The organism is Gardnerella sp. c10Ua_244 (genome assembly GCF_055818055.1).
Genome location: NZ_JARFVS010000004.1, coordinates 1 through 43,181, shown reverse-complemented (window position 1 = coordinate 43,181; position 43,181 = coordinate 1). Strand labels below are relative to the sequence as shown.

The 43,181-nt window shown below is 37.1% G+C and carries 46 protein-coding genes and 3 pseudogenes; 7 read left to right on the top strand and 42 right to left on the bottom strand.

Annotated elements, in window-relative coordinates:
- Positions 1 to 1,254 precede the first annotated feature (1,254 nt).
- Positions 1,255 to 1,689 (top strand): CGNR zinc finger domain-containing protein, encoded by a 435-nt coding sequence (locus P0108_RS06590; protein ID WP_033888673.1) that lies wholly within the window; start codon positions 1,255 to 1,257, stop codon positions 1,687 to 1,689.
- Positions 1,690 to 1,742: 53 nt separating this feature from the next.
- Here the strand turns inward: P0108_RS06590 and P0108_RS06585 are convergent, their stop codons facing one another.
- The 6 genes from P0108_RS06585 to P0108_RS06560 form a co-directional block, all read right to left on the bottom strand.
- Complete coding sequence (locus tag P0108_RS06585) at positions 1,743 to 3,119, bottom strand: LlaJI family restriction endonuclease (RefSeq protein WP_064621851.1); 1,377 nt, start codon at positions 3,117 to 3,119, stop codon at positions 1,743 to 1,745.
- 13 nt (positions 3,120 to 3,132) lie between these two features.
- Entirely contained in the window at positions 3,133 to 5,094 is a 1,962-nt protein-coding gene (locus tag P0108_RS06580) for an AAA family ATPase (protein WP_102704504.1), read from the bottom strand.
- Positions 5,087 to 6,160 (bottom strand): DNA cytosine methyltransferase, encoded by a 1,074-nt coding sequence (locus P0108_RS06575; protein WP_012914001.1) that lies wholly within the window; start codon positions 6,158 to 6,160, stop codon positions 5,087 to 5,089. Before P0108_RS06575 ends, P0108_RS06580 begins: the two co-directional genes overlap by 8 nt.
- Entirely contained in the window at positions 6,161 to 6,880 is a 720-nt protein-coding gene (locus P0108_RS06570; RefSeq protein ID WP_004110918.1) for a DNA-methyltransferase, read from the bottom strand.
- Between the two features lie 26 nt (positions 6,881 to 6,906).
- Positions 6,907 to 7,092, bottom strand: a complete 186-nt coding sequence (locus P0108_RS06565; RefSeq protein WP_012914000.1) for a helix-turn-helix domain-containing protein — start codon at positions 7,090 to 7,092, stop codon at positions 6,907 to 6,909.
- Positions 7,093 to 7,693: 601 nt separating this feature from the next.
- Positions 7,694 to 8,011, bottom strand: a complete 318-nt coding sequence (locus P0108_RS06560; protein ID WP_473730885.1) for an integrase — start codon at positions 8,009 to 8,011, stop codon at positions 7,694 to 7,696.
- A 120-nt stretch (positions 8,012 to 8,131) separates the two neighbouring features.
- On the opposite strand from P0108_RS06560, the gene P0108_RS06555 reads away from it, so the two are divergent.
- Positions 8,132 to 8,473: an IS3 family transposase gene (locus P0108_RS06555; protein WP_473730884.1), complete on the top strand. Its 342-nt coding sequence runs from the start codon at positions 8,132 to 8,134 to the stop codon at positions 8,471 to 8,473.
- A 128-nt stretch (positions 8,474 to 8,601) separates the two neighbouring features.
- Here P0108_RS06555 and P0108_RS06550 read toward each other — a convergent pair whose 3' ends face one another.
- The 8 genes from P0108_RS06550 to P0108_RS06515 form a co-directional block, all read right to left on the bottom strand.
- Complete coding sequence (locus tag P0108_RS06550) at positions 8,602 to 8,826, bottom strand: hypothetical protein (RefSeq protein ID WP_410310504.1); 225 nt, start codon at positions 8,824 to 8,826, stop codon at positions 8,602 to 8,604.
- Positions 8,827 to 8,839: 13 nt separating this feature from the next.
- Complete coding sequence (locus P0108_RS06545; protein WP_410311171.1) at positions 8,840 to 9,403, bottom strand: hypothetical protein; 564 nt, start codon at positions 9,401 to 9,403, stop codon at positions 8,840 to 8,842.
- A gap of 556 nt (positions 9,404 to 9,959) precedes the next feature.
- Complete coding sequence (locus P0108_RS06540; protein WP_473730883.1) at positions 9,960 to 10,898, bottom strand: ABC transporter permease; 939 nt, start codon at positions 10,896 to 10,898, stop codon at positions 9,960 to 9,962.
- On the bottom strand, positions 10,895 to 11,674 hold the full coding sequence (locus P0108_RS06535) for an ABC transporter (RefSeq protein WP_473730882.1): 780 nt from the start codon (positions 11,672 to 11,674) through the stop codon (positions 10,895 to 10,897). Before P0108_RS06535 ends, P0108_RS06540 begins: the two co-directional genes overlap by 4 nt.
- Positions 11,675 to 11,684: 10 nt before the next feature.
- Positions 11,685 to 12,797 carry an ABC transporter ATP-binding protein gene (locus P0108_RS06530; protein WP_473730881.1) on the bottom strand — a complete coding sequence of 371 codons (1,113 nt, stop codon included), beginning with the start codon at positions 12,795 to 12,797 and terminating at the stop codon, positions 11,685 to 11,687.
- Between the two features lie 443 nt (positions 12,798 to 13,240).
- The gene (locus P0108_RS06525) at positions 13,241 to 13,438 is read right to left on the bottom strand and encodes a hypothetical protein (protein ID WP_473730880.1); all 198 of its coding nucleotides are present in this window, start codon (positions 13,436 to 13,438) and stop codon (positions 13,241 to 13,243) included.
- Between the two features lie 175 nt (positions 13,439 to 13,613).
- Positions 13,614 to 14,186 carry a hypothetical protein gene (locus P0108_RS06520; RefSeq protein WP_004110943.1) on the bottom strand — a complete coding sequence of 191 codons (573 nt, stop codon included), beginning with the start codon at positions 14,184 to 14,186 and terminating at the stop codon, positions 13,614 to 13,616.
- Positions 14,187 to 14,609: 423 nt separating this feature from the next.
- Positions 14,610 to 14,906 (bottom strand): type II toxin-antitoxin system RelB/DinJ family antitoxin, encoded by a 297-nt coding sequence (locus tag P0108_RS06515; protein WP_004110949.1) that lies wholly within the window; start codon positions 14,904 to 14,906, stop codon positions 14,610 to 14,612.
- 199 nt (positions 14,907 to 15,105) lie between these two features.
- Between P0108_RS06515 and P0108_RS06510 the strand changes: the two genes are divergently transcribed.
- Both P0108_RS06510 and P0108_RS06505 read left to right on the top strand, forming a co-directional pair.
- Positions 15,106 to 15,309, top strand: a complete 204-nt coding sequence (locus tag P0108_RS06510) for a helix-turn-helix transcriptional regulator (RefSeq protein ID WP_004110950.1) — start codon at positions 15,106 to 15,108, stop codon at positions 15,307 to 15,309.
- Positions 15,306 to 15,708 (top strand): annotated as a pseudogene (locus P0108_RS06505) (DUF2178 domain-containing protein). Before P0108_RS06510 ends, P0108_RS06505 begins: the two are co-directional and overlap by 4 nt.
- A 249-nt stretch (positions 15,709 to 15,957) precedes the next feature.
- Here P0108_RS06505 and P0108_RS06500 read toward each other — a convergent pair.
- A pseudogene (locus P0108_RS06500) lies at positions 15,958 to 16,194 on the bottom strand (DUF4097 family beta strand repeat-containing protein); the annotation flags it as partial.
- A 21-nt stretch (positions 16,195 to 16,215) separates the two neighbouring features.
- On the bottom strand, positions 16,216 to 17,202 hold the full coding sequence (locus tag P0108_RS06495) for a helix-turn-helix domain-containing protein (protein ID WP_473730879.1): 987 nt from the start codon (positions 17,200 to 17,202) through the stop codon (positions 16,216 to 16,218).
- 310 nt (positions 17,203 to 17,512) lie between these two features.
- On the opposite strand from P0108_RS06495, the gene P0108_RS06490 reads away from it, so the two are divergent.
- Entirely contained in the window at positions 17,513 to 17,767 is a 255-nt protein-coding gene (locus tag P0108_RS06490; RefSeq protein ID WP_004110957.1) for a type II toxin-antitoxin system Phd/YefM family antitoxin, read from the top strand.
- 736 nt (positions 17,768 to 18,503) lie between these two features.
- Here the strand turns inward: P0108_RS06490 and P0108_RS06485 are convergent.
- The 3 genes from P0108_RS06485 to P0108_RS06475 form a co-directional block, all read right to left on the bottom strand.
- Positions 18,504 to 19,136 (bottom strand): helix-turn-helix domain-containing protein, encoded by a 633-nt coding sequence (locus P0108_RS06485; protein WP_116994836.1) that lies wholly within the window; start codon positions 19,134 to 19,136, stop codon positions 18,504 to 18,506.
- 510 nt (positions 19,137 to 19,646) lie between these two features.
- Positions 19,647 to 20,132 carry an NUDIX hydrolase gene (locus tag P0108_RS06480; RefSeq protein WP_473730878.1) on the bottom strand — a complete coding sequence of 162 codons (486 nt, stop codon included), beginning with the start codon at positions 20,130 to 20,132 and terminating at the stop codon, positions 19,647 to 19,649.
- Positions 20,133 to 20,424: 292 nt separating this feature from the next.
- Positions 20,425 to 20,664, bottom strand: a complete 240-nt coding sequence (locus P0108_RS06475; RefSeq protein WP_233186359.1) for a hypothetical protein — start codon at positions 20,662 to 20,664, stop codon at positions 20,425 to 20,427.
- A 749-nt stretch (positions 20,665 to 21,413) separates the two neighbouring features.
- Between P0108_RS06475 and P0108_RS06470 the strand changes: the two genes are divergently transcribed.
- Both P0108_RS06470 and P0108_RS06465 read left to right on the top strand, forming a co-directional pair.
- A complete protein-coding gene (locus P0108_RS06470; RefSeq protein ID WP_410309528.1) occupies positions 21,414 to 22,055 on the top strand; it encodes an IS3 family transposase in 642 nt (213 codons plus the stop codon).
- A complete protein-coding gene (locus tag P0108_RS06465; RefSeq protein ID WP_410311176.1) occupies positions 22,055 to 22,225 on the top strand; it encodes an IS3 family transposase in 171 nt (56 codons plus the stop codon). Before P0108_RS06470 ends, P0108_RS06465 begins: the two co-directional genes overlap by 1 nt.
- 213 nt (positions 22,226 to 22,438) lie before the next feature.
- Here P0108_RS06465 and P0108_RS06460 read toward each other — a convergent pair whose 3' ends face one another.
- The 23 genes and pseudogenes from P0108_RS06460 to P0108_RS06350 form a co-directional block, all read right to left on the bottom strand.
- Positions 22,439 to 22,714, bottom strand: coding sequence for a type II toxin-antitoxin system RelE/ParE family toxin (locus tag P0108_RS06460; RefSeq protein ID WP_012913985.1), 276 nt, complete (start codon positions 22,712 to 22,714; stop codon positions 22,439 to 22,441).
- Positions 22,707 to 22,976 (bottom strand): type II toxin-antitoxin system RelB/DinJ family antitoxin, encoded by a 270-nt coding sequence (locus P0108_RS06455; protein ID WP_004110348.1) that lies wholly within the window; start codon positions 22,974 to 22,976, stop codon positions 22,707 to 22,709. The genes P0108_RS06460 and P0108_RS06455 overlap by 8 nt, the downstream gene beginning before the upstream one ends.
- Positions 22,977 to 23,278: 302 nt before the next feature.
- Positions 23,279 to 24,451, bottom strand: coding sequence for a sensor histidine kinase (locus P0108_RS06450; RefSeq protein ID WP_473730877.1), 1,173 nt, complete (start codon positions 24,449 to 24,451; stop codon positions 23,279 to 23,281).
- A 34-nt stretch (positions 24,452 to 24,485) separates the two neighbouring features.
- Positions 24,486 to 25,139 (bottom strand): LuxR C-terminal-related transcriptional regulator, encoded by a 654-nt coding sequence (locus tag P0108_RS06445; RefSeq protein ID WP_464400398.1) that lies wholly within the window; start codon positions 25,137 to 25,139, stop codon positions 24,486 to 24,488.
- A gap of 187 nt (positions 25,140 to 25,326) precedes the next feature.
- Complete coding sequence (locus P0108_RS06440) at positions 25,327 to 25,878, bottom strand: hypothetical protein (protein ID WP_076002703.1); 552 nt, start codon at positions 25,876 to 25,878, stop codon at positions 25,327 to 25,329.
- 12 nt (positions 25,879 to 25,890) lie between these two features.
- On the bottom strand, positions 25,891 to 26,352 hold the full coding sequence (locus P0108_RS06435) for a hypothetical protein (RefSeq protein ID WP_004110362.1): 462 nt from the start codon (positions 26,350 to 26,352) through the stop codon (positions 25,891 to 25,893).
- A 266-nt stretch (positions 26,353 to 26,618) separates the two neighbouring features.
- Positions 26,619 to 26,792: a hypothetical protein gene (locus P0108_RS06430; RefSeq protein ID WP_410311177.1), complete on the bottom strand. Its 174-nt coding sequence runs from the start codon at positions 26,790 to 26,792 to the stop codon at positions 26,619 to 26,621.
- Positions 26,789 to 27,082: a DUF2089 family protein gene (locus tag P0108_RS06425; RefSeq protein ID WP_004110367.1), complete on the bottom strand. Its 294-nt coding sequence runs from the start codon at positions 27,080 to 27,082 to the stop codon at positions 26,789 to 26,791. Before P0108_RS06425 ends, P0108_RS06430 begins: the two co-directional genes overlap by 4 nt.
- 811 nt (positions 27,083 to 27,893) lie before the next feature.
- On the bottom strand, positions 27,894 to 28,940 hold the full coding sequence (locus P0108_RS06420) for a virulence RhuM family protein (RefSeq protein ID WP_473730876.1): 1,047 nt from the start codon (positions 28,938 to 28,940) through the stop codon (positions 27,894 to 27,896).
- A 64-nt stretch (positions 28,941 to 29,004) separates the two neighbouring features.
- Entirely contained in the window at positions 29,005 to 30,354 is a 1,350-nt protein-coding gene (locus P0108_RS06415) for an SEC-C metal-binding domain-containing protein (protein ID WP_473730875.1), read from the bottom strand.
- Positions 30,355 to 30,377: 23 nt separating this feature from the next.
- Positions 30,378 to 32,198, bottom strand: a complete 1,821-nt coding sequence (locus P0108_RS06410; protein WP_116440554.1) for a DUF262 domain-containing protein — start codon at positions 32,196 to 32,198, stop codon at positions 30,378 to 30,380.
- Positions 32,199 to 32,301: 103 nt separating this feature from the next.
- Positions 32,302 to 32,712: a hypothetical protein gene (locus P0108_RS06405; RefSeq protein WP_431834813.1), complete on the bottom strand. Its 411-nt coding sequence runs from the start codon at positions 32,710 to 32,712 to the stop codon at positions 32,302 to 32,304.
- Positions 32,713 to 32,724: 12 nt separating this feature from the next.
- Positions 32,725 to 33,339, bottom strand: a pseudogene (locus P0108_RS06400) (ABC transporter transmembrane domain-containing protein); the annotation flags it as partial.
- A 169-nt stretch (positions 33,340 to 33,508) separates the two neighbouring features.
- Positions 33,509 to 34,081, bottom strand: coding sequence for a TetR/AcrR family transcriptional regulator (locus P0108_RS06395; protein ID WP_116440553.1), 573 nt, complete (start codon positions 34,079 to 34,081; stop codon positions 33,509 to 33,511).
- 712 nt (positions 34,082 to 34,793) lie between these two features.
- Entirely contained in the window at positions 34,794 to 35,177 is a 384-nt protein-coding gene (locus tag P0108_RS06390) for an integrase (RefSeq protein ID WP_473730874.1), read from the bottom strand.
- A gap of 155 nt (positions 35,178 to 35,332) precedes the next feature.
- Complete coding sequence (locus P0108_RS06385) at positions 35,333 to 35,512, bottom strand: hypothetical protein (RefSeq protein WP_010241855.1); 180 nt, start codon at positions 35,510 to 35,512, stop codon at positions 35,333 to 35,335.
- Between the two features lie 414 nt (positions 35,513 to 35,926).
- On the bottom strand, positions 35,927 to 37,366 hold the full coding sequence (gene abc-f, locus P0108_RS06380) for a ribosomal protection-like ABC-F family protein (RefSeq protein WP_064622080.1): 1,440 nt from the start codon (positions 37,364 to 37,366) through the stop codon (positions 35,927 to 35,929).
- 367 nt (positions 37,367 to 37,733) lie between these two features.
- Positions 37,734 to 38,027 (bottom strand): hypothetical protein, encoded by a 294-nt coding sequence (locus P0108_RS06375; RefSeq protein WP_197479840.1) that lies wholly within the window; start codon positions 38,025 to 38,027, stop codon positions 37,734 to 37,736.
- A 99-nt stretch (positions 38,028 to 38,126) separates the two neighbouring features.
- Positions 38,127 to 39,185 carry a hypothetical protein gene (locus P0108_RS06370; protein ID WP_064622082.1) on the bottom strand — a complete coding sequence of 353 codons (1,059 nt, stop codon included), beginning with the start codon at positions 39,183 to 39,185 and terminating at the stop codon, positions 38,127 to 38,129.
- Between the two features lie 41 nt (positions 39,186 to 39,226).
- Positions 39,227 to 39,493: a hypothetical protein gene (locus P0108_RS06365; protein WP_064622084.1), complete on the bottom strand. Its 267-nt coding sequence runs from the start codon at positions 39,491 to 39,493 to the stop codon at positions 39,227 to 39,229.
- A gap of 146 nt (positions 39,494 to 39,639) precedes the next feature.
- The gene (locus tag P0108_RS06360; RefSeq protein WP_422118919.1) at positions 39,640 to 40,821 is read right to left on the bottom strand and encodes a restriction endonuclease subunit S; all 1,182 of its coding nucleotides are present in this window, start codon (positions 40,819 to 40,821) and stop codon (positions 39,640 to 39,642) included.
- On the bottom strand, positions 40,814 to 42,703 hold the full coding sequence (locus tag P0108_RS06355; RefSeq protein ID WP_473730873.1) for an HsdM family class I SAM-dependent methyltransferase: 1,890 nt from the start codon (positions 42,701 to 42,703) through the stop codon (positions 40,814 to 40,816). The genes P0108_RS06360 and P0108_RS06355 overlap by 8 nt, the downstream gene beginning before the upstream one ends.
- Positions 42,681 to 42,839, bottom strand: a complete 159-nt coding sequence (locus P0108_RS06350; protein WP_473730872.1) for a hypothetical protein — start codon at positions 42,837 to 42,839, stop codon at positions 42,681 to 42,683. The genes P0108_RS06355 and P0108_RS06350 overlap by 23 nt, the downstream gene beginning before the upstream one ends.
- Between the last annotated feature and the right edge of the window lie 342 nt (positions 42,840 to 43,181).

Genomic DNA, 43,181 nt, shown 5'->3' with positions numbered 1-43,181 from the left:
AACATGTGACGGGTTTACTTTTTCTATCATAATTTTTCTCCTTATATGTTTTTACGTGTAATAAGCAGGCGTTCTGTAGCGGTCGGAGCGATGGAGAGAACATACAAAAAGAGCCGGTACTCTAGGTGAAGTACCGGCTTTCTTAACTGAAAATAACCATAGGAAAATAGAGGTACTTCACATAGCACCCCACGGAATAAACCCGTAGAGACTCTACGATGTATCTCATCGCCCTATAGCTAATCAGGCTTTGTGATTTAAATTTGATGTTCTCAACCTATGCAACGATATTCATTTCATTAGTTGAAATCACATCAGAGTTATTGATTAACTCTGAATTAAATATAATCAAGTAAAGAAAGTAATAGAAGATAGTAAAAAATAGCATAACTTTAATGGAAAAGTAATGCTAAATTATTTACATTACTCGTCATTAAAGTATATAAGCGATATATTCCAAATAAATTGACATTACTTTTTGCAACCAAAAAATAAAGCCATGCTATAATCCATGACTTTATTACAATAGAAAGGATTCAAAATGCCCTTGATCAAAGAAAAAATTCCGTAAATAATTTTGAAAATTTTTTATTTATGTTTGAAAGCTGTAGTTGTGACTGCGTTGAAGATATAGAACACACATCTCCAGGGAAAGAGCCTACAATCAGATTAAAATTACAAGCAATACCTGAAATTTGGTTACACTGCCAAAGGTGGTTTATTTCGGATTGCATCTAATGTAAGCACAGAGGATCGAAATATACTTGGTAAATTAATTTCATTATCTAACAAACTAACTAAAGAACTTTTTTCTTTCTTTAAAAGCAATGGTTTCTTATTTCCTGTATCAGAAACTTCCTATACTGGATTCGATGAAAAAATTTTGTATGAAATAATCAACCGATTGAAAGCGACAGTTGAGTTAATGACTGCTGTAGTGAAATTAGAAAGAATTATAAAAAGATTTGCGAATTGGTTATCTCTTTACTCCTCCGTAAGGATATTTCTATAAATACAGATTTTATGAATAAACCTTATTCAAGCTGCCACAATTCTTATCTTGAAACGATTAACAACTCTCCATCTGAATTATCTCCTAAAAGAAAATAGGAAAAATTTGATGGAGATACCTACACTATTGCAGACTCTTTATATGGCACATATAATCTGAGCATCAATGATTATAACGATAGTATTGGAGGTTATAAATCTGTTCAAGGATTTCAAAACGAGCTATATATTAAAGTAACTTTGATGTTTGTTAATTATGAGAAACAAGATACAGCTAAGAAAATTTCCGATTTCCTATTTCACTTCTTTTATGACATGAATGGAGATAGCTCCAATAATTTCTCTGAAATAATGAAAGTAGCAGTAATTGAAATCGCTAAGTTTCTAATTAAGGAAGAAATTAATTACAATATTAAAGATATACATCCTGTTTATGATCCAGAAACCATGACTCCTTCCTGGAAAGTAGATTCACTTCTTAGTGCTGTATATTTCTCCATATTTTACTTGAAACCAGATCTTGAGTTATATCGCCCCTGTGATAATCCTAGATGTGGTCGGTATTTCCTTGTAAATACCACATCAACAAGGAAACGTTTCTGTAGCAAAGAATGCTGCAACAGAGTTACACAAGACCGATATAGGAAAAGAAAAGGAAAAAGAAGAACTATAAAATAAAGTCTCTGTCTGTAGTACTACAAACAGAGATTCTGCAATAGTATTTTTTATATTTAATCTATATCGTACGTGCCACGGTCTTCGGCAACCATAGAATCAGTAGGCTTACGCGCATAAGATACTATTTTAGAAAGAGATGATTCCTTTGTAAATTTTATTTCCTTCCTGCTCAGAACAGACTCTATAGATTCTGCAAGTGCAGCCTTTTCCTTTATCGGTTTACCTGAATAATGGTACATTAGATATCTTGTATCAATCACAATTCCTTGGATTCGTTCATAGTATTTTTTGTTGCGTCTCCAGTCGCCAATTGCCTCACCAATGTTTCCAACAAAAGACGTCAGACTAAAATAGTTCTTTGCCATATTGTACGGCATGATGAAAGCATTAAATAGAGATTTCGCATCTACATTCTTATTCTTTTCCAAATATTCGCCATATGTAATTTGCTTATTGATTGACGAACCGTTAGGCAGATGGTCAGGAATCCCAGTCAAACCGTATTTATAGTACTTAGCGTCAAGAACGTAATATTTATCGTTATATATCATGATTGTATCCGGTATCAAAGGCCTCTTTTCTTTGTATTTGCCGTAGTCAAGCAACCATCTTGAACGAGGAAAATATTTATTTTTGTCCTTCTCTCCAAATGCTCGATCAATTAATTTTTCCCACACGTGATCAAAGTCATCTGTACCAAAGTAGAATTGCTTATCGGAAGTCTTCTCATACATATACTCAAGCATGTCATTCATGCTACGAAATAAGGATTTCTTTCTATCGTCATTTGTAGTAGCAAGCTTGTTTTGGACAATTCTTATTGACGTCTTAATATCCGGATGTGACCCTGATTCCTCTGGCATATAGGGAACATACAGCCATCCAAGTCTCTTAAACGCTTCATACACACAGAATCTATTAATCTGCGTTATTTCTTTCGTGTCATTTGGAGTTGAAGATCGAACTTCAAACTGTGTAAATACAAAAGAACTCACACCATTTCTGCTTTGAACAAGAGGCATTTGCTTTCGTGCAGTTCTTGCCCAATCCTGCTTACCAGTTGAAGCAGTAGTATATACTTGCTCTTTCTCAACATAATAGGCGCCACCAATTGAAAAATAATATTCTATAACATTTTTATACGCATTGATAGGGAAGCCTACTAATTGTGGTGCTGTAAACTTATTAATTGCCAATAATCTGTCATCTTTTGTTGTAAATTCAGATAACACTTGTATTAAATGCTTTATGTCTGTTCTGATTTCAGCATCGGTTTTTGGCAACTCATATCCGATTGGAAAATAGACCATAGCATTATCAGAATCAGCTTTGATACCAACAAAACGATCACCATCTTCATTTGTGTTAACATGGCAGTGTTTTTTAATATCAAATTCCTTGATTGAATTTGATGCTGAGTCTAAATCCATATAAATCACCGACTTAATCTTCTTCTACATTAGCAAATGCATCCCTGACATTATCTTTAAACACCTTAAAGCGCTCAGTACCATTGGCATACATAAAAGCATGTATTATTTGTTCAAGACTTTGATATTTATCAACATCAAAAATAATTTCACGGTTGAATTTAAATGCATCATCCCAAAGATATTTTATTACCTTTTCAGGGAACTTCCTATTTTGTCGCATTGCATCACGAATCACTGCAATTCTGGACTTCTCATCATCTGTAAGGGAACCACTGGTTTCTTTCATACGAAGAGCATCGTATTCTTTCAGATCTCCCATAGTGTCATCGTATTTAAGGTCATGAACATGAACAAAGTATGCTCCAAGTCTCTTATCCTCCGCAGAAGTCATCCTTGCACTATTCCCAACAACAATCTTATTGATTTCAACACAGAAATTTTTCCATGTTATTCCAGTGTCAAGGATTTCTGCATCAGCAAGCGAACTGTCAACACTGGCAAAATCGTTCTCGATAAGACGCATATCCCATCTGCGCTGAAAAGCTGTATCTAACGTGAAAACATTTTGATCTGATGTGTTCATCGTACCTATGATGGAAAGGTTTGAAGGAATACGAACCTTTTCTGTTTTTCTATCCTTGCCGTACATCTCCTCAGCAATATTCATATTTGTAATACCGTACTCACTTGTACCGATGGGATATCCGTTGTCATCAATATCACGAATTTCTACTTTACGGTCAAGCAACTGGAACACTTCTCCGAAGATAGCAGGAGCGTTACCACGATTAATTTCCTCAATAATAAGGATGTACTCCTTGCTCGGATTGTTATATGACTCGCGAAGGATATTCGTAAAAGGTCCAGGAGTAAACTTATAACTTACCTGTCCATCATCTGAAACTGCTGGAAGAATCTGTCCAATGAAATCTGAATAAGTGTAGTCAGGATGAAATACAAGTCTTTCTACAACACTTCCAGGTTTGCAATATTCATGCTCAATAGTCCAACTCTTACCAGAACCCGGAACACCATATAGAAGAATATTACGCCCACTTACAACGCGATTATTTTCAAGCGAATCTTGTCTATCGGTCTCTTTATCTATATTTACATCCTTGGAGCCTATTATTTTTGTGGCTGATAGCTGCAGAAAGGTTTCTACCCTTTTTTGATATTCCTCTAGATTATTAAACTGACCTTTTAATATCTGAACATCTCCATTATGGCACTCAAGGTATGGGTTTAGTCCATCCGAAAGCAGAGATTTAAGTATTCTTAAAGAACCTTTAGCTTCTTCATCTCCATTTAAATCTACATTATTTTTAGTTTGCATTAGTTTCTTATACACGTCGTTTTGATTAAAAATAACATCATTAGTACCATCAACTAATTTAAAGATTGCGCCTTCAGATATTGCAGTTAACAAGCGACTCAATCGAGTCTCTATCTGCTTATCATAATTAATATCAACACCAATCCACAAAATCAAAATACGTACATAAGCATCCCAATCATTGTCAATTAGAGTATCGATAATGTCAGCATTAACCGTATAGATTAATTTTTTGGGATACCTTATTCCACCTGTCCTTTCTGCACTAGCAGTTTTATCTTCATCAATAAAGCTGATTTTTGCTAACTTCCAAATTAGCTCAAAGGCTACTATTAGCGATTCCATTTGAGACTTAAATAGTGAATTATTATTTATAGCACCTATTACTGTATCAATGTTAATACCATCTTGTTTACAAATTTGTGCTAGTTTATTTTTAATAGCAGTTTTCAAATTTGGATTAATTACTATTTTGTCTCCACTTTGCACGGAATACTGAAGCTCAGCAGACTTAATAGAGCACTCCCAAAACAAAAGTATTAGCGCGACAGCACTCTTAACATGTGGGAGCGAAGATTTAATACCAAGCTTTAAATACAATTCATCATAAACGGACATATTATCTGGTCTATTCATCAATGTTTCCCTCCATAATATCATTTTTAATTACTCTAGCGATTGCTGATGCCAATAGTGGCGGAACAGCATTACCAACTTGTCTCATTTGAGAACTCTTACTACCAATGAATATGAATTCATCTGGGAATGACTGTATCCTGGCCGCTTCTCTTACTGTTATTGCCCGATTTAAAAAAGGATGAGTAAATTTGCCTGAAGAAGGTGTATCAAATCTTGTTGTTATCGTGACGGATATATCATCTTTTTTCATTCTGGTCCACGTACCACTATATATGGATTTAGTTAGATGCTCTTTTGGTAAAACTTCTTTACCGGCATTAGGAGGAATCATTCTCAATCTTTTTAATGAAAGTGGAGAGTGTTTTGTTGCCTTATGATTATACAAAAGGTTAGCATGTCCACGTAATTTTTTTTCATACTCGCTTTGAGGCGCATATCTGTATTCTTGCACCTCATCGCCTTCTCCTGATTCTAAAAATGCCAAGTCGCTAATTGCGTCCCATATAGTTACTTTCTCATTCAGCGAAGATGGTAAAGACGGAGCAACCCCATTCATTTTGCCAATAATAACTGCTCTTTTTCTATTTTGTGGTACTCCAAAATCCGCGGCATTAAGTACTCCATGCTGCAAAAAGTACCCCATAGCATTAAATAGCGTCTCAATTTCATTAAAAAAATAACCTTTTTCAGCAGTAAGCAGGTTTGGGACATTCTCCATTACAAAATACTTAGGTTTTACAAGCTCAACTACCTTTACATAATATTCAAATAAAAAATTTCTTTTATCGTAGATTGTTTTCCGCTGACCTTTTTGCGAAAAGCCTTGGCAAGGTGGCCCTCCTATAATGACGTCAATCTTATTTTTATATGTTCCAAAAACAGCATCCAAATCAAGAGAGGTAATATCACCAACGACCATTTTTGTTGTTTTATGATTTTTCATATAAGCGTTTGCAATGGATTCATCATACTCATTAGCTAAAAGAACACTGAATCCTTCTTCTTCAAAGCCTAACGATAATCCTCCTACGCCTGAAAATAAATCTATTACCGTTGGTTGCATTTATTTGCCCTCTATCCTAGATTTAGCAATGTTGTAGTATTCTGAGTTTAATTCTATACCTATAAAATTGCGACCAGCTCGTTTTGAAACAACTCCCGTTGTTCCAGAGCCCATAAATGGATCTAGAATATTATCACCAGGGTTGGAAAGTATTTCTACAAAGTGCTGCATCAAACTTTCTGGCTTTTGCGTTGGATGTTTTCCATATTTTCTTTCGCTATTCGGAGTAACGGATGTTTCTATAAAATCATGAAACATAGCTCCACCATTGTTAAATGTTCCAGTCTTTGTTTTATAAGTGAAATACACCCATGCTTCTGTAGAATTTACAAAATGTAAATTCATATTTCTGGGCATAGGGTTAGTTTTATGCCAAATCCCTGTTGTCTTATAGTAAAATCCATATTCCTCAGCTAACTTTATAATCGTTTCAACTTTTATAATAGCCATAAACACAATCATAGAGCCACCCTTTTTCATGACTCTAGAAGATAGTTCAAAAAAAGACTCCATGGATTTCTTCCATTCCTCAAAACCCATGTCATCCCAACCTGCGGCAGCAAAAAAATTGTCTCTCATCTTTTTTAGATTAGTATCTCTAGTTTTCATAAAACTACCAAGATTATATGGCGGATCTGTAACAATTAAATCTATTGATTTTGCCCTAAGATTATCCATAGCAACAATACAGTCATCGTTGTAAAGTTCTATTTTAGACAATATGAATCACTCTCCTAACTTAACAGCTACTCTGCACTTTCTCCACTGGCAATCCATTTATCTAATTCCGAGCGTTTAAATTTCCAAAGTTTTCCTATTTTATATACTGGCATATCTGGTTTTTTTCTTATCCAGGTTCTCAGAGTGACAGTTTTTATCCCCAAGTATTCTGCCGCTTCATCAATGCTGATATAGCCTTCTTCATTTTTCATCTGTGTTATACCACCTCTAAATTTTCATCACTACAGACCCAACTACCATTATATCTGCTTTTTATAAAAGGTCAATGTATTTGGTTGTATTTGGATATATTTCATTATATTTGTATATATTACTAGATATTTTACATTATAAGAAATTGCCTATCTTTGACGTTGTAGCCTGTGAGCAAGTCGTGTGTATCTTTTACCGTTAGTATCCTGTGCACTCGACCCTAGAGCGTCGACATGTTCCCTCATACAGCCAAAACACACCCAAAAACCGCGAGAACCCAGCTTAAATCCACCGCACGCTAAACCTTTTAACAATAGACCCTGTAAACCCCTGCTACACAAAGACAAAATTTGCTCAGTTAATCAGCTCTTGACATCAAAACAACAGTCTCCACGTGGATTGAGAGAACGGGTAGTATAGCTACACTTTTTGAGTGCACACTATGGATACTGGGTGCACTTTTTAACGATAGAAAAAGCTATCGTTAAAAGGTTTAAGACTGGCTTAATAACTTGGTTTTTGAACATAAAAAACAGCCTAGAGAGGATTACCCCTAGGCTGACTTTTGTAACATTTCAAACGCTCACATTCTTTTGACTTTTACGATGCCCTTTCAATATCCACACTAATCTCTGATTTAAAAGTTACGCTGAACCTGTCCTCGTAAACTTTTATTTTCTTGATGTACTTTCTTACCAGCTTCTCGTCATACTCACTAATATCGTGACGCTCACTTTTCAGAAAATCTTCCATTTCTCTGATTCGTCTTTTAGCATCTTCTTGACCTGCTTTTTCTATAAGAAGCTGCTGTTTCTTACCTTTCAGTTCATCAATCTCGTTGACAGTTTTCGTGTAGTCTTTTTTAGCTTTAAGCAAGGTTAATGAAACCTGTCGTGATGGTTTTTTGTAAAAGCGCATCACCTGCTAGCCTTGGAAACTACAAGCTTCAAGGTCTGCTTAACATTCTTTTGCATTTCCATCACCTCGCTTTCTGTTTCATCTTTTACAAAAAACGAAAGATTCTCTTTTAAGAGCAATTTGTGTAAAATAAAGACGTTATGTACGAAGGCAACTCTCCTTGAAGGCAGCTCTCCTTTTAAGCAACGTATTGGACTTTTAGAGCGCAAGATTAGAGTAGTTAAAGAGAATAGTTATAATGAAACAGATTGTCTCAAATGGTCTAAACGTGCATTTTTGAATCTATTTATGGTTTTTAATATCAAAGAGATAGTCTTCTTCTGGCAAGAGAAAACCTTCTTGCAACATAACTGGGATAGTACAGAAGAATTACGTCAAACTATTCATACTTATATTGATTTTTACAACAATCACAAAATTAAAATGGGGCTTAAAAGACAATTAGGGAACATCGTGCTATGATTGCACAAAATGTCTAAAAAATTGTCCTAAGCCCCTTTTGTTTTCAATGTCAAGTAATACTAAATGTTAAGCTTTTTTAGCTTAACTACAGCAAGTTTTCCTTGGTATTTCAACGAAAACTCGGGTTTTTAGACACACTTTTGCCGCTTACCCTCAAAAATAGTTCCTTCATTAGGCAACGACATCGTTGTCATCAAAGCAAGCACAAACATAAGCGGACCGAGCGCATTCCCATACGTTTTGAACATCGCACCAAAATCATGGCCGAATACCACCATCGACAAGTAAAGGAACATAAAATTCACAGCTGTAAACATAACCAACTTCAGCACGAACATAAGAACTTTGTACATGAGAATATCCTCCTCACTCACTCCACGGAGTCGCACACCAAATAGCAGAAGCTGCTAAACATGCAGCTAGGCCCACAGCTCCACCTCTAAATGCGGCTGAACCAGCTACCTTTAAAATATACATAGCAGCTTGCTTCCAAAGCTGCTTTTCAAGTAACTTTGTGAAAGCACCATGAAATACTCCAGCAAGGGTGCCTAGCCCAGTAGCATTAATTATACATTTAGCATAATCCTTCGAACGCACTGCATGATTATCATTAGACGAAATCTCACCAACAGATGCATTTGCATTGAGCTTATGAATTAAATTCTCAAGCACTTCTTTAGGAACATGAGAAAACTCCCCTGCTTGTGTTATATTCCATTTTTTATTAATTTCATTAAACTTGAGATACCTTGAAAAAATAATTTCAAGACGCTTAGCATAATTATCTATATTCGCATCACTGACATTGCTTTCTACAACACTTGGTCCGTTATCCACTATCTCACTAGCTTGAGCAGTTGATACCAGAGAAATACAGGTTGATAATGCTGCAACAACTACAGCAATAGACTTAAAAATATGACATTTCATAGAAATTCTCCTTTGTAATTACAATATATAAAAGACCTATCATTAGGTTTAGTACTCATCTTATTACATGATTTTTTGCCATACAATTGTTGTTGTTATTTTTGATAACACATAAAATGTATAAGGTGTTCTCAGTTTTACTTATAACAAATAGAAATAGGGTTATTACCCCAAATACTAAATTATGCAAATAGACTACAATTAGAATACTCTAATGAAACTAACCTAATCTACTGTTGTAATTAAATGATGAACTCTTGCAATAATCCCATTGGTAGTGTATGTAGCAACAAGATGGTTAAGAATGGTAAAACCGGCGCAAAGAAAACACGATGGATTGAAAGAACTACTATATGGCTACACTTTTTTTGAGTGCACACTATGGATAGTTGGTGCACTTTTTAACGATAGGAAAAGCTATCGTTAAAAAGTTTAAGATTGGCTTAATAGCTTGCTGAACAATCTTACGCAATAATCAACATGCCACTAGCATTACACCCACTCCCCATACGCGAATCTAATCCTTATATAATTAACTAAATCCCATATTTATTACCTAAAACCCTATATTTGTTAAAGTACCTTTACGCTGTTGAACCGCCACACCAACATTCCATATAATCACACCAACAATTGCCCATAACACGCCAACAATAAGAATCACAAGTAGCGATACGCCAACATCTACAGAACCATCAACTATACTACGAGATGCTTGAGTAACATGAGTTACTGGAATCACATATAACACGTATTGCATCATCTTAGGAAATACGCTAACTGGAGCAATCACACCACAAACAATAGGAAGTATTGCACTAAGCGCGTTAGAAATAGTATAAACATCATTCATCATCATGCTTATAGCAGCTATAGCAATACCAAATCCCGTAGAAGCAACAGGAACAATAAGAAACAACAGCATCAACGCACTCATATTAATCACAAAGAAAGCACTCGGGCTTACTACAAGCATTGTTATGAACAAAGTCACAGCATCACTCACCAAAGAAATAGTCACAAGCGCAATAATACGACCGAACCATAATGGTAATGCAACTTTTGCGCTTGTAAGCACGAATGGTGTTGTGCCTTCAAAACGGTCCCATGCTAGTGCTTCTGACACAGTCATACTTGTGGAAATAGAACACGCACCCATAACAGCAGCAAGAGTTGATGCAATCAAACTATGATTAAAACCAGCGCTAGTCGCATAACTAGCTGCTCCATTGAATCCTCCGCTTACAGCTCCAGCTAGAAAAACGTATAAGAACGTGGATAAAAGAGGCTCAACAATCATACGAATAACAGCAGTATTCCAACTATTTAAGCTAGGTATACTCTGTATACTCACTCTTGCACCAGTTCGTATACTAGATAACACGCTCACGTGACCATACTGAGAATATTGATTATATTGATGCAATTCAGCGCACTTACTATTTTGAATAATTTTATTTCGCATAGTTTCAACCTGATTATTATTTCGTATCATATTATGTTCAAACTTCCATTAAGCGTTGCAAGTCGAATAGCATGACGTAACATAAAACCTGCAATAACAAGCAAAACGCTGGATAATACAACACATAACACAATTGCTAACACAGTAGTAGCATTAAACGATTGCGCATGAGCCACCCACACTGCCGACGTAAGCGGATGAATAAACGCAATAACGCGAGCAGGCAATGGCATTGATTCTACAGGAATCACTATTCCGCAAAGCATCCATACAGGAATTAAAATCAAACCTTCATAAACTGTAGCTTTACGGCATAATACAAAAATTCCAGATAATAATGCAGCAGAAGCTACGCAAGCAAGCATAGAAAGTAAGTATCCAACTAACTGCGTGAATGTTATCATAAAGAACCCATGGCAGAAAACAACAACGGTAATAATCGCAAGCGGCATACCAATGCACCCAAGTAAAGCTGCGGATCCTACAATAGGAAGAAACACTGCAGCAGGTGAGATGACACTTAAAGTTAAATATTGTAATGTTCCTAAATAACGCTGGTATCCAATAATTCCAACAGCAGTAGTTGTAGCAGACCATAATCCAGCTATAGAAGAATCAACCCAAATATTATTAAGGCAGTTGGTACAATCATGAGAAAAACCATAGTAGGCAACAATTTTCATCAACGCAAAACATACTGGAGCAAGTATCGCATTTTGCAAGAAAAACGTTGTTTTCGCTAAACTTTTAAGCTGAAACCACATGCCACGAATCACAGAAGCGTATGAATGAGTAGAAGTATTCATATTAAGCCTCCTACTTACTTAAAGGGAGTGAGGACGGCGAAGAAGACGGCGTAGCAGCAGAAGAAGAAGAAGAAGAAATATTTGATGCAGAAATATTATCATTTTGCACAATAGCAAGATACGTTTCTTCCAAACTTGCAGCGCGATCACCTAAACGTGTAATCCCATCAACAGGAATCTTAATATTTCGCTCTTGAGATAATGTTTTACTCCACGCGATAGTAATATTTAACACTCCATGCGATTCAAAAACATCACACCACAACACTCCATCAAGTTTTTGCAATTCTTCCTTAACACTAGGAGTTCCGCTTGATAGTTCACCGTCATACGCGTACATTGTTACATGATCAATATGCTGCAAAGAAGCCAACTGCTGAACACTTCCCTGAGCGATAATATTACCGTGATTTATTACAGCAACAGTATCAGCTAATTTTTCAGCCTCACTCATCTCATGCGTAGTTAGCAAAATCGCTATTCCTTGATCTCGTAAAGCATGAATAATTTCACGTACTTTCCTAGCATTTTCAGGATCCAAACCAGTAGTAGGCTCATCTAAAAGCATAAGATCCGTTCTAGCAACCAGCGATCGAGCAATATGCAACCTCTGCCACATTCCCCTTGAAAAAGTTTGAACAGCATCATGAGCTTTATCAAGTAAATCAACTTGCTCAAGAGCATCATGAATACGCTTACCTTGCTCCCTATATGGAACAGCGGAAAGATCCGCAAAATAACGAAGATTATCTAATGCACTTAGCCTTTGATAAAATCCTCGCTCACCTCCAAGAAGTAACGACACGTGCTTACGTGCTTCTCGAGGATTACTCACAGCATCAATACAGGCAATACGAACACTACCACTATCAGGAGCTAACAACGTACCAACAATTTTCACAGTAGTTGTTTTACCTGCACCATTCGGACCAAGCAAGCAAAATATTTCACCAGAATGAATATCAAAAGATACGTTATGTAAAACTTGACGAGTTGTTTTCTTACGACCGAATCCACGAGAATAAGATCTTGTTACATTATCAATACACAATATTAAGTTGCTAGTTGACTGCTTATTATTGTTATCGCGACTATTAGTCGCGTCTTCTATATTATTATTCATTATTATTGCTTCGTTCTTACTTGTTATTAAAGCTTAATTTTTACTGTTATTGAATAAATTTCAACAATGAAAATTAATTAGATAAAGAGATAACGCTTGCTTACAAGAACGATAAGAACGCGCAAAAACATGCAAAAAAAAACGTACAAAAACCAACGCGCATGCGCAAACATAATGAAACAAAACACCATGTGCAATGCGTGTTTAATACTGCTAAAGAATATGTATCTTAAGCTGTTTTATGTGCTTTTATATGCCTTTCAAACCGTTCTTAAGACTAGCGATCATTTGGGCAGTCATAGCGCAACACCTCATAAACTTAAATGTGCTTTACGTGGAAAATTATATATGTTTTGGTGAATTTAATCAAATAATTATACGTATTGAGTAATGCTGAGCATAAAACATGAAAAAGACACGCAGCAAAAGAATTGCTGCACACACTAAATATTTTGTTGGCTTTTGTGACTAGATGACATGTATTTCACACACCGCGCTTTCCAATCGTCCTCACTAACACAAGCAAGCGCATCCGTTACAGATTGCAAATCTTCACCTTCATAATACCCAACAAGCAACTTCTTAAACTCAGGAACCCTATTTTCTGGAATAACCAACAAGCCATTACCATGAGAAATCAAACAGTGTAGGGAACTTTTTTACAATTATTTAACCGATTTGATCCCCAAAACATAAACAACTAAATTAATAATCACTCGACAGCAAAATAGTCTTAATGCTCATTGCAGAATGGAAGTTAATATTGGGAATATTGTAGGAGTGTAAACATCCAAGACAATTGTAAACAGAGAGTTGTTAATTTTTTTGTTCAATAATTTTATCGGTAAATGCCTTTAAAAATTCTCTAGAATTACTCCAGCCTGCGCCATTGTTTAATCCCGAGAAATCAAAACCAGATATTTCATCTAACGCTTTACTACAAACCCATTCATACATTCCAGCCTCTTTGCTTTTATATATTATTAGGAACAATGGTTTCATTGCTTTTTTACCCAACGACACAACACTCTTGTATTGCTTAGAATATACTACATCGTTATACCACCCTGTCAGCCGATAGTATTTATCTTTGACCCCCTTTTCACCAATCTCGTCGCATAGATTTTGTAACTGTTTAGCAACATACGTGAGAACCTTTTCATCTATGTTTTTTATGAGCAAAGTTTCATCAACACCATTTTTACTTACCTCTTTCCAGTCAACATCTTCATTATTTTCTGAGTGTCTTTCATTCCTTGCAGACTTTTGATTTTCTGTTTTTACTTCTCTATTATTATCACTAAAATTATTCTGACTCTTACAACCTGAAATAAGTGACATAAGGCAAACTACCATAGTCAAAAAAGCATAATGCTTGATATTCTTCATTTATGCCTCCTCTACAACTTAATCTTTACCTAATTGCAGCTACGATTCTCATGTTCAATCTTCACTTTGTTCTTCACCATCATCTGCCAAATATTTATTCATCTCGGAGTACAAATCATCTTTGAGTTTAATAAAACTGACGGGATGTAAATTATGGACAAAGAATGCAGATATACAGCCTACAAAATAACTATAGCTAAAAATCATCCGATAATCTACAGGATTTTATTTCCATACATAAACAAATGTGTGGCAAAATGAGTACACGCTTTAACGATAGAAGCGAGATATTGCAAAAGGTTTAATTGCCATTTATAACTTTCTCAATATCTCTTTTCCCATAAAGCACACGAGAAACCACAACTTCATACTTTTCTTCAAAAACAAAATAAAAAATAAGAAAATTATCACACGACACGAACCCTATGCCTTATGCAAGGACTCAAAAACCTTATCCGCAGGCTTCACATCACCAGATAAAACTGACTTATAACCCTTTTCCAACTCATCATTCAACTCACCTTGAGTCATAGAACTCACATCACGCGGCTCTCTATAACCCAATTTCACATCAAAAGGAAGCCCCTGCTGCAAAACAACCTGCTTATAAAACATGGTAATAGCACTCGAAGGAGGAAGACCCAAAGAATTCAATATATACTCTGCCTGCTCTTTTAACTCTGGATCAATACGAGTATACAAGTTAGCTGTTTTCGCCATACAATCACCCCTTGTTTCTTACAATGATTATATGACATTGCATTGGCATTGCATTAACATCAGCATTAGCAAAGCAAAACTCACGGCAGGTGCTCCACCACATCTTTATTAAATACACTGGAAAGCTAACTTGAAATTTGCTTTCGAAATAATTATCTTATATGTAAAGCTAGCTTTCCATTAGGAAGGAGAATGTAATGTGAAAAATAGACTTGAACAAATTAGAAGAGAAAAAGGCATAACACAAGAAGAACTTGCAGATGCACTTGAAGTATCAAGACAGACAGTCGGTTCTTTGGAAAATGGAAGATACAATCCATCAATCATATTGGCATACAAAATTGCTAAGTACTTTAATTTAACAATCGAAGAAATATTTATCTACGAGGAAGATAAAAAATGAAAAAACAAAAAACACAGAATTTTTGGTACATAGGTTATGTAATAGGAATTTGCGGACTAATTCTTGCGCTGACTCTTAAACTGAACGAATCCGTAGGAATTGTACTGTCAGTTGTTTTTGTTGCAATTATCTCACTTTCACACGTAAAAATCATGCACTATAAGATGATAGAAAAAAGACCACAACTACAAAATAAATGTGAACGATGAAAGAAATGAGAAAATCAAAGATAAAGTAAATGCAACAATGGCATTCATACTGATGCACCTAATGGGAATAATTGCCATAATTGCATTTATCACGAAAGCATATTTGCCAGCTGCTCTTTTAGCTATTTCGATCGCCTTTTCTCCATTAATCATGTTTTTTATCAACAAATATTATGAGAAAAAATATTAAAACCAGACATAACCCGCTCATTTACTACTTATTACAAGGCTGACCAACCTTCATAAATTCCTTATCCCCAATACGAAACTTTTTTATTCTCAAAGTTGCATCAGGCGAAGCAAATGAAAATGACCTTTACACTTGGATTAAAAAAACCACCAAGCCTAATACTCCAACATTCCTAAGCATTTTTAGAATATGCCAAACTATATTTCGTGCGACTAGTCACAGTGACAGACATAAAACACCACAACAGTATTACTTCACTACAGCTTTCCCATTCAAGCAATGCACAACGTAGTGAGCACATCCATCTGTTTTGCGCCCAAAATTATTACAACTAAGATTGACCTTATTCTTATCAGAAACCTCGCTAATACCATTCTCACAAACTACTTCAAGACATACATCCTTAGGTATTTCTCCTTCTAAAACACTCGTACCATTTAACGTATCCACCATGCAAGAAGCAACAGCCTTAACATTATTCGCCACAAAATCGGCTCCGAAAGTCACTTATTTCTTTCCAAGCCTCCACGCTTTGAGCACTATTTCTATTACTCCGTAAGTCAATGCGGCCAACGGCCAAACAATCCAACTTTTTCCCCAATCGGACGTGATGAAACTGTAGGCTAAATAAATGCAGATAATTATAAGCCAGTAAGCTTGGAGGAATAAGCTAATCTTTGCAGGATAGACAGTTTTTTTCTTCGGTTGCAGCAAACGGCAATAGGACGAGCGGATAATATTCGCCTGTACGAATAAATAGACAGCTGCTGCCACCAGGGCAATAGCGATAACTACAAAAAAGCCGGATGAAAGTTGATAAAATTTCGGTGCTATATCCGAAATTATAAGAAAAATAAAGGCAACCATACATAAAACGACACCGCTGACCGTACGCAGCACATACGACGGCATGAACCGTTCCAAGCGTTCTTTGAGCACACTGTCAACGCCGTAAGCCGTTTCAAAGTCCTCTTTTTCCAAATATTGATAACGCTTTCCGTGGAAACTCTGAATAATAAAAATAGCTACAGCAACGGTAATAATCGCAACACTGAATGCTAAGCCCATAGTTTTACCGACTTGCGCATTTACTGTGTGAGAAAGCAAAAGATCACTGCCAACCAACGGGATTGCCGCCAGAATACAAAGAAGAACGCCTAAAGCAACATAGGCGGCAAATGATATTCTGTGAGCAATATAAGCGGAGGCTTCTTCCAGCTCAATTACCCGCATGCGAACGCCGGCTTCTTCCTGCCAGGCATTTCCATCTGCGTTGACGTTCTTCCCCATAACATCAATTTCATCTTTTACCAGAAGATCTGTACTAACACCAAACAAACGGCTCAATGCAATTATCCGTTCCATATCCGGGATACTTTGTGCGCCTTCCCATTTGGAAACAGCTTGGCGACTGACGCCCAATTTGTCCGCCAATTCTTCCTGCGACCAACCGTTTTGTTTACGCAGTTCCAATATTTTATCTGCTAAAATCATAAAAACATCTCCATTTCAAACTAGAATTCATCATGATTATGGTGAAATTATAGCTGAAACAGCAGTTGCGTAGTAGCAAGTGCGATTGACAATTACCGTTAAAAGCGCAATTTCTGCCGACAAATGAGCGCAACCGACCACCAATTCGTTTTCTCTCATGTTTGCACCGCACTTTCCAATCATCTTCACTGATGCCGCCAAACATTGGAATAATATCTCGCCAAACGTCGGAATAAAAGTTCGATAGCGCGCTAACTATTGTAATCTTGATAATATTATGATACTTTTTTGATAAAAGGAGGTTGATACTATGATCAATATTCGCCCAGTTTCCGATTTAAGAAATAAATTCCCAGAAGTAGAAGAAACAGTTATAAATTCAAATACACCAGTATTCCTTACAAAAAACGGTTATGGAACTATGGTTCTCATGAGCATCAAACAATACTCTGCTCTCACTGACGACATCGAAAGAAAACTCGACGAAGCAGATACTTTTGCCGCAAATACTTCTACGCGTCTTTCTAAAGACGACGTCTTTGATAGTGTAAGGAGAAGGGATTAATCAACACGAGAACACCCTTACTACAGGATTAATGTACGCAACTTTTCTATTTTTTACGTTGTCATCGACGACACTATGGAAGTGCGAAGACTTCTATACTCAAAACGAAATATTGACGCACTACTGGAATAACTATTCCTAATAACAATCATTATTATGCTAACGGTTATTAAAAAAGCTATCGTTAAAGGTTTAAAATTGACTTTATAGCCTGATTTCAGGCATGATATCCATTCTATTAACACCATGCCCATGCAATACTAGATTGTTGGCCGGGAGCCTTGGTGTTCTATGGAAATACACAGGGTTCCCATAGATAGCTACACAACTTTTTACCTCTTAGATGAAGATAAATGTAGCGTGACGATTGTTCGTATCTTTTATACAGGCAGAAACATTGAAAATATTATCAACAACAAATAATGGAAATTCGACAATATGTGACATATCTTTCTAAAAGCCCAATGTAACGTTTTATATAGTCAAAATCATGACTTGGCGCCAATGAACTTTTTTGACGCACAGGTCAAATAATTTCAGTAGACTAGCCAGATGCAAAGAATATGCATTTTTATATGTGTGCAAAAATCGAATTTCATTTCTTATGATCAACTGTCATGTAAAACACTAAAAGCATGTACAAAACCCGGAAACTAAAAATCAGAAGAATGCGGAAATCAAAACTGAAAAACACATTCTTCTGACCAATTCCCAACCAACTACCGGTTCCCGGTTCTTACTTATCACGCAACTTACCAACTTGCGTAAATTCCTTATCCCCAACACACATCTTCTTATCAGTGAACTTTACTCGCATCATTCTGCTAATAATATACTCATCCGTTATCAGCACAAAAAATTGCTTTTCTTTTTTATTCACCAAGTAATACTGTTCACTGCCAATACTCTCTACCGCTTTACCGAATGCAAACGTATCAAACAAAGGAATATCACCGAACAAAGTAGTAATACACCCGATAAAATTATCCATAAACTTTTCAGACGAATTTGGAATAAACTTCGTCACCGTGAGCATAATAATTTCAGCGTCTGCATATTCATCACGAATAATTTGTTCCTTCATCTTGATTTTCTTACGAACACTCAATTTTTCATTAAGACCATACTTCGCTAAATCAATAGGCTTCTTAATGATTGACAAATCAATAGCATTGTCTTTATCCAACAAATAGTCGACAGTAACACCCAGCGCATCCGCAATCACCTTCAAATTTGCAACATCCGGCAGACCGCGACCACCTTCCCACTTCGCTACCGCAGCACGCGAAACCATAATCATTTCAGCAAGTTCTTCCTGAGTTAAACCCGCTTCCACGCGCGCATTTCTGATTTTTTCTCCCAACAACATCGTATAACTCCTTTCATTGGCTATGAGCTTTCGTTCTTAACGATTATTTGTTTTGCTCGTAATGCAATTAATAACCGCACTGCGTAATTACATGCTAACGAGCAACATATGAATAGAAAAGGAACTAACTAGAACACAAGCGTTACGAATCGTAACATGGCATTTTCTTAGCACACGCGCACATAATTATGTGAAAATAGCTGTTTCAAAAGAAATTTATACAAAACTAACAGAGAATGTACAAAATCCAAGGTGCACGAGCCATACAACACAACGCGCCGAAGACCGATATCCACCTCATTGCTCTGCTCTCATTCATGCCAATCCCCAACAACAAACGTACGGAATAAGGCAACAGAAACATAAGTTTGTTGTCAAGAGCATGCTGAGATATATAACACAGAAAGCAACAGTTTCAGAGTATAAAAGGAAAAGTTTCATTGCATACAAGAGTTAAGAAACTAGAACTAATGTTTATGTAACGATCTCTTGCCATAATAGCGGGATTCATTAATATCTTTCATCTGAAATTATATGCTCTATTCCACTATGCTCCGATTTAAGATATTCTTTCATAAATGTCGGGTAAGCCTTGCACTTATCAAGCTCATCTATAGATAACCAATGCATTGTCTCTTTAGCACCTGACTCTGTAGTACTATGGCTCGTAAAATCTCTTTTGCCCAGGGACTTCATCAAGTAGTAGAGTGTAAGCTCATGGAAGTCTACTCCATCTAAGCCGGAGCTGCCGATAAATAAGTTCTCGTGTACGACAGCAAGGTGATCGACCTCGTAATTAAGACCTGTCTCTTCAAATACTTCTCTCTTCACGGCCTCTTCTGATGTCTCGCCCATGTGAACCGCTCCGCCAACTGAGTAGTAATAGTCGTCCTCATCATTTCCTGCAAATAGCACACAACCTTCTTCTACTATGATGGCTGCTGCTCTATACCTAAATGCTTTTTTATCGTTAATAAATCCGCAATTATGCTCCATAGTTTACTCCTTTATTTTTTATCTAATGACTGTGACTTATGGTTCAAATGAAAACAAGTTCCCAATCTGAATTGAAAATCCAAGTGATTGATACATTTGTATATCACACTGTGCACAAGCAACAATCATTGAACTTATTGCACTCGACCCTAGAGCGTTGATATCTTCCCTCATACAGCAAAATCGCACTCAAAAACCGCGAGAACCCAGCTTAAAGCCGCTTCGCATTAAACCTTTTAACGATAGCCCTCGCTAAGCCCTGCTACACAAGGGCAAACTTGCACCCACCTAATCAGCTTTTGACATCAATACGACACTCTCGACGTGCATCAAAGTCAAGTGAAAGATTATAGTTACGTGGAAAATGCTCTTCAGCAGCATACTCCACATCATCTTTATTCGGCTCATAACCATGCTTAAGATTAAAATGCTGGATATATTCTTCTTTCCAAGCTTCAATCTCAGCTTTTTCTTCAACAGTTCTAGTAGGACGCAGGTTCTTATTGTTGTAGTAAACCTCACTGTCATCCATTGAGTGAAGCATCTTAATATCAGCTTCAGTGACACCATTTTCGCCCGGCTTAATCTCGATAGTTTCTTCACTATAACTACCATCTTCATTACGAACACAACTTGTATACTTATACGTTGCTCAATCATTGCTATTAGTTTTGCGAGTCCTCATGCTCACCCTTCCCGCCTGCAGCGGTAGGGTGAAGACACATACAAAAAAGAGCCGATACTTTATGAAGTACCGACTCTAATACCTGAAAAACAGCCATAGTAGAATAGAGGTACTTCATAGGAGTCATGAAAAAACCATGAGGATCCTATTGACGTATCTCATCGCCCTATAGCTAATCAGGCTTTAACTGTTTACTAGTAGTGTCTTATTGATTAATCATTAACCACAATCTTGTTAATTGTTCCAAAAATTCTTATAACATTTACCCGCTCTTTCTTAAAACCCGTATCATGAGTGTAAAAAAGAGTGGAATAATCTCGTTTTTATAACAGTTTGACATGTAAAAACCACACTTGCCTTGAAAGCTACGTGCTTTGAGGTTTAAGCGTTAACAATGTTTTCACCCCCCTTCTCGTTAAACAACACTCGTTTTAGAAAACAAAACGAGCATTAGCCACGCTCTAATAGAGTCCCAACCGTGGCCAATAAAGTCCAACTGTATTTAATACAATCCCAACAAATCTAATATAATCCCAACCGTATTAATATCAGAAATCCTCACTCCGCAAAAAGTGTTATAAGCCTAACTACTTTTAGTGTTACCGTTAGAGCTTCTGATTAAAACACTTCAGATAAAACGTTCAAGTTATTACTATGCTAAAAATGCTCTTCAAAAACCTGACAAATACGCACATATACGAGGTTGCATACACAAGATTGCAGAAGAAAACTTCTTTACTTATGACTCTCCTAGAATATGGTTAGCGTTGAGAACTAAAGGTATTAGAGTATCTGAAAAAGCAGTAAGACGGCTCATGAAAGAAGAGTTAATTGAGGTTAGATATGCCAGGCGTAAAAGACGCTATTCAAGCTATATAGGAGAAATTACTCCTGCATGTAGTAACATTGTTAACAATAATTTTCATGCAGATTCACCTAATAAGATTTGGCTTACAGACATTACTGAGTTTTCAGTAAAAGAGTCAAAACTCTATTTAAGCCCTATGATTGACTGTTTTGATGGTAAAGTGGTCTCTTACGCTCTTTCAAACCACCCAGATCAGAGTCTTGTAGATGAAATGTTAGAAGAGGCTTTAACTACCCTCGACACTACAGAATGTAAAAGCTTAGTTATTCATACCGATAGAGGAGGTCACTATAGAGGCGGTAGGTGGATTGAGAGGTTAGAAGGTCTTGGTAACACGCTCCATGTCAAGAAAAGGAAACAGTGGAGATAATGCTGCCTGTGAATGCTTTTTTTAGACGAATGAAAACAGAAATGTATTATCCACTTAACTGGGATAGTACAGAAGAATTACGTCAAGCTATTCATACTTATATTGATTCTTACAACAACCACAGAATTAAAATGGGGCTTAAAAGACAATTATGGAACATCGTGCTATGATTGCACAAAATGTCTAAAAATTGTCCTAAGCCCCAAGCGACATTTTTATGTCGCCAAAATTGTCGCTTTGTCGCCAATGGATACAAAATTTAGTCATTTTGCTTAGCGTTAAGAACGTTCAATAAGTTTATAATTTCATCAAGTACGCTTGAAAATGTGATTCCTTTTGTATAACTATATTTTTAAGCAAGTTATCGTGGTAGATTTTGCTAGCTAGAATAAGTCGTCGTGAGATCCTAAGCGTAGAAATATAATGCAATCTTCTTTAACTTGATACAACAGTAGAACATCTGCAGACACATGCAATTCATGCACGCCTTTATATGAGCCTTTAAGAATATGATCTCTATAAGTTGCAAGTTCGCGAGAATCTGCACCATTGCAAATAAGTCTTACAATATTGATTACTTGCTCAATATCGTAATGCTTCTGCTTATATTTCTTAACATCTCGCAGATAGATTGGACTATAAAATGGCGGTTTAGGCATTGCGCATCAGCTCAGCAAAATCGTCTACAGTACCTGCAGCTATTGGTTTTTCTTTCATAGCTTCATCAATAGCATGCTCATATGGAGAACTTTCAAGTGAAAATGGGAAACGTTGCGTATTTACAATCTGATATAAAAATAGGTTGACTGCTGAACTCATATCAAGACCATAATGTTCAAGAACTTGCGATGCGCTATCTCGTATTTCTGGATTAACTCTTACACTTAATCTGCCTGTTCTAGCTGTTTTTGTAGAAGTCATGTCGTTTCCTTTAAGCTCAAAATCATGAATTTGTTATTCATGCTTTGCTTTATTATAACAGACCTACAGCACCCAACGTAATACCAAAGTAGCACCATTGTGCACACAATTATTACTAAATCGCGCGTTATCGTGGCAAAAATTGCAAAATTAGCAAAAACTGCCACGATAACGTGTATAACATAGCAACGAAGCAGCATTCTGCATTGCAAATTAACCGCCTACTTGCATCTGCTGCACAAAGGTTCGTCCAAATACTCGATTGAAGCGCAAGAAAGCACAATAAGCATCTTGCGCAATGGCTATTTCTCTGCATGAAGCGGAACATGTACATTAATAATCCACGAATCGCCATCTTCAATAACTTTAAAAGTTCCACCAACGCATTCCGCAAGCATCTTATGAAAACGCAGTCCATATCCTAATTGCAAGTTAGCAAGAATACCTCGTTGCGCACTATTTATACACGTAATATGACATTCATGGTCATTAAGCATTACATTCATGGCGTATTCTTTAGGCTTTGCAGCATGCTTTTTTACGTTCGCAAGCAGTTCTCGGCAAATATACTCAATTTGAGCACATTCTTCAAAAGGCAAATGGATTGATTGAGAATCTTCAGTAGCTAAATCACTACTCAAGTCAATGGAACCAATATAGCCAAGCTTTTCAAATGACTTTTGTTCACAGTCAAATAAAACGCGTAAGCCTGTACAAAAATCTTTATAACATGTAGTCGATTGCATAACATCGCCAGTGCTTGCAGTTGTAGCATTGTCAAGAAGAGAAATGATATTACGTGCTCTATGAACAGTTGTAGTAGCACGTTGAAGAATCTCTCGCGAATTTTCACGCTCTTGCTCATGAGTCGTTTGAGGTTCAATAGATTGTTGAGCCATCATCATAATGCTGGAAAGCTCATTAGTTACTTCATCGTGCATGCGAATTGCGGCAATAGTGGCATATTTTTGAAAAACGTTGTAACGCTGTGCAAATAATTGTTCCTGTTGTTGGTGAATAGTAGAAATATAGTATTTTACGATTGCGCTAGAAATAAGAGTGATAAGAAGCCACCATGCTAACACATAAGCGTTTTGAAAATCGCAGATAATAAAGAACCATGAAGATACTCCGCAAGAAGAAAGCACGGTGTACCAAGGTTGAGTAATTACAGCAATTGCCAAACAAATCAATATGGTAAGCATCATAGATGAGTAGTTGATATTTGGCGCAATAATTACCAACGGCATCCAAATAAGTACAATAAAAGATGCTTTACGAGGCCATATTGCAATACATAAGCAGATTACAATCCATACTATTTCAATCGTAATGGCATGCCAATTAGAGTAGTAATGAAGATTATTATAGGAACAAATCTCAAGAATCAAAGTACAACTTATGATCACACCAATTCCAATTTTCTGCCAAGCGTCATGCGACAAAAAATTGATCATACGCGTTAATAATTTCATAACTACCTACTTTTACACGTTAATTTCTTACACGTTATATGTCATGCGAATATTTTGCGAGCACAGCAAGCGCCTGCATGCGACTTTTAACTTGAAGTTTTCCATAAATACGACGTAAATGCGTGTTTACTGTTGAAACTTTCACATTAAGCTGATCTGCAATCTCTTTTGACGAATACCCCTGTTTGCACAAGCGCATAATTTCCGATTCTTGAGGAGACAAAACTGAAGTCTTCGAAAGTTGAGAAATCATATTAAATGATTCTTGCGGAGTGTGAAAATAGTCAATATATTGTGGCAATTCTGGGCAACCGTAGCTCGCTGCGCGCGATTGGATAGCTGCAACTACGTCTGCTAAATTGTCTTTATGCACTAGCGCTTGACCACCCGACTTAGCAACTTGCAATACGTATTCATCCAGCATGTAGGAAGTAATGCCAATTAAAACAATATTGCTATTGCGCTCGCGAATTGCTTTAATTACATCAACACCACTCATTTCTCTCATTGACATATCTACTAAAAGTACGTCAGGAGTATTTTCTGTAACGCAACGATGAATAGCTTGTTTTGCAGAAGAACACATCCATGCACAAACAAAGTTTTCAGGCAAACGACTTTTCAGAAGAAGTTGCATATATCGCAATACAAGCGTGTCATTATCAACAATTGCATAAGTAGTGTTCATACAATATATGATATCTTGTTTTGGAATTTGCTTGTCAATAGATGTTTAGAATGATGATTAAAATGCTTCGGCTCTGTCGCAAAGTAATTGTGCGATAAAGCCAAAGCATTATTTTCATATTTTGCAATACAAAATTGCAATACATGCATCATAAATCTATGACAAAAGTGAACAATTTATTACTATTTCATCCAAAAATGAGACATTTCCCAGCGCCAATTGCGATTGATGCTACGATACCTGCAACATTCACCTTCAATCCAAATTTAGCGATTTGTTTTGCAAGGAATTTAGCAAGCTTATCCCAAGCATGCCCTTCAATATAAGCTTTAAAATCACCACTGGAAAGCAGTTGAGCAATATCCATCCCAGGAATTAAACCTATAAGTTCGCCGCCCATGCAAGACCAAAAATCCTTATCTTGGCTATTCGCGCGGATTGCGTCCAACAGGTTATCATTTGTATATACTTGTCGAATACCTTCAGCAATGTATGCGGCCATTACTTTTCCATATTTCATCTTAAGGAGCTCATCTTTAACAGAAACCACGCCATTCTTATAACTGCTAGCTTCTTCAAAAATAAAACGAACTTCTTGTTCAATTTTCTTAACATCCTGTTGTACAATAGCTGTAGACTTATTTTCAGTCGCTTCCGCAGCTGGAATTGTTGTTGACAAGAATCCGAAAGACAAAACAGTCACAATCAGTGATGTTACAATCTTTTTTACCTTTAACATAACCGTATCTCCTTACTTAATGTGCGATTGTATTGTTTTTCTCAAATTATCAAGATTGTACACATTAAAGTGCCATACGCTAGCACTTTCCGTTGGTACACTCCATTCTTCGGTTTTACTATTGACAGTAAAGCGAATTATTTGAGTTGTTGGCTTATTTATAACTTCAAAATTAGTGAGTTGATTCCACGGAATGCGACGAAGATGCTTATCGTCTAATTTAGCTAGATTACCCGAGCCTAAAATGGCATTCGGATTAACCACAATAAACTCATTATTAGTGGCAGCGACAATACGCGCATCAACGCCTTGCGCTACATAGAATAATTTAGGTAACAAAAATAGTTTAATTAAATCTTTCCACCAAGGGTCGTATTTCATTGTAAATACATACGTCTTATCAACTGAAAGATTGTGATCTTTAAAATACTTGACGATATCTTCTTCTCGTATACCGCGCAAAGGATTAGTCATAATAAGCACCTCCTTGTGATTCTTGTTTTGTAAATTACCAACATACTAACGTTCAAATTTTATCTACACAAATAGGCGTACTTATTTTTAACGATAGCGTTTTTAGAAAACTTTTACTATTAGTAGTTTGTATGTTCCTAACAACCAACATTTAAAAATATTTACATTTTGGAACCATTCTTAAATAAAGACATATTTATGGAGCTATCGTGGCAGTTTTTGCTAATTTTGCAATTTCTGCCACGATAACTTGTTATTTTTGTGTTTTATAAGTCCTGTAACGCTATTCTTTTATCTTCTGCAGACTGCTTAGATGACGTATCGTCTTTCTTAAGAGAATGCGCATATCGAATAAGACTTCTTGCAATAAAGAACACTAAAGCACATATAACAAGTGCAATAAGAATGTCAATTATCGGACCAAATAATGCATAGCTCATGATTCATCCTTCCTTTTTCTATATTCGTTTATGAGTGTTCGAGCTGTGTCAACATCGTATTTATCGTCAATAGCAAGACTCTTTACCAAAAGAACGAACGGATCTTCTGGCTCATTGTCACTTATGCGCAGTTTTTCAATAAGCCTGTTAAGCCTGATTCTCATCGTTGGGTAAGAGACTTGATACATTTGCGACATTTCTTTTAACGACCCAGACGATAATACAAAGTTCTTTATAAACGACATATCTTCATCTGTGAGATTAGCCATCCATTTTGGAATATGATCCATATCACCCCTTTCTTCAACCTACAAAACTTTAATTAAATTAAACTTTTATTAAAAAAATTAAAGTTGTTGTATGGGTTTGTCAAGAATGAGCATGAGAGATATGACGTAAAGGGGGGCTTAGGACAATTTTAACCTATAACTCCAATCCTTATTTTTGTTTTACGCCTTCGATTCGCTGAGCTTGCTCAAAGTTGAAAGCACAGTGTGCTTTCAACGCGAGCGAAGTACGTTAACATCCTGTGCACTCAACCCTAGAGCGTCGACATCTTCCCTTATACAGCAAAATCGCACTCAAAAACCGCGAGAACCCAGATTAAAGCCACTTCGCATTAAACCTTTTAACGATAGCCCTCGCTAAACCCTGCTACACAAGGGCAAATTTGCACCCACCTAATCAGCCCTAGACATCAATACGACAGTCTCAACATGGCACGATAGGTCCGGATTGATGTCAGTCATCAGGAACCTATTCAGACTAATACGAAATGTGGCAACATATCTCCGTTTGTTAGTGGAAACATATCCACAAATTCTATAGCAGAAAATTCTTGATACATTCCGCTATCCATATCACGGTCTGAACCTCGCCCATCCAAGGAAAAAGTTCAACTTTTTTATTTGTTTCTACTATTTATAGTGATTCCAACATAAAAGTCAAATCTTGCGAGGAACCGCCATCGCCTCAATCTTGTCCGTTCTTCCTACAAAAACAGGTCAACAGATATTTTTCGTCCTAACTGATAGCCAGGTTTCCGTGCACTCGACCTTATCATACCTGAAAATCCTGCATCGAACGAGAGAAACATTTTGACTATTTCTTTGCATTTTCTTCCAGTTCCAACATGTATTTATCAAAGTCAGACATGAACAATCTGTCCTGAATAACACGATACTTTTCAAATTCAGTCTCGGCTTTAGCCTTGGCAATCTCTGCCGTAATCTTTCCTGCATCCTGAAGGACCTCTCTGTCATCAGCCATCAGGAATAGATCCAGACGCTTTGCCCAGTCCTCCATTGTCATCAGAATGTGACGTTCAGCACGATCCTCTGCCAGATCTAAATACGCTGAAACAATACGCTCTAATGAACGCATTTCCTGATCAGAAAGATAATTTTTTGCAACAGTCACATCACTTTTTACGATCTTGCCTTCTGGTACTGCTGCCCATGTAGTTAATCCCATATGCGGCTTGCCTGCATCTGCTCGCTCATAAATTAACTCTGCTGCCGTATGTCCGTGAACTGCATAATGCATCTTGTTCTGCACCTTGGCAAAAAACTGCTTTGTCGCTTTTGCTGTGCGGTCATAATCAAGAGCTGTAGCATAGATGTCCGTTATCTTCTGATAGAATCTACGCTCAGATAAACGGATCTCACGAATCTGCTCAAGCAAACGATCAAAATATTCTGTTGTGAGCACGGAACCACCGTTTTTTAAACGCTCATCATCCATAACCCATCCTTTGATGGTATAGTCCTTTACGATGCCATTAGCCCATTTACGAAACTGCACTGCTCGTTCATTATTCACCTTGAACCCAACAGCAATAATCATTTGAAGATTATAATGTTTCATATCACGAGTAACCTGACGTGAACCTTCGGTTTGAACTATCCGGAAATTCCGGATAGTTGCATCTTCCTCAAGCTCTAAGTCGGAATAAATCTTCTTAATATGCTCATTAATTGTACGAACATCCACGCCATACAGCGCGGCCATCATCTTCTGTGTCAGCCATATATTTTCGTCCTCATAGCGCATCTCAATACTGTCCTGCTGATCGCCGACAGAGGCAACATAGGTCAGATATTCTGCTGCACTGGAACGAATGGTTATTTCATCTTTTTTCTTTTTCAAATAAGAGACCTCCTTCTTCGATAAATCACTCTATAATAAACAATGAATGAATTTCTGTATGCTCTCATCGCCCATGACAACGCTTATACTTCTTCCCACTTCCACATGGACACAATTCATTGCGGCCTATCTTCTTCGGCCAATTTGCTCTTTCCTGAACCATAATAGGAATTTTTCCGTCATGCATAAGTTCAAGTTCCCTAAGACGATATAAATATTCAGAGACTCCCAATATAGCTTGAAACATACACATTGCCTCATTTTCAAATTCAAGCAAATATTCTGTTTTCTTTTTTGTTCTATCTTTCGGATTAGGAATATAAGTTATCAGCTGGTCTACTGAATTGTATTCAACATCATTATGACCGATAGCATTTCTCAATTTCGCATTCACGAGGATTTTCAAAAAGCCTGTATAGTCCTCAGAATCCAAGCAAAAATGATATCTTGATGCTTTTGTGAGTTTAATATAATCCTCTAAAAACTTTACATTTTTCTCAATCGGATTCATAGCATTGATATCAGACCTATACTTAATATTGTTAAGAGCAACAGGAATAATCATCAAATTACCTAATGCCTCATAAACATCCAGATAAAACTGTTTTACACTATCAAAACTGCTCGTTGTGGAACCTTCGTATTCAAAATCAAAAGAATTATCTTTACAGTATTGTATAGCCAATGCAGGTATAAGTCTTTGATATACGACCATAAACTCATCGTAGACCTTGTAGATCAGTTCCTGTAATTCTTCAAGGTGGAATCCATCATGAGAATTAAGGAACTCAATCAGGTCTTTCATTTGCGCTGAATCCATTTTCAATATTCCAGTGCTAAACGAAAGGTCATTATAGATATCTTTTCTTAATGATGAATAAAATCCATATACCTCAATCATATGGACAGCTCTCAATGTTTCGAATTCATCTCTACATTGAAAAAAATGACCAGAAAACTCCTTTTGAATCTCTTGAGTTAAGTATTCGCTATTGTTTTTTGCTAAATTGAGAATTCTTTTATAGTTCTTCCACTTTTTGGCAGTTACGTTCAACTTAGACACATCTTGTCCAAATTCCTCATAAGAATTATTCGTTTTCATACAATTCATATATCGAATAAACGGTGTAATCACTAGTCTCTCTAAATCAGCTGCTTCTACTTGTTTTAAGGTAGGAAATTCACCAGAACACTCAATAATGTAATCCGCATTTTCGCCCTGAACTTCATCAGCATTATCAAAAGAAAAACTTAACCCCGGACGATCTTGCCCTATCTTCACGCTACCAGACAAAGAGGTTCCACATTTACCGCATGCTACTTCTATCGGATGTTCTTCTTGACAGCCAACTTGTAAACGAACTCTAGTAATACATCCGCAAACCTGACATTTTATAAAAGTATTAAAAACCATAAAACCTGCCTCCTTTCGCTGGATTACATAAACATATCATCGTTCCAAACGAGTTTTACCAAGTCAATGAGTACTGCTATTCTTTCAGCAATTTCATTCTTACCAAATGAAGCATACGATTTGAAGCCAAGATTATTATCTAAAACGAACTTCTTAAATTGGGGATTATTCTGATATGCCAGATCACCAAGTGATTCAGTATAGATATTTCCTTCATTGGAACAGTACTTTTTCAGTTTGTAATCATACTTTGCATCATTTAAGCTTGCATTGATGCTCTTATGAAGAAGCAATAACGCACCGATGCTATTTCTCCAACGTCTGAAATCGTCTCGGTCAGAATATTCCGCGGTAAACCATTCATAATGGTCTGTAATAATGTGCTCAATCTCAAATGGATTCTTTGTTTGAGTGTTCATGTAATTGCAGTAGTTTGATGCAACACCAGTATGTTCTTCAATAAATCCTGTAATACGTGCAAGGATATTCTTAATGTATTTCTTAGTAAAGCTGTTAAGTCCTAAATTACTTAATGCTGCTGCCGGGTCAAATGCGAGATTGATATACTGCTGTTCTAATTTCTGTTTCAATGTAGGTATGTCTGTCATGCGGATATCCTTAGTAACATTGAAAACAAAGTTTTTAATTGTGCTGTAATTTACAGAGCTGCACTTCGTTACTCTGGATACAATCAAAACATCAATAAATCTTGCTACCAGATTAATCTTCTCAATAATAACTGGCCATGAATCTTCATAACATACAGGTGCTAATAATAGCTGTGGCTGTAATGTGAAGTTAACTTGCGCATTGTAATATACATACTTTGTTTCTTCAGCGAACGTTGTTTCTGCCTGACGGATACGCTCATAAACCTCTGCGAATTTTGCAAATTTCTTTATGAACAACTCAAAGTCATCGGAACCATTAAGTCCCAGCTTATCACGTTCATCTCGTACCCATTTGTGGAAGAAACCGCCGATGATATCAAAATCCTTATTTACTGCACCAGCTTTTGCTTCACGAATTGTTTCTGCATAGTGAGCTCTCAACCATGCCTTAATAAAGATCTCATCGCCTTTGTCATCGTACTTCTTCAAAGTAAGAACTTTTTCTTTCCAAAGGCCATTCATTTTTTCTCGTATGGAGTCAGATTTTATCTCCGAAAGCAAATAGCCCTTCAACATTTCGGTGGATGTCAAACTCAAACCACGATCATTCATTGTAACGAATATCTTATGAGCGTCCTGTTCTGTTGTTGCTACAATCTCAATAAAGAATACTTTCTCCGCAACCCAATCACAAAAATGCAGCAACATATCATCTGTAATGCATGCCGGGAAAACATCCTGAATATCTTGATAACGACCATATAGATTTTTTACGGACTCACCAGCACCAGTAGTATCAAAGTCAGTATCGTTGAAAATTGCATTCATACAATCCTGCCGGTCATCTACATTGATATTAAAAGACTTCGAGCCAAAGGACTCAGAGAAAATCATGGTCTCAATCATGTTATAACTCTGACCGATGCTCTTTAATCTGTTATTAAGATACATCAGTAGCAATGTCAAAGATGAGAATCTTTGCTGACCATCGATAATAGCATTCTCCCTACCAGCTAATACAATAGATCCCATAAAATACGCTCCATAATCAGCAACTGCTAGTCTAGAGTCCCCCGGATGATAATACTCTAAAAATTCCGAAGTTAAATCGTCTATCAGTTCTTCAATATGCTTTCTCTGCCACATATACTCACGCTGATAATAATGAATTGAATATTTTGTATTCTGCAAAAGCTGCTTGAGATTCTTTGGTGAACCTTCTATCTTTTTCATTAAGCTTCCTCCTCCAGAAACAGTTCCGGTGTATTATACCAAGCCAACTCAGCATCTGCTTTAACACCCTTGTTAAGACATTATAATAGTGATTTCTTGAGTTCTAGCCCTGTTCCTGATTTATAAAAAACGTATTCTGCTTCGTGTTGTAATATGTACAGAGCAGATTTCCTTGAAAAGCCATATTTTTGAATTTCAATTGAACGCTTATTTGTTGAACCATTTCTATGTTTCCAAATTCTAAACCTTGTTCTGTCTTTTTCTTTGGAAGCGGAACGGTTAAAACTTTGTCAATCGCCTTTAATGCCTCCTTAAATACAATAGAAAAATGTTGTAGAGTAGCTGTCTTGCTTATGGATGCTGTAAACGCAGATGATAAAATAATTGCAAGTATAAAATTAAGGGTTGTAATATTTCCATAGTAAAGAAATATACTTCCCAAAATCATGACAATAACTACTCCAATTTCCATAAATATGTCAATAAGTCCCATTGGAATTGTGATTGCCCCCATACTCTTTTTAACCTAGTAAACATACTCTCTTGCCGTTTTTAATGCTCTTTCACTTATCTCCTCTTCTTTCGAAAAGGCCTTAATAACAGAAATATTTTTTACATATTCCATTAGCTCTTCTCTCATCTTCTTTTCGTGATTAAAATAAATAGCAAAGTTTTTATCCATTGTTTTCTGCGAAAGAACTTTTACCAAATACATAAGTGGAACTCCGGCAATCATTCCAAGAGCAAGACGCCAATCCACAAAAATCATAGCTACAAAAATAATGGTAGGTAGAAGTGTAACTGACATTATTTCAGGAAGACCATGGGCAAGGTATACTTCCACTTGTTCCACATCATGCTGAACAATGTTGGTAAGCTCTCCTGTATTATGTTCTTTAAAAAATCCTAAACTTAGTTTTTTTAGATGATCAATAATATCTAACCTAAGTTCTGTTAATTTTTCGTATGCTTTCTCATGAGCAACCTTTGTTGCAAAATAGTAAAACACGCCTTTTAACACAAATGAGATAAAGATTCCAAAAAATACATACTTTAAATCAACTTCGTTAGTATTGTTTGTGATTAAAGAACTAATCAAATATACAAGTAAGATTTGTGGTATCAAATCAAATACTATTTTTAAAGCAAGGAGTGCATTGGATAAGCCATTTTACCTATCACTTTTTCCTTAATTCTTTTTCTGGCATAAACAACGCTCCTTCCAAAACTGAATAATATTGAATTTTAATTCAATATTAAGGTTTAAAATAAGACTTTGCTGATTACGCAAAGTCTATTTTTAGTGCTTATTATAAGGATTCCACTCCCTTGTAATAACACCTTGCAATAAGTTTTAGCATATCTTTCGCCCACTTTTCACTTTGATAGTGCCTTACTATCTCAAGAAACCCCTCTGTAAAGTTACTGGCTAAAATATGGGCAAGCATTGGATCATATTTCTGTTTAGATTGTCTTTTTAAACTTACTTCAATATGAACCTGCATTTGCGATATGAGTTTTTGTTTTGCTTCTGCATGCTTTGTACCTGAACTTTTATCCATTAAAATAATTAACTTCTTACGCTCTTTTAAAAGTTCATGAATATAATTTTCTCCAACTTCATCAAACCTTTCAGAAGCAGAACCCTTTTCCAAAGATTCTTCCTCATTAAAAGCTGAGTCAAAGTTTATATAAACAGAACTTACTACTGCATCAAACAAAACTTCCTTATTTTTGAAATAGGTATAAATGAGTGCCACAGGAATATCTGCTTCTTTTGCAATTTCTGTTAATTTAGCACCTCTATAATCATTTTTATAAAATACTTTTTCTGCTGCATCAAGTATCCTATTTCTAACTTCTTCTTTCAATACTTGTGCCATATCACACCTCTTTCAAATAAAATACTGAACCTAAATTCAATATTTGTCAAGAGTTTAGTGTATTAGTTCAAAAAGAAACTGGATTTAAGACTGCAAGAAAAAGCAGATTTCCGTTAAATTACATCTCATTAATTCTGTTTGATAAAATTGTAACCACGCCAACAACCTTATTTTCCCACTTCACAAGGTGGGTGCAAAGTGGCGAATCGACTTGCATGAGCGATTAAATATAATTCGCGAATGCACTTCGATTCGCTGAGCTTGCTCAAAGTTGAAAGCACAGTGCGCTTTCAACGCGAGCGAAGTACGTTAACATCCTGTGCACTCAACCCTAAAGCGTAGACATGTTCCCTCAAACAGCCAAATCACGTTCAAAAACCGCGAGAACCCAGCCTAAAGCCGCCTCGCATTAAACCTTTTAACGATAGCCCTCGCTAAACCCTGCTACATAAGGGCAAAAATGCACCCACCTATTAAGCCTTTGACATCAATACGACACTCTCGACGTGGATTGAGAGAACTCCAAGTATAGCTACACTTTTTTGAGTGCACACTATGGATATTGGGTGCACTTTTTAACGATAGAAAAAGCTATCGTTAAAAGGTTTAAGATTGGCTTAATAGCTTGATTTTGAGCATAAAAAACAGCCTAGAGAGGATTACCCCTAGGCTGACTTTTGTAACATTTCAAACGCTCACATTCTTTTGACTTTTACGATGCCCTTTCAATATCCACACTAATCTCTGATTTAAAAGTTACGCTGAACCTGTCCTCGTAAACTTTTATTTTCTTGATGTACTTTCTTACCAGCTTCTCGTCATACTCACTAATATCGTGACGCTCACTTTTCAGAAAATCTTCCATTTCTCTGATTCGTCTTTTAGCATCTTCTTGACCTGCTTTTTCTATAAGAAGCTGCTGTTTCTTACCTTTCAGTTCATCAATCTCGTTGACAGTTTTCGTGTAGTCTTTTTTAGCTTTAAGCAAGGTTAGTAGTATCGCTTGTTTAACTGCAATTCTTTTATCAACCGTTTCAATCTCGTTTAAGTTATTGCCCGCGATAATTTCTCTAATATTATTCTTCAACGTATCCAATACTTCATCCGATTACCCTAACTAATCACCGGCTAAACAGGACGGACATTGAGCCTGACTTTAAGATTCATAAAAAGAAGTGGCTATTACTGACAGAGATCAGTAATAGCCACCCAACGTGAGATATTCGACTATTGACTTGAACCAAACAAACTTCAATCAGTCTTTCGAAGGACAGTCTTAAGCGAGATCACGGTGACACCAATAACAAAAGAGGTAAAACCAATTCTAATAGCAAATGTGCCATCCCATATTAAGGCAACCAGCATCGCGATTAAGGCAACCGTCAAGCCGAATGTCGCTACTTCACGGCAAAAACGAACGAGCTTGTCCATTTCCTTAAACACCTCCTCGTGCACATACTAATAATCAGGTTTCATTTTACCTTTTGAGCTATATTTTCCCACTTCACAAGATGGGTGCAAAGTGGGTGCACCTTTTAACGTTAACATCCTGTGCACTCGACCCTAGAGCTTTGACATCTTTCCCCATACAGCCAAAACACGCTCAAAAACCGCGAGAACCCAGCTTAAAGCCGCTTCGCATTAAACCTTTTAACGATAACGCTCGCAAACCCCTGGTATACAAGGGCAAAAATGCGCCCACCTAATCAGCCTCCTGCATCTTATGGCACGGTCAAGCGCCATGATGGTGGGGAAGCCCCGCCTATTTTTTTGTTTGAGTTTGAACATAAAAATAGCAGATAAAGGGAAGGAAATGAATTTACACCAAAGTTAAGACTTGACCGTCTAAACCTCATTTTCCTCATTATATTGCTGCAAATTACCTTCAAAACCAGTAATCTTTTCATTCTCGATAAGTAACAAAGAATCCGCTACATTGTTGATAAAGGACACATCATGCGTCACGAAAAGCAAGGGTCTGTCGTAGCCTTGAAGCAGCTCTTCTAAGGCTTCTATGGCACGAATATCTAAAAAGTTAGTTGGCTCATCCATCACCAAATAATTAAAGTTACCTGTTAGAAGCATCGCCAATTTCACCTTGGCTTTTTCGCCATCACTAAGCACATTCACCTGCTTGAACACATCATTTGTTTTGAAACCTAGACGAGCCAAGATGATTCTCGTCATTGACTGGTCATAGATTGAATAAGGTAATACGTTGTCCAGAATCGTTTTTGTATAGTCGAGTGTTTCTCCTAGCTGACTATAGTAACCAATTCGTAAATTCGGATGTGTCCACGTTTCACCGTTAAGAATCATGTTGAGCAAAGTGGTTTTCCCTGAACCGTTGTCACCTAATAAGGCAACTTTATTTGTATTGTCTATCGCAAAATTGACATTCTTAAAAATCACCTTGCTATCAAAGCTCTTATTGAGATTTTCTGCCCTGATGAGTACCTTGGAATGAATTTTTTCTCGCTCGTCCATATTGAGCTTGATGGCTGCATTTTGATATGGCTTACTCTTCACCTCTAGTTGATTTACTCTTTCTAAAGTGGCTTTTACCTGTTTGTCGAGCTTCTTCTTATTTTGTTGCCCACCCATTTTATGCAGCCTAGCTTCTGAGTTACCCATCCTTTTGGGTGTGGTTTTTACTTTTGCTGACTGCTGTTTTATTGCATTTGCAACCTGTAAAAGACGCTTCTTTTCTTTTACATAACTCTCATATTCCCTCTCAGCAAACTTATACCTCTTTTCTCTTTCGCATAGGTAAAACGAATAATCACCGCTATAAACCTCAATTTTCCCATTGACCAATTCGAAAATTTTCGTACAGGTTTGATTAATAAAATCTCGATCATGGGAGACAAGCATAAAACCCTTATTGCGAGAATAGAGCCGTTTAGCTAATAGCTTTCTTTGCTTAATGTCTAAATGTGATGTAGGCTCGTCAATAAGCAAAAATGCTTTATTATCAACTAAAAGGTGCTCCAGTTTCAATCTTTGCTGCTCGCCTGGACTACTACAATTCTGCTGAAAACGACGCTGATATATAAAACCGAGTTCATCTTCTAAATTGTTGAGCAAATAACTAATCTCGTCGTTCGTTTGAACTCGCCCTGCGTAGTCAGTATCAAGACTTGAAAGTATGCGTAAAAAGGTGGTTTTGCCTGTGCCGTTGTCACCAATTAAACCAACCTTGTCACAAGCACCAATAGATAGATGATCAATCGCAAATAAAGTTCTTGCACCTACAACTTTTGTTAAATCATCAATACGTATCATAAATCCTCCTTGAAAATACCGAGAGGATTTAACCTCTCTACATTAGTTAGAACAGGATTTATTAATTACCATCTTTTGATACCTCCGAAAATAATTGTCACTATCATACCATGTCCTCATATATAACTTAGTACCTCAAGCAACTTAACTATCGTCTTACTTATTTCACAAAGCTGGGTGCAAAGTGGGTGCACCTTTTAACGTTAACATCCTGTGCACTCAACCCTAGAGCGTAGACATGCTCTCTCAAACAACCAAGCTGTGCTCAAAAACCGCGAGAAACCAGCCTAAAGTAGTCACATACTAAACCTTTTAACGATAGACCCTGCAAACCCCTGCTACATAAGGGCAAAAATGCACCCGGCTATTAAGCCCTTGACATCAATACGACACTCTCGTCGGTATTTTCCTTAACCCGGAAGTCTTCCGCCTCGACGACTTTCTGGGTTGGCTTACCTTTTTCATCTTCAAGATGCGTTAACTCGAAAGTTCGCTGTCCTCCGTATAACAGCGGAATTTTGAAGTGGATTTTCTTGACGATGTCCTCGCCGTTCTTCCAATCGGCGTTTTCGTAAATTTCTATGTGGTCGATAAACGTGGCGTAGAAGCGCTTTTCGGCGTCGTTCTGGATGCCTTTCAGTGCCTGCCCAAAATAAGCCAATACTCCAAGACATCATCTACCGATACCTGCCCCAACTGAACACTTCTGAGCTTAGACATCGTCTCCTTGATGGACTGTTCCAGCTTAGGTTCAAAGAACTTACTTCTTGCCCGTCTGTTCCTGCCTGAGTCTCTCGCGAGCACGCATTATCTTCTGATAATCGGAATTCGTAAATCCGTCAGCGCGGACAGAGTTTGGGTCATCTGGGTTCCACATCTTCGTCAGTTCGATTGTCGCACCAGTCTTGTTAAAAAACCCTGCGCCAGCTTCCGTGTAGTATACGTTCAGCCCCGTCCCCGTTGTGCCTAGCGTCTTGGTGGAATTGCTGTTCGGCCACGGGTCGCTCTTTGCAACCGAAACGGTCGCCCCTCCGCCGTAGTCGTTGGCAGGCTGGTGGTTAAATATCCACGTATGGTCGTCCTCCTGCCTCACGCTCCACTCGCTGGACTTCCAGCTGGATGGTACGTCAACATAGAAGTAGTCCGTCATGAACGAGTACCCACTGTTGCTCGCTTTGGTCTCAGCAGCTTTTTGTTCTTCAGCGGCTTTCTCCTCGGCTGCCTTCTTCTCTTCCTCCACCTTCTTGGCCGCTACGGCATCATTCCTGCGCTTCTGTGCCTTTTCCTTCAAATCGTCAAGCTTGGATGCATCGATTCCGCTGTCCTTCGCTGCGTTATAAGCAGCTTCAATTTGCTCGTCTGTCACCTCTTCCGCAGGGATTGGCTCGATGGTGATTTCCTTCTCAACGTCGGTCTTGCCGTCCTTGGCTATACTTACCTTTGTAACCGCGTCCTTGGTGTCGTAAATGGTGCCGTCCTCTGCGATGGGCGATGCCTCAATCGCAAGGCTGTAGTCGCCCGGCTTGAGCGCTATGTTGGAAGAACTTGAACCTATGTAGAACACGCTGTCCACACCATTGTCCTTGGAATCTTTTCCAGTAGCGTGGACAGAGATTTTTGTGCCCCTATCTGTGTCAAGCCCCTTGGCATTTACGACTAGCGGAACGCCATAGGCCTTCGCCGCTTGCGCGTTGAAGTACAGATATGCACCTCCGTAGCCGACTGCTATTGCTGCTGTGACGCCAATCACTATTGCCACTATGACGCCAATCACCGCCCATAGTTTCGTTCGCTTCTTTTTACCTGATTCATCAGTCATTTCTTTTCCTCCATTTCCTTTCTCATGCTGTGTTCTGTCATTTATGGAATCAACTTGAAGTGCTTAAAAGCCTTGATGATTACATCGTGCTTTTCCTTCGGGCATTGAGGTCGATTTTTAGCAGCCATGCCTTCCTTTTCGTAAGAAAACTGCTTCTCAAGCCCTAATTCGTCTTTCACGGTCGCGATGTTCAGCGTCGATACCTTCAGCCCGTACTTGTCAAGCACATACGCCTGAATCTGCTTGTACGTCGCCTTCGGCGGCAGCTTGTCTCGCTTCAGTTCCTTCACGTCAATATCAACGTTCACGTACCCTGCGACATTTTTTCGGGTTAGTAAACATACCGTCTCGACGTGGATTGAGAGAACTCCAAGTATAGCTACACTTTTTTGAGTGCACACTATGGATAGTGGGTGCACTTTTTAACGATAGGAAAAGGCTATCGTTAAAAGGTTTAAGATTGGCAATTTACCAGCTTTTTGGCTGTATCAATAACCTTGTCTTTATACTTCACAACGTCTGCAATAGTTAACTTTTCAATGGCTCGAATGTAGCGTTCCATATAGTCAAAATCAGGTTCACCATCAGGAGTTACTGGAAGCGTAAATGTATCTTTTTGAATTTTCCTATTAGATATTGAATCCCCCCAATAATATTTAGACTTCAACGATTTTTGCAAAGAATCAATCATATACATATAAACATATTTTGAAAATATTTTTAAATACTTAGGATATAAAACGAGATTATGGCTATCATTTGAAACAAAATCTTGATCCTGATAGCTAAATGTCAGCGTTTTTCCGCCAATAAAGATACAGTGCCCTTTATCAAGTTGTTCTTCACTGCATGCAATATATGACATAACAGAATTATTTCTATCACTTGCAGTAATATATGGTGTATTACCACTATTAAGTATCAAATCATTTTTCATAAAACATTTCGTGTTTTTTACTTCAAAAATGTCAACTACTTTAAATTTCTTAAACCTTAGTGTCCCATTTTCGCAATCAGTTTCCAAAGAGCCGTTTTCGTTAGATGCGGATTTTCTAGAGAGAGAGAGTATTTTCTTATCTTCATCTGTCAGCTCATAGTCATCAAGGTTAGTTACCTTTAGATAAGCATCCAGCTCCTTGATGCGATCTTCCTCCAGCTCCTTGATGCGATCTTCCATATACTGCCAGTCAATGTCATCTACAGTATATTCGTGGTTAAGGTCGGAGTGTTCGATGACGGGAAGCTCAACAACTGTTTCGCTTATTTTTTCTTTGAAATGTCTAACGAGATAACTCTGATAATATTCACTATGTTTATTTAAGATGGCTATAAAATACATAGCGAGATTTTCATTAAATCCCCTAAACTTTGGAATAAGAGTTTTTGTGAATTGACCTGCGTAAAAATCATGTTGCATATAATGAAATTGCATACTAATCATTCCAACCGCAAGAGAATTTCCAGGTATAAGATGAGCATCATCAAAATATTTTACATACCCATATATCCCATTATTATTTTCCGTTCTTGTAAAATAAGGATATTTTTCCCTTTCACTAAATATAAAATTTTCCTTATCTAACTGAGGGTTATTTATAATGTCAAACAAATCACCAATTCTAAACTCCTTATTCATCCCACTGCACCTCGCCTTTCAAGATTGCACTCACTTTCCACGCCAAATAATCGGCTACCGTTTTCTTAAAGTCTTCTTCCGTAGGCGTAGTATCAATCTTTTTATGCTGGTTGTATGTCCAATCATCACCGTTAATAGTAATAGTGTCTTTTATCACCAACCCATTTACCTCGGTGTAGTAATCAGTTTTTGGCTTTTTACCAAGGCAAATTGCTACAATTTCGTCGTACCTCTCTAGAGCATGGTCAACGTTTCGCAAATTCACTTTTTGTGTTGACTTTTTACGATTTTGCCTTGCATAACCATCATTACTAAAATCAATAAACGTCACCATATCATCCACTTCATGCGCGCGATTTACCTTAAACAAATAGATAGCTGTTTGTACAGAAGACTTACCATTAAATAAATCAGCTGGCATATGGATACTTGCAAGCAACGTATTTTCCTTTAATATATGTTGTGCATACGCTTCACCTTGACCACTACCCGCATTTTCCTGAATTAAAACAGCACCATAACCTGTTTCCATTTTCGATAATGCTTCGTCTACAAAGTTAAGCCCTTTACCCGGTGCAGAATAAGGCGGATTCAGCAAGAATACGTTAGCTGGAAAATTATGCGACTTCATGAAATCAGGAGCTTCCTTATGTGAGTCACCACAAATAATTTGCGACGAACCATCCCCCATAAGAATCATATTCAAAACCGCTAAAATATAAATATTACCAAGAATCTCAATACCCAAAAGTTGATTTTGCTTAATGTTTTTAATTTTGTTATCTAAAACTGTATTATCTTTGATAGTGCTCTTTGCATCATCAATCATTAGCTCCATAGCAGATACAAGAAATCCAGAAGAGCCCATGCAGGTATCCCACACAAAAGAGTCTTTGTTAGTTCTTGCAATTCGTGCCATTAAGTTTGTTACAAAGCGCGGCGTTAAAACGACATCGTTCTTTTTATCATTATCAATCAAAACCCAATCATTAAGGCTGTTTAAGATTTTACCCGTAAAGTCTAAATGAATGTTACTTTCAAGTAATGGTAATATCTCCTCTTTTACCTGCTTATAAACCGCTTTAATTACGCTTTCACCATTCACTGGCTTCCAAAGATCACGCTTTTCAAACACAGGCTTTAAGTAATTATTAACCATCTCAATCTTGTCGCTTGGACATTTCTTCTTTTGCAGGAATGAATTGGTACGATTAAGGATTTTCTTTCCGTCATTATCAATCTCATCATCATTACTATAAAAGTCAGTTACTTCAAGTGGTTTTACGCCTTCTGTGGTAAGACCTGCCATAATCAAGCCACAGAAGAAATAGAGTTTATCATTTGTAGAAAGCAAATTTTTAATAGCAGAATCATCATAAATTCTTTGATGAATGCTTTTAATACTTTGCTCCAGCAACTCCTCTTTATCACGCTTAAGACTTTCAAGTTCTTTATCAGTAAGCAAAAGCCTATCTATCATGTTATAAAGAGAATCTATATTTTCACTTTTCATTTGTGAAAAATCAAAATCAGGAATTTCTTTAGGAACTTTTCCGTTCTTTTTAGAAATATAATAAGCTTTAAGCTCTGGGTTTGATACCCACCCATCCTTTAGTTCCCATCCGTTAATACCAATAACGATGACTTCACTATAAGTACCTTCATCAAGAATAGCCAGTCCATAATGTAAAGCTCCATTTACGGCATATTGCTGTACAACACTATGAGGATTTTTCCCTTTACTTATAAGCTCAATATCGCCATCTTTGGAAAGCTTTTCAAGCTTGTTTTTAGTTCCTTTGGCTTCAATCATCACAGGAATATCGCGGCGAGTACTATTTTGTAATAAGAGCTGAATATCAGGATTTATTCCCGGATCCACCGGATTTACTGTCTGCCTCTTTTAATGCTTTGGTAATAGAAGAGTTTATTTCTTCGGTCTTACCATAATGTCTGATATTCAATTCATCAAGCTGTGCTTTGTAAAATTCCTCAACTTTTTCTTCCGCACTTGCCATCTTTACCTCCTTATATCCATCCTGTACATTCAATACGTACCGAAACTACACCTTAGACATTAGGCAAACACTCTCCACATGGATTGAGAGAACTCCTAGTATAGCTACACTTTTTTGAGTGCACACTATGGATACTGGGTGCACTTTTTAACGATAGAAAAAGCTATCGTTAAAAAGTTTAAGATTGGCTTAATAGCTTGATTCTTGAGCATAAAAACAGCCTAGAGAGGATTACCCCTAGGCTGACTTTTGTAACATTTCAAACGCTCACATTCTTTTGGCTTTTACGATGCCCTTTCAATATCCACACTAATCTCTGATTTAAAAGTTATGCTGAACCTG

Coding starts and splice junctions, on each gene's coding strand:
- P0108_RS06590 (WP_033888673.1), top strand. CDS start 1,255: ATGTTTGTTAATTATGAGAAACAAGATACAGCTAAGAAAATTTCCGAT.
- P0108_RS06585 (WP_064621851.1), bottom strand. CDS start 3,119: ATGGATTTAGACTCAGCATCAAATTCAATCAAGGAATTTGATATTAAA.
- P0108_RS06580 (WP_102704504.1), bottom strand. CDS start 5,094: ATGAATAGACCAGATAATATGTCCGTTTATGATGAATTGTATTTAAAG.
- P0108_RS06575 (WP_012914001.1), bottom strand. CDS start 6,160: ATGCAACCAACGGTAATAGATTTATTTTCAGGCGTAGGAGGATTATCG.
- P0108_RS06565 (WP_012914000.1), bottom strand. CDS start 7,092: ATGAAAAATGAAGAAGGCTATATCAGCATTGATGAAGCGGCAGAATAC.
- P0108_RS06560 (WP_473730885.1), bottom strand. CDS start 8,011: ATGCGCTTTTACAAAAAACCATCACGACAGGTTTCATTAACCTTGCTT.
- P0108_RS06550 (WP_410310504.1), bottom strand. CDS start 8,826: ATGTACAAAGTTCTTATGTTCGTGCTGAAGTTGGTTATGTTTACAGCT.
- P0108_RS06545 (WP_410311171.1), bottom strand. CDS start 9,403: ATGAAATGTCATATTTTTAAGTCTATTGCTGTAGTTGTTGCAGCATTA.
- P0108_RS06540 (WP_473730883.1), bottom strand. CDS start 10,898: ATGATACGAAATAATAATCAGGTTGAAACTATGCGAAATAAAATTATT.
- P0108_RS06535 (WP_473730882.1), bottom strand. CDS start 11,674: ATGAATACTTCTACTCATTCATACGCTTCTGTGATTCGTGGCATGTGG.
- P0108_RS06530 (WP_473730881.1), bottom strand. CDS start 12,797: ATGAATAATAATATAGAAGACGCGACTAATAGTCGCGATAACAATAAT.
- P0108_RS06520 (WP_004110943.1), bottom strand. CDS start 14,186: ATGAAGAATATCAAGCATTATGCTTTTTTGACTATGGTAGTTTGCCTT.
- P0108_RS06515 (WP_004110949.1), bottom strand. CDS start 14,906: ATGGCGAAAACAGCTAACTTGTATACTCGTATTGATCCAGAGTTAAAA.
- P0108_RS06495 (WP_473730879.1), bottom strand. CDS start 17,202: ATGATTTTAGCAGATAAAATATTGGAACTGCGTAAACAAAACGGTTGG.
- P0108_RS06490 (WP_004110957.1), top strand. CDS start 17,513: ATGATCAATATTCGCCCAGTTTCCGATTTAAGAAATAAATTCCCAGAA.
- P0108_RS06485 (WP_116994836.1), bottom strand. CDS start 19,136: ATGTTGTTGGGAGAAAAAATCAGAAATGCGCGCGTGGAAGCGGGTTTA.
- P0108_RS06480 (WP_473730878.1), bottom strand. CDS start 20,132: ATGGAGCATAATTGCGGATTTATTAACGATAAAAAAGCATTTAGGTAT.
- P0108_RS06475 (WP_233186359.1), bottom strand. CDS start 20,664: ATGGATGACAGTGAGGTTTACTACAACAATAAGAACCTGCGTCCTACT.
- P0108_RS06465 (WP_410311176.1), top strand. CDS start 22,055: ATGCTGCCTGTGAATGCTTTTTTTAGACGAATGAAAACAGAAATGTAT.
- P0108_RS06460 (WP_012913985.1), bottom strand. CDS start 22,714: ATGCCTAAACCGCCATTTTATAGTCCAATCTATCTGCGAGATGTTAAG.
- P0108_RS06455 (WP_004110348.1), bottom strand. CDS start 22,976: ATGACTTCTACAAAAACAGCTAGAACAGGCAGATTAAGTGTAAGAGTT.
- P0108_RS06450 (WP_473730877.1), bottom strand. CDS start 24,451: ATGAAATTATTAACGCGTATGATCAATTTTTTGTCGCATGACGCTTGG.
- P0108_RS06445 (WP_464400398.1), bottom strand. CDS start 25,139: ATGAACACTACTTATGCAATTGTTGATAATGACACGCTTGTATTGCGA.
- P0108_RS06440 (WP_076002703.1), bottom strand. CDS start 25,878: ATGTTAAAGGTAAAAAAGATTGTAACATCACTGATTGTGACTGTTTTG.
- P0108_RS06435 (WP_004110362.1), bottom strand. CDS start 26,352: ATGACTAATCCTTTGCGCGGTATACGAGAAGAAGATATCGTCAAGTAT.
- P0108_RS06430 (WP_410311177.1), bottom strand. CDS start 26,792: ATGAGCTATGCATTATTTGGTCCGATAATTGACATTCTTATTGCACTT.
- P0108_RS06425 (WP_004110367.1), bottom strand. CDS start 27,082: ATGGATCATATTCCAAAATGGATGGCTAATCTCACAGATGAAGATATG.
- P0108_RS06415 (WP_473730875.1), bottom strand. CDS start 30,354: ATGGTTTTTAATACTTTTATAAAATGTCAGGTTTGCGGATGTATTACT.
- P0108_RS06410 (WP_116440554.1), bottom strand. CDS start 32,198: ATGAAAAAGATAGAAGGTTCACCAAAGAATCTCAAGCAGCTTTTGCAG.
- P0108_RS06405 (WP_431834813.1), bottom strand. CDS start 32,712: ATGGGGGCAATCACAATTCCAATGGGACTTATTGACATATTTATGGAA.
- P0108_RS06395 (WP_116440553.1), bottom strand. CDS start 34,081: ATGGCACAAGTATTGAAAGAAGAAGTTAGAAATAGGATACTTGATGCA.
- P0108_RS06385 (WP_010241855.1), bottom strand. CDS start 35,512: ATGGACAAGCTCGTTCGTTTTTGCCGTGAAGTAGCGACATTCGGCTTG.
- abc-f (WP_064622080.1), bottom strand. CDS start 37,366: ATGATACGTATTGATGATTTAACAAAAGTTGTAGGTGCAAGAACTTTA.
- P0108_RS06370 (WP_064622082.1), bottom strand. CDS start 39,185: ATGACTGATGAATCAGGTAAAAAGAAGCGAACGAAACTATGGGCGGTG.
- P0108_RS06360 (WP_422118919.1), bottom strand. CDS start 40,821: ATGAATAAGGAGTTTAGAATTGGTGATTTGTTTGACATTATAAATAAC.
- P0108_RS06350 (WP_473730872.1), bottom strand. CDS start 42,839: ATGGCAAGTGCGGAAGAAAAAGTTGAGGAATTTTACAAAGCACAGCTT.